At 68.5% G+C, this 56,243-nt stretch carries 51 protein-coding genes and 1 tRNA gene (2 of these 52 only partly in view); 19 read left to right on the top strand and 33 right to left on the bottom strand.

The window, feature by feature from the left end:
- Positions 1-708 carry the 5' portion of a dihydrodipicolinate synthase family protein gene (locus tag QTI45_RS00550; RefSeq protein ID WP_286369254.1) on the bottom strand. 189 nt of this gene lie to the left of the window's left edge, so 708 of the gene's 897 nt are visible here — the first part of the coding sequence; it begins with the start codon at positions 706-708; its stop codon lies beyond the left edge, outside the window.
- 104 nt (positions 709-812) lie between these two features.
- Between QTI45_RS00550 and QTI45_RS00545 the strand changes: the two genes are divergently transcribed.
- From QTI45_RS00545 to QTI45_RS00535, 3 genes are read left to right on the top strand one after another with little or no spacing between them, the layout of a single operon-like run.
- On the top strand, positions 813-3,758 hold the full coding sequence (locus tag QTI45_RS00545) for an FAD-dependent oxidoreductase (RefSeq protein WP_286369253.1): 2,946 nt from the start codon (positions 813-815) through the stop codon (positions 3,756-3,758).
- A gap of 5 nt (positions 3,759-3,763) precedes the next feature.
- Positions 3,764-5,026 (top strand): M20/M25/M40 family metallo-hydrolase, encoded by a 1,263-nt coding sequence (locus tag QTI45_RS00540; RefSeq protein ID WP_286369252.1) that lies wholly within the window; start codon positions 3,764-3,766, stop codon positions 5,024-5,026.
- Positions 5,023-5,757, top strand: coding sequence for an amino acid ABC transporter ATP-binding protein (locus QTI45_RS00535; protein WP_286369251.1), 735 nt, complete (start codon positions 5,023-5,025; stop codon positions 5,755-5,757). The genes QTI45_RS00540 and QTI45_RS00535 overlap by 4 nt, the downstream gene beginning before the upstream one ends.
- A gap of 2 nt (positions 5,758-5,759) precedes the next feature.
- Here QTI45_RS00535 and urtE read toward each other — a convergent pair whose 3' ends face one another.
- The 10 genes from urtE to ppk2 all read right to left on the bottom strand — a co-directional run bounded on the left by urtE (position 5,760) and on the right by ppk2 (position 16,359).
- Positions 5,760-6,452, bottom strand: a complete 693-nt coding sequence (gene urtE, locus QTI45_RS00530) for an urea ABC transporter ATP-binding subunit UrtE (RefSeq protein WP_286369250.1) — start codon at positions 6,450-6,452, stop codon at positions 5,760-5,762.
- A gap of 15 nt (positions 6,453-6,467) precedes the next feature.
- Complete coding sequence (gene urtD / locus QTI45_RS00525) at positions 6,468-7,343, bottom strand: urea ABC transporter ATP-binding protein UrtD (RefSeq protein WP_286369249.1); 876 nt, start codon at positions 7,341-7,343, stop codon at positions 6,468-6,470.
- The gene (gene urtC / locus QTI45_RS00520; protein WP_286369248.1) at positions 7,340-8,551 is read right to left on the bottom strand and encodes an urea ABC transporter permease subunit UrtC; all 1,212 of its coding nucleotides are present in this window, start codon (positions 8,549-8,551) and stop codon (positions 7,340-7,342) included. The genes urtD and urtC overlap by 4 nt, the downstream gene beginning before the upstream one ends.
- A gap of 11 nt (positions 8,552-8,562) precedes the next feature.
- Positions 8,563-10,110: an urea ABC transporter permease subunit UrtB gene (urtB, locus tag QTI45_RS00515; RefSeq protein ID WP_286369247.1), complete on the bottom strand. Its 1,548-nt coding sequence runs from the start codon at positions 10,108-10,110 to the stop codon at positions 8,563-8,565.
- 170 nt (positions 10,111-10,280) lie between these two features.
- Complete coding sequence (gene urtA, locus QTI45_RS00510; RefSeq protein ID WP_286369246.1) at positions 10,281-11,549, bottom strand: urea ABC transporter substrate-binding protein; 1,269 nt, start codon at positions 11,547-11,549, stop codon at positions 10,281-10,283.
- 104 nt (positions 11,550-11,653) lie between these two features.
- Positions 11,654-12,499 carry a lipase family protein gene (locus tag QTI45_RS00505; protein WP_286369245.1) on the bottom strand — a complete coding sequence of 282 codons (846 nt, stop codon included), beginning with the start codon at positions 12,497-12,499 and terminating at the stop codon, positions 11,654-11,656.
- Between the two features lie 22 nt (positions 12,500-12,521).
- Positions 12,522-13,565: an extracellular catalytic domain type 1 short-chain-length polyhydroxyalkanoate depolymerase gene (locus QTI45_RS00500; RefSeq protein WP_286369244.1), complete on the bottom strand. Its 1,044-nt coding sequence runs from the start codon at positions 13,563-13,565 to the stop codon at positions 12,522-12,524.
- 139 nt (positions 13,566-13,704) lie between these two features.
- Complete coding sequence (locus tag QTI45_RS00495; protein ID WP_286653270.1) at positions 13,705-14,418, bottom strand: hypothetical protein; 714 nt, start codon at positions 14,416-14,418, stop codon at positions 13,705-13,707.
- Positions 14,419-14,633: 215 nt separating this feature from the next.
- Positions 14,634-15,008, bottom strand: coding sequence for a hypothetical protein (locus tag QTI45_RS00490; protein ID WP_286369242.1), 375 nt, complete (start codon positions 15,006-15,008; stop codon positions 14,634-14,636).
- Positions 15,009-15,441: 433 nt separating this feature from the next.
- On the bottom strand, positions 15,442-16,359 hold the full coding sequence (gene ppk2, locus QTI45_RS00485) for a polyphosphate kinase 2 (RefSeq protein WP_286369241.1): 918 nt from the start codon (positions 16,357-16,359) through the stop codon (positions 15,442-15,444).
- A gap of 147 nt (positions 16,360-16,506) precedes the next feature.
- Here ppk2 and QTI45_RS00480 point away from each other — a divergent pair, with 147 nt between their 5' ends.
- The 7 genes from QTI45_RS00480 to QTI45_RS00450 all read left to right on the top strand — a co-directional run bounded on the left by QTI45_RS00480 (position 16,507) and on the right by QTI45_RS00450 (position 22,840).
- Complete coding sequence (locus tag QTI45_RS00480) at positions 16,507-17,520, top strand: transporter (protein ID WP_286369240.1); 1,014 nt, start codon at positions 16,507-16,509, stop codon at positions 17,518-17,520.
- A 164-nt stretch (positions 17,521-17,684) separates the two neighbouring features.
- Positions 17,685-18,539, top strand: a complete 855-nt coding sequence (locus tag QTI45_RS00475; protein ID WP_286369239.1) for a 3',5'-nucleoside bisphosphate phosphatase — start codon at positions 17,685-17,687, stop codon at positions 18,537-18,539.
- Positions 18,536-19,474 carry a DMT family transporter gene (locus tag QTI45_RS00470; protein ID WP_286369238.1) on the top strand — a complete coding sequence of 313 codons (939 nt, stop codon included), beginning with the start codon at positions 18,536-18,538 and terminating at the stop codon, positions 19,472-19,474. Before QTI45_RS00475 ends, QTI45_RS00470 begins: the two co-directional genes overlap by 4 nt.
- A 28-nt stretch (positions 19,475-19,502) precedes the next feature.
- Positions 19,503-20,138 carry an L-threonylcarbamoyladenylate synthase gene (locus QTI45_RS00465; protein ID WP_286369237.1) on the top strand — a complete coding sequence of 212 codons (636 nt, stop codon included), beginning with the start codon at positions 19,503-19,505 and terminating at the stop codon, positions 20,136-20,138.
- A 41-nt stretch (positions 20,139-20,179) separates the two neighbouring features.
- Entirely contained in the window at positions 20,180-20,851 is a 672-nt protein-coding gene (locus tag QTI45_RS00460) for a site-2 protease family protein (RefSeq protein WP_286369236.1), read from the top strand.
- A 7-nt stretch (positions 20,852-20,858) separates the two neighbouring features.
- On the top strand, positions 20,859-22,184 hold the full coding sequence (locus QTI45_RS00455; protein WP_286369235.1) for a tryptophan--tRNA ligase: 1,326 nt from the start codon (positions 20,859-20,861) through the stop codon (positions 22,182-22,184).
- A gap of 59 nt (positions 22,185-22,243) precedes the next feature.
- A complete protein-coding gene (locus QTI45_RS00450; protein WP_286369234.1) occupies positions 22,244-22,840 on the top strand; it encodes a LuxR C-terminal-related transcriptional regulator in 597 nt (198 codons plus the stop codon).
- Between the two features lie 31 nt (positions 22,841-22,871).
- On the opposite strand, the gene shkS is transcribed toward QTI45_RS00450, so the two are convergent.
- Together shkS and QTI45_RS00440 are read right to left on the bottom strand one after the other, a co-directional pair.
- Positions 22,872-24,308 carry a surface-behavior sensor histidine kinase ShkS gene (gene shkS / locus QTI45_RS00445; RefSeq protein WP_286369309.1) on the bottom strand — a complete coding sequence of 479 codons (1,437 nt, stop codon included), beginning with the start codon at positions 24,306-24,308 and terminating at the stop codon, positions 22,872-22,874.
- A gap of 229 nt (positions 24,309-24,537) precedes the next feature.
- On the bottom strand, positions 24,538-28,128 hold the full coding sequence (locus tag QTI45_RS00440; RefSeq protein ID WP_286369233.1) for an indolepyruvate ferredoxin oxidoreductase family protein: 3,591 nt from the start codon (positions 28,126-28,128) through the stop codon (positions 24,538-24,540).
- 94 nt (positions 28,129-28,222) lie between these two features.
- Here QTI45_RS00440 and QTI45_RS00435 point away from each other — a divergent pair, with 94 nt between their 5' ends.
- From QTI45_RS00435 to QTI45_RS00425, 3 genes are all read left to right on the top strand, one after another.
- On the top strand, positions 28,223-28,741 hold the full coding sequence (locus QTI45_RS00435) for an Lrp/AsnC family transcriptional regulator (RefSeq protein WP_286653269.1): 519 nt from the start codon (positions 28,223-28,225) through the stop codon (positions 28,739-28,741).
- Between the two features lie 159 nt (positions 28,742-28,900).
- A complete protein-coding gene (pip, locus tag QTI45_RS00430; protein ID WP_286369231.1) occupies positions 28,901-29,854 on the top strand; it encodes a prolyl aminopeptidase in 954 nt (317 codons plus the stop codon).
- A 1-nt stretch (position 29,855) separates the two neighbouring features.
- Positions 29,856-30,497, top strand: a complete 642-nt coding sequence (locus QTI45_RS00425) for a GDSL-type esterase/lipase family protein (RefSeq protein ID WP_286369230.1) — start codon at positions 29,856-29,858, stop codon at positions 30,495-30,497.
- A 181-nt stretch (positions 30,498-30,678) separates the two neighbouring features.
- Here QTI45_RS00425 and QTI45_RS00420 read toward each other — a convergent pair.
- Both QTI45_RS00420 and serS read right to left on the bottom strand, forming a co-directional pair.
- Positions 30,679-30,768, bottom strand: a tRNA-Ser gene (locus QTI45_RS00420).
- Positions 30,769-30,813: 45 nt separating this feature from the next.
- Entirely contained in the window at positions 30,814-32,145 is a 1,332-nt protein-coding gene (serS, locus tag QTI45_RS00415; protein ID WP_286369229.1) for a serine--tRNA ligase, read from the bottom strand.
- 63 nt (positions 32,146-32,208) lie between these two features.
- On the opposite strand from serS, the gene QTI45_RS00410 reads away from it, so the two are divergent.
- Positions 32,209-32,625, top strand: a complete 417-nt coding sequence (locus QTI45_RS00410; protein WP_286369228.1) for a VOC family protein — start codon at positions 32,209-32,211, stop codon at positions 32,623-32,625.
- Between the two features lie 160 nt (positions 32,626-32,785).
- Here QTI45_RS00410 and QTI45_RS00405 read toward each other — a convergent pair whose 3' ends face one another.
- Genes QTI45_RS00405 through QTI45_RS00395 form a run of 3 tightly spaced genes read right to left on the bottom strand, consistent with a single transcriptional unit; the run spans position 32,786 to position 35,168 of the window.
- Entirely contained in the window at positions 32,786-33,751 is a 966-nt protein-coding gene (locus tag QTI45_RS00405; RefSeq protein ID WP_286369227.1) for a threonine/serine dehydratase, read from the bottom strand.
- Positions 33,748-34,713 carry a 4-hydroxy-3-methylbut-2-enyl diphosphate reductase gene (gene ispH, locus QTI45_RS00400; protein ID WP_286369226.1) on the bottom strand — a complete coding sequence of 322 codons (966 nt, stop codon included), beginning with the start codon at positions 34,711-34,713 and terminating at the stop codon, positions 33,748-33,750. Before ispH ends, QTI45_RS00405 begins: the two co-directional genes overlap by 4 nt.
- Entirely contained in the window at positions 34,710-35,168 is a 459-nt protein-coding gene (locus tag QTI45_RS00395) for an FKBP-type peptidyl-prolyl cis-trans isomerase (protein WP_286369225.1), read from the bottom strand. Before QTI45_RS00395 ends, ispH begins: the two co-directional genes overlap by 4 nt.
- A 64-nt stretch (positions 35,169-35,232) precedes the next feature.
- Between QTI45_RS00395 and radC the strand changes: the two genes are divergently transcribed.
- The 4 genes from radC to QTI45_RS00375 all read left to right on the top strand — a co-directional run bounded on the left by radC (position 35,233) and on the right by QTI45_RS00375 (position 39,192).
- The gene (gene radC, locus QTI45_RS00390) at positions 35,233-35,910 is read left to right on the top strand and encodes a RadC family protein (protein WP_286369224.1); all 678 of its coding nucleotides are present in this window, start codon (positions 35,233-35,235) and stop codon (positions 35,908-35,910) included.
- 69 nt (positions 35,911-35,979) lie between these two features.
- Complete coding sequence (locus tag QTI45_RS00385) at positions 35,980-36,651, top strand: response regulator transcription factor (RefSeq protein ID WP_286369223.1); 672 nt, start codon at positions 35,980-35,982, stop codon at positions 36,649-36,651.
- 11 nt (positions 36,652-36,662) lie between these two features.
- Positions 36,663-38,519, top strand: coding sequence for a sensor histidine kinase (locus QTI45_RS00380; protein WP_286369222.1), 1,857 nt, complete (start codon positions 36,663-36,665; stop codon positions 38,517-38,519).
- Positions 38,520-38,535: 16 nt separating this feature from the next.
- Positions 38,536-39,192 (top strand): Smr/MutS family protein, encoded by a 657-nt coding sequence (locus QTI45_RS00375; protein WP_286369221.1) that lies wholly within the window; start codon positions 38,536-38,538, stop codon positions 39,190-39,192.
- A gap of 24 nt (positions 39,193-39,216) precedes the next feature.
- On the opposite strand, the gene QTI45_RS00370 is transcribed toward QTI45_RS00375, so the two are convergent.
- The 4 genes from QTI45_RS00370 to QTI45_RS00355 form a co-directional block, all read right to left on the bottom strand.
- A complete protein-coding gene (locus QTI45_RS00370) occupies positions 39,217-40,209 on the bottom strand; it encodes a tripartite tricarboxylate transporter substrate binding protein (protein WP_286369220.1) in 993 nt (330 codons plus the stop codon).
- 60 nt (positions 40,210-40,269) lie between these two features.
- Positions 40,270-41,460 (bottom strand): M20 aminoacylase family protein, encoded by a 1,191-nt coding sequence (locus QTI45_RS00365; RefSeq protein ID WP_286369219.1) that lies wholly within the window; start codon positions 41,458-41,460, stop codon positions 40,270-40,272.
- 81 nt (positions 41,461-41,541) lie between these two features.
- A complete protein-coding gene (locus QTI45_RS00360) occupies positions 41,542-42,459 on the bottom strand; it encodes a LysR family transcriptional regulator (protein WP_286369218.1) in 918 nt (305 codons plus the stop codon).
- 8 nt (positions 42,460-42,467) lie between these two features.
- Complete coding sequence (locus tag QTI45_RS00355) at positions 42,468-42,881, bottom strand: group II truncated hemoglobin (protein ID WP_286369217.1); 414 nt, start codon at positions 42,879-42,881, stop codon at positions 42,468-42,470.
- 39 nt (positions 42,882-42,920) lie between these two features.
- Between QTI45_RS00355 and QTI45_RS00350 the strand changes: the two genes are divergently transcribed.
- Positions 42,921-43,940, top strand: coding sequence for an isopenicillin N synthase family dioxygenase (locus QTI45_RS00350; protein ID WP_286369216.1), 1,020 nt, complete (start codon positions 42,921-42,923; stop codon positions 43,938-43,940).
- A 9-nt stretch (positions 43,941-43,949) separates the two neighbouring features.
- Here the strand turns inward: QTI45_RS00350 and bamA are convergent, their stop codons facing one another.
- The 11 genes from bamA to QTI45_RS00295 all read right to left on the bottom strand — a co-directional run.
- Complete coding sequence (gene bamA / locus QTI45_RS00345; RefSeq protein WP_286369215.1) at positions 43,950-46,361, bottom strand: outer membrane protein assembly factor BamA; 2,412 nt, start codon at positions 46,359-46,361, stop codon at positions 43,950-43,952.
- 63 nt (positions 46,362-46,424) lie between these two features.
- Positions 46,425-46,679 carry a hypothetical protein gene (locus tag QTI45_RS00340; RefSeq protein WP_286369214.1) on the bottom strand — a complete coding sequence of 85 codons (255 nt, stop codon included), beginning with the start codon at positions 46,677-46,679 and terminating at the stop codon, positions 46,425-46,427.
- A gap of 161 nt (positions 46,680-46,840) precedes the next feature.
- On the bottom strand, positions 46,841-49,357 hold the full coding sequence (locus QTI45_RS00335) for an ABC transporter permease (protein ID WP_286653268.1): 2,517 nt from the start codon (positions 49,355-49,357) through the stop codon (positions 46,841-46,843).
- A 46-nt stretch (positions 49,358-49,403) separates the two neighbouring features.
- On the bottom strand, positions 49,404-50,246 hold the full coding sequence (locus QTI45_RS00330) for a formate dehydrogenase accessory sulfurtransferase FdhD (RefSeq protein WP_286369212.1): 843 nt from the start codon (positions 50,244-50,246) through the stop codon (positions 49,404-49,406).
- The gene (locus QTI45_RS00325; RefSeq protein WP_286369211.1) at positions 50,243-50,647 is read right to left on the bottom strand and encodes a hypothetical protein; all 405 of its coding nucleotides are present in this window, start codon (positions 50,645-50,647) and stop codon (positions 50,243-50,245) included. Before QTI45_RS00325 ends, QTI45_RS00330 begins: the two co-directional genes overlap by 4 nt.
- Entirely contained in the window at positions 50,644-51,879 is a 1,236-nt protein-coding gene (locus QTI45_RS00320; RefSeq protein ID WP_286369210.1) for a formate dehydrogenase subunit gamma, read from the bottom strand. Before QTI45_RS00320 ends, QTI45_RS00325 begins: the two co-directional genes overlap by 4 nt.
- 13 nt (positions 51,880-51,892) lie before the next feature.
- Positions 51,893-52,150, bottom strand: coding sequence for a hypothetical protein (locus QTI45_RS00315; RefSeq protein WP_286369209.1), 258 nt, complete (start codon positions 52,148-52,150; stop codon positions 51,893-51,895).
- Complete coding sequence (gene fdh3B / locus QTI45_RS00310; protein WP_286369208.1) at positions 52,147-52,770, bottom strand: formate dehydrogenase FDH3 subunit beta; 624 nt, start codon at positions 52,768-52,770, stop codon at positions 52,147-52,149. Before fdh3B ends, QTI45_RS00315 begins: the two co-directional genes overlap by 4 nt.
- 76 nt (positions 52,771-52,846) lie before the next feature.
- Positions 52,847-55,834 (bottom strand): formate dehydrogenase subunit alpha, encoded by a 2,988-nt coding sequence (locus QTI45_RS00305; RefSeq protein ID WP_286653267.1) that lies wholly within the window; start codon positions 55,832-55,834, stop codon positions 52,847-52,849.
- A gap of 14 nt (positions 55,835-55,848) precedes the next feature.
- Entirely contained in the window at positions 55,849-56,073 is a 225-nt protein-coding gene (locus tag QTI45_RS00300) for a formate dehydrogenase (RefSeq protein WP_286369206.1), read from the bottom strand.
- A 103-nt stretch (positions 56,074-56,176) separates the two neighbouring features.
- On the bottom strand, positions 56,177-56,243 hold the end of the coding sequence (locus QTI45_RS00295; RefSeq protein WP_286369205.1) for a TorD/DmsD family molecular chaperone. The gene runs 551 nt beyond the window's last position; only the last 67 of its 618 coding nucleotides appear in the window; the start codon falls outside the window, past its right edge; it ends in the stop codon at positions 56,177-56,179.

Genomic DNA, 56,243 nt, shown 5'->3' with positions numbered 1-56,243 from the left:
CTTGTAGAGCGCGAGGGCCTCGGGCATGTTGCGCTCGTCGGCCACCAGCTCGAAGAGACGGGCCGACATCTTGGGGATCAGGTTCGAGCAGACCGCGACCCAGCCCTGCGCGCCGAGCCAGAACGACTCGTAGCCCAGGATGCCCGCGAACACGGTCATGCGGTCGCCGCACAACTCGATGATGTCGCGCACCCGCGTGACCTCGAGCGTCGACTCCTTGATGTACTTGCAGTTGTCGATGCGCGAGAGGCGCGCCACCAGCTCCGGCTTGAGGTCGACATTGGCCGTGGCCGGATTGTTGTAGACCATGATCGGCACGCCGATCGACTCGCCCACCTTGCGGTAGTGCTCGAACAGCTCGTCGTCGGTGGGCGTGCTGTAGAAGGGCGGAATGATCATGACGCCGTCGGCGCCCATCGTCTCCGCCTCGCGGCTCAGGCGCACGCACTCGTCGGTCCACTCGGCGCCGGTTCCGATCAGCACGGGCACGCGTTTTGCAGCGGTCTGCACACAGGTCTCGATCACCAGCTGCCGCTCATCCGGCGTCAACGACAGGAATTCGCCGGTGCTGCCCAGGGGGATCAGCCCGTGGATGCCCTCTTCGATCTGCCAGTCGACCAGCTTCTTCAGGGCCGGCACGTCCACGTGCTTTCCGTCGGCGGTCATGGGGGTGATGAGCACCGTATAGGTGCCTCGGAACGCTGTCATTGCCAGTCCTCGGTGAAAAATCGGGTGACGAAGTATTTGTATACGGTTAGTATACGTATACATTGAACCATGTCAAAGTGGTTTTTTTGCTTCGCACCGAATTCATGAGCGCCAGACTGACCCATTCCTCCATTGCCGCGGGCGGACGCCCGATCCGCTTCTGGTACGACGGCCAAGCCGTCGACGGCCTCGAAGGCGAGACCGTGGCCGCCGCGCTCGCGGCCAGCGGCATCCGGCAGCTGCGGCACACGCGCGACGGCGCTCGCCGCGGCCTCTATTGCGGCATGGGCGCCTGCTTCGACTGCCTCGTGACGGTCGACGGCCAGGCCAGCCAGCGCGCCTGCCTGACCAAGGCGGCCGACGGCCAGCAGATCCGCTCGACGATGCCGGCCGGCACGGCCGCGGACCCGCTGCAGCCGCTGACGCCACCTGCGGCGGCCGAAGCGCTCCAGCGCGAGGTCGACCTGCTGGTGGTCGGCGCCGGCCCGGCCGGCCTCTCGGCAGCGCTCGCGGCCCGCCGTGCCGGCGCCCGCGTGCTGGTGCTCGACGAGCGGCCGCAGTCCGGCGGCCAGTTCTACAAGCCGCTGGCGCCGTCGCACCAGGCCGCGACGCCCGCCGACCGGCAATTCGCGGACGGCCTCGCGCTGGAGCGCGAGGTGCTCGGCGCCGGCGTCACGGTCGAGCAGGGGGCGCAGGTGTGGGCCGCCTTCTCGCCGCGCGAAGTCAGCGCGCTGATCGGCGGCCGCGCCACCCTCATCCGCTGCCGGCAGCTGGTGATCGCGCCCGGCGCCTACGAGCGGCCGGTGCCCTTCCCAGGCTGGACCCTGCCCGGCGTCATGACCACGGGCGCCGCCCAGACGCTGGCCCGGGCCTATCGCGTCGCGCCGGGCCGGCGCGTGCTGATCGCCGGCAACGGCCCGCTGAACCTGCAGCTGGCGGCGGAGCTGCTGGCCGGCGGCGCCCAGGTGGTCGCGGTGCTCGAATCGGCGGCCCGCCCTTCGGTGCGCGACTGGCGCCAGCTGCTCGCAGCCGCTCGCACCGCGCCCGACCTGCTGCGCCAGGGCTGGGGCTACCTGCGGCAGCTGCGCGCCCACAAGGTGCCGCTGCTGTGGGGCCACGCGGTGGTCGCCGCCGAGGGCGCCGGCGAGCTGCAGTCCGTGCAGGCCGCCCGCCTGGACCACCAGGGTCGCGCGGCGCCCTCCCCGGCGCTGCGTTTCGAGGCCGACACGCTGTGCCTGGGCTACGGCTTCATCCCCTCGACCGAGCTGGCGCGCATGCTGGGCTGCGAGCACCGCGTGGCCGAGCGGCATCTCGGCTATCTCGCGACAGTGACCGGCAAGGACGGCGCCACCAGCCTGCCCGGCGTCTTCGTGGTCGGCGACGGCGCCGACCTCGGCGGCTCGCGCGTCGCACTGGCGCGCGGCACGCTGGCCGGCGTGGCGGCGGCGCGCAACCTCGGGCTGCTGGCTTCCGAGCCGTTCAAGGCACAAGGCCGCTTGCGGCAGGCGGAGTGCTTCCAGCAGGCGCTGTGGTCGCTGTACGAAGCGCCGCCGGTCGCGCTTGCCGCGGTCAGCGACGACACCCTGCTGTGCCGCTGCGAAGAAATCAGCTTCGGCTCGGTGCGCGAGCAGATCCGCGCCGGCCGCGACACGCTGGCCGCACTCAAGCGCAACACGCGGCTCGGCATGGGCCGCTGCCAGGGCCGCTACTGCGCGGTCACCGCGGCAAAGCTGGTCAGCGAAATGACCGGGCGCCCGCTCGAGGTCGAGCAGTACTTCGCACCGCGCCCGCCGGCCAAGCCGGTGCCGGCCGGCGCGCTCGGCTTCGAGAAGCCCGAATGGGGCGGACACAAGCCCGCGATCACGCCGAACCTCGCACGGCCGGTCGAACACGCGCCCTTCGGCACCATCCGCACCGACGTGCTCGTGATCGGTGCCGGCGTGCTCGGCTCCTGCCTCGGCTACTACCTGTCGAAGGCCGGCCAGGACGTCACGGTGGTCGATCGCGACGACGTCAACCTGCAGGCCTCGGGCGCCAACGCGGGCAGCCTGCACGTGCAGTTGCTGTCTTTCGATTTCGGCGCCAAGGCCCAGGAAGGCGGCGGCCCGGCCGCGGCCACGCTGCCGCTCGGCCCGATGTCGGTGCGGCTGTGGCAGCAGATCGAAGCCGACTGCGGCGAAGACCTCGAGATCAAGATCACGGGCGGCCTGATGGTGGCCGACAGCGAGGCCGGCATGCGCTTCATCGAGGCCAAGGCCGCGCTCGAACGCAGCCACGGCATCGATGCGCAGGTGATCGACGGCAGCGAACTGCGCCGGCTCTCGCCCGCGCTGTCCGAAGCGCTGCTGGGCGCGGAGCTGTGCCCGATGGAGGGCAAGATCAATCCGCTGCGCGCGACCTATGCGGTGGCGACGCGCGCCCAAGCGCAAGGTGCGCGCTTCCTGCGCGGCTGCGACGTGCGCGAGATCGAACGCCTGCCGGGCGACGGCGCCGGCTTCGTGGTCCACACCTCGCGCGGCACGATCCACGCGGGCCGCGTGGTGAATGCCAGCGGCGCCTGGTCGAGCACGGTCGGCGACATGCTCGGCGTGAAGATCCCGGTCAAGGGCGCGCCGCTGCAGATGATCGTCACCGAACCGGCGCCGCCGCTGGTCAACCACCTGATCGCGCATGCCGACCGCCACCTGAGCCTCAAGCAGGCGGCCACCGGCGGCCTGATCATCGGCGGCGGCTGGACCGCCGCCTTCCACGAAGGCATGCGCCTGAACCGCGCCGAGCGCGCCAGCATCGAGGGCGGCCTGTGGGTCGCGCGCCAGGTGCTGCCGGCGGTCAGCGGGCTGCACATGGTGCGCTGCTGGGCCGGCATGAACGTCAACATCGATGGCGCGCCGATCATCGGCGACGTGCCCGGCCTGCCCGGCTTCTACAACGCCGTGACCTCGAACGGCTACACGCTGGCACCGGTCACTGCGCGGCTGGTCGCCGACCTGATCGTGCATGGCCGCACCGACATCGACATCACTCCTTTTCGCATCGACCGATTCCTTTGATCCCCATGACCGACCATTCCTCCGCGCGCGCGACGCTGCGCCAGTTCATCGACAGCCATTTCGACCAGCAGGTCGAAACGCTTGCCACCCTGGTGCAATGCCCCTCCGACAACCCGCCCGGCGACTGCGCGCCGCACGCCGAACTGACGGCGCGGCTGCTCGAGGCCATGGAGTTCGAGGTCGAGCGCCACCCGGTGCCGGCCGGCTTCGCGCAGCAGCACGGCATGCGCAGCGTCACCAACCTGATCGTGCGCGAGCGCTTCGGCGACGGGCCGGTGGTGGCGCTCAACGCCCACGGCGACGTGGTGCCGCCCGGCTCGGGCTGGACCGGCTCGCCCTACGGCGGCGAGGTGCGCGACGGCTGGCTGTATGGCCGCGGCGCGGCGGTCTCGAAGTCCGACTTCACGACCTACGCCTTCGCGCTGCGGGCGCTCGGGCAATTGCGTTCGACCGGCGTCGCGCTCGCCGGCACGGTCGAGCTGCACCTGACCTACGACGAGGAGACCGGCGGCATGACCGGCCCCAGATGGATCCTGTCGCAGGGCCTGAGCCGGCCGGACTACGTGATCTCGGCCGCCTTCTCCCATCACGTGGTGGTGGCCCACAACGGCTGCCTGCACCTCGAGGTGACGCTGCGCGGCAAGTCGGCGCACGCGGCGCGCCCCGACACCGGCGCCGATGCGATCGAGGCCGCGGCGACCCTGCTGCCCGCGCTGTACCGCTATCGCGACCGGCTGGCCGAGCGGCCCTCGCAGACCCCCGGCATCACGCATCCGACGATGGTCGTCGGCCTGATCGAGGGCGGCATCAACACCAACGTGGTGGCCGACACGCTGAGCCTGCGGATCGACCGCCGCATCGTGCCCGAGGAAGTGCCCGAAGCCGTCGAGGCCGAGCTGCGCGAGGTCATCGAGGACGCCTGCCGCGCCCTCCCGGGCATCGCCGTCGAGATCCGCCAGATCCTGCTGGCGCGACCCTTCGCGCCCGCGCCCGGCGCCAGGGAATTCGCCGAGCTGATGTGCCGCGAAGCCAGCGCCGTGATGGGCAAGCCCGTGACGCCGATCGGGGTGCCGCTCTACACCGACGCGCGCCTCTACAGCGAAGCCGGCATCCCGACCGTGATGTACGGCGCCGGCCCCGAGTCGCTGCTCGAGGCCAACGGCCATCGCGCCGACGAGCGCGTGCCGCTCGATGAACTGCGCCGCGCGACCGTCGTCGTGGCCAACACCCTCCTGCAACTCCTGACTCCGCCAGAGGAAACCCGATGATCGAAATCAACCAAGTGAGCAAGTGGTACGGCAGCTTCCAGGTGCTGACCGACTGCACGACCCGCATCCGCAAGGGCGAGGTGGTGGTGGTCTGCGGGCCCTCGGGCTCCGGCAAGTCCACGCTGATCAAGTGCGTGAATGCGCTGGAGCCCTTCCAGCAGGGCACGATCACGGTCGACGGCGTGTCGGTCGGCGACCCGAAGATCAATCTCAACAAGCTGCGCTCGCGCGTCGGCATGGTGTTCCAGCACTTCGAGCTGTTCCCCCACCTGTCGATCGAGCAGAACCTGTCGATCGCCCAGGTCAAGGTGCTCAAGCGCTCGGCCGGCGAGGCGCGCACCCGCTCGATGGCGCTGCTCGAACGGGTGGGCATGAAGGCCCATTCGCACAAGTACCCTTCCCAGCTCTCGGGCGGCCAGCAGCAGCGCGTGGCGATCGCCCGCGCGCTGGCGATGGACCCGATCGCGATGCTGTTCGACGAGCCGACCTCGGCGCTCGACCCCGAGATGGTCAACGAGGTGCTCGACGTGATGGTGCAGCTGGCACGCGAGGGCATGACCATGATGTGCGTGACGCACGAGATGGGTTTCGCCCGCAAGGTCGCCAACCGCGTGATCTTCATGGACCGCGGCAGCATCGTCGAGGATTGCGCGAAGGAGGAGTTCTTCGGCAATCCGTCAGCGCGCTCGGACCGCGCGCAGCAGTTCCTGTCGAAGATCCTGCAGCACTGAGCTCAGATCGCCACCAGCTGCCTGACGCCCTGCGCTTCCATGTCCTTGCCGAGACCGCGCGCGATCACCTCGCCGCGCTCCATCACCAGGTAGTCGTCGGCCAGCTCCTGCGCGAAGTCGTAGTACTGCTCGCACAGCACGATCGCCATGTCGCCGCGGTCGGCCAGCATGCGGATCACGCGGCCGATGTCCTTGATGATGCTGGGCTGGATGCCTTCGGTGGGCTCGTCGAGGACCAGCAGCTTGGGGCGAGGCGCCAGCGCGCGCGCGATCGCCAGCTGCTGCTGCTGCCCGCCCGACAGGTCGCCGCCGCGCCGGTTCAGCATCTGCTTGAGCACCGGGAACAGCTCGAACAGCTCCGGCGGCACCGGCGTCGAGCCCGGCTTGTAGGCCAGGCCCATGCGCAGGTTCTCCTCGACCGTCAGGCGGGCGAAGATCTCGCGGCCCTGGGGCACGAAGCCCATGCCGGCGCGGGCCCGTTCGTAGGGCGTCTTCTTCTGGATCGGCGCGCCGTCGAACTCGATGCTGCCGCTCTTGATCGGCACCAGGCCCATCAGCGACTTGAGCAGCGTGGTCTTGCCGACGCCGTTGCGGCCCAGCAGCACGGTCACCTTGCCGAGCCGCGCTTCGAAGCTGAGGTCGCGCAGGATGTGCGAGCCGCCGTAGTACTGGTGGATGTTCTTGACGCTGAGCATGTGCTTCCTTGTGGATCAGCGGCCGAGGTAGACCTCGATCACGCGTTCGTCGGCCTGCACCTCGTCGAGCGTGCCCTGCGCCAGCACCGAGCCGTCGCACAGCACCGTGACGATCTCCGAGATCGTGCGGATGAAGCTCATGTCGTGCTCGACCACCATCAGCGAGTGCTTGCCCTTGAGCGTCAGGAAAAGCTCGGCGGTGCGCGCCGTCTCCTCGTCGGTCATGCCCGCCACCGGCTCGTCGAGCAGCAGCAGCTTCGGGTCCTGCATCAGCAGCATGCCGATCTCGAGCCACTGCTTCTGGCCGTGGCTCAGGTTGCCGGCCAGCCGCTGCACGCTGTCCTCGAGATGGATCGTGTGCAGCACCTCGGCCAGCCGGTCGGACTGCGCCGAATCGAGCCTGAACAGCATCGAAGCCTTGACGCCCTTGTCGGTCTTGAGCGCCAGCTCGAGGTTCTCGAACACCGTGAGATGCTCGAACACCGTCGGCTTCTGGAACTTGCGGCCGATGCCGAGCTGCGCGATCTCGGCCTCCTTGTGGCGCAGCAGGTCGATGGTGCTGCCGAAGAACACCGTGCCCTCGTCGGGCCGGGTCTTGCCTGTGATGATGTCCATCATCGTGGTCTTGCCTGCGCCGTTGGGTCCGATGATGCAGCGCAGCTCGCCCGGCGCGATGTCGAGCGAGAGCTTGTTGATCGCCTTGAAGCCGTCGAAGCTCACGCTGACGTCTTCGAGATAGAGGATGCGGCCGTGCGTGACGTCGACTTCGCCGGTCGCATGCCGGCCGTAGCCCGCCGCACGGCCGCCCGATTCGGTCTGCGGGGCATGGTCGACCGGTCCGCCATGGCGGGCGATGCGCTCGGCGCCGGCTTCCATCAGGTCGGGCGTCATGCGCGCGCTCCCTTGGCATCGACGGCCAGCGGCGCCAGCGCCGAGGGCTCGACGCCCTGCTCCACCGCCACAGCGCGCTGCGCCTCGCGCCGGCCCTCGCTCGGCGCCTTGACCCTGGCCTTCCATTTCTTCACCAGGCCGACGATGCCGTCGGGCAGGAACAGCGTGACGGCGATGAACAGCGCGCCGAGGAAGTACAGCCAGTACTCGGGATAGGCGACCGTCAGCCAGCTCTTCGCGCCGTTGACGATGAAGGCGCCGATGATCGGCCCGATGAGGGTCGCGCGGCCGCCGACCGCGGCCCAGATCGCGATCTCGATCGAGTTGGCGGCGCTCATCTCGCCCGGGTTGATGATGCCGACCTGCGGCACGTAGAGCGCGCCCGCCACGCCGCACATGATGGCCGAGATGACCCAGATCGTGAGCTTGTAGCCCAGCGGGTTGTAGCCCGAGAACATGACGCGCGTCTCGGCGTCGCGGATCGCCTGCAGCACGCGGCCGAACTTGCTCGCGATCAGCCACTTCGAGAACAGGAAGAAGCCCAGCAAGGTCAGGCCGGTCAGCGCGAACAGCGTCATGCGCATCTCCTGGGTCTGGATCGGGATGCCCAGGATGCGCTTGAAGTCCGTGAAGCCGTTGTTGCCGCCGAAGCCGGTCTCGTTGCGGAAGAACAGCAGCATGGCGGCGAAGGTCATGGCCTGCGTGATGATCGAGAAGTACACGCCCTTGATGCGCGAGCGGAAGGCGAAGAAGCCGAACACGAAGGCGATCAGGCCCGGCACCGCGACGATCAGGATCAGCGTGGCGACGAAGCTGTCGCTCAGGCTCCAGTGCCAGGGCAGCGTCTTCCAGTCGAGGAACACCATGAAGTCCGGCAGGTCGCTCTTGTAGTTGCCGTCGCGGCCGATCTGGCGCATCAGGTACATGCCCATCATGTAGCCGCCGAGCGCGAAGAACAGGCCGTGGCCCAGCGACAGGATGCCGGTGTAGCCCCAGATCAGGTCCATCGCCAGCGCGCAGATCGCATAGCACATGATCTTGCCGACCAGCGCCACCGCGTAGTCGCTCATGTGCAGCGCGCTGCCTGCCGGCACCATGATGTTGAGCACCGGCGCCACCGCGCAGACCACGATCAGCGCGACGAAGAAGACGGTCCAGCCCTTGCCGCTGAGCAGCGGGCCCTTGGTGGGAAGTTTGGTGGAAGACATGAGTGGTTCGCCTAGGCTTCCGCGCTGCGGCCCTTCATCGCGAAGATCCCTTGCGGACGCTTCTGGATGAAGATGATGATGAAGACCAGCACCGCGATCTTCGCGAGCACCGCGCCGGCCCAGCCTTCGATGAACTTGTTCAGGATGCCCAGGCCCATGGCGGCATACACGGTGCCGGCGAGCTGGCCGACGCCGCCCATCACGACCACCATGAAGGAGTCGACGATGTAGCTCTGGCCGAGGTCGGGACCGACGTTGCCGATCTGCGACAGCGCACAGCCCGCCAGGCCCGCGATGCCCGAGCCGAGCGCGAAGGCGTAGGTGTCGATGCGCGCGGTGTTGACGCCCATGCAGGAAGCGATCGGCCGGTTCTGCGTGACCCCGCGCACGAACAGGCCGAGCCGCGTGCGGCCGATCAGCCAGCCCATCGCGAGCAGCACCAGGCCCGCGAAGATGATGATGCAGATGCGGTTCCAGGGCAGCACGACGTTGCTCAGCAGGGTCAGGCCGCCGCTCATCCACGACGGGTTCTCGACGCCGACGTTCTGGGCCCCGAACAGCGAGCGCACCAACTGCTGCAGCATCAGCGAGATGCCCCAGGTGGCCAGCAGCGTCTCGAGCGGCCGGCCGTACAGGAAGCGGATCACGCCGCGTTCGAGCACCGCGCCGACCAGCGCCGAGGCCATGAAAGCCACCGGGATCGCCGCCACCAGGTACCAGCCGAAGGCCGACTCGGGGAAGTAGCGCTGAAAGATGCCCTGCATCACGTAGGTGGCGTAGGCGCCGATCATCATCAGCTCGCCGTGCGCCATGTTGATCACGCCCATCAGCCCGTAGGTGATCGCGAGGCCGAGTGCGGCCAGCAGCAGCACCGAGCCCAGGCTGATGCCGCTGAAGATCGCGTTGATGCGGTCGCCCCAGACCAGCGAGCCGTCGATGCTGGCGATCGAGGCGACGATGGCGGCCTTGACCTCGGCCTCGGTCTCGTCGGCTAGCCGCTGGTTCAGCAGCAGCTTGGTGTCGGGGCTGCGGCTTTCGCCCAGGTCCTTGGCGGCAGCCAGGCGCTTGCCCTTGTCGGTGCTCGTGAGCAGGCTGGCGGCGCGCACCAGTTCGAGCTGCGCCTTGATCTTCGGATTGCCTTCGGCGGCCAGCGCCTTCTCGACCATCGGCAGCCGCGACTCGTCGGGCTCCTTGAAGAGCGCCCGCGCGGCCTCGGCGCGCACCGCGTCGTCCTTGCTGGTGAGCTTGAGCGCGGCCTGCGCGGCATCCAGCGCGCCGCGCATCATGTTGTTGTTGACCACGTCCTCGGCGTCGTCGGGCAGCTTCTGCTCGACGCCGCTGACCGGGTCGTAGGCCTTGTCGTCCTTGATGACGAAGACCTTGTCGGCCGTGAACTTGACCGCATCGTCCGCCATCGCCTGGATGAAGGCGGCGGTCTTCTCGTCCGCCGTGAGCACGGCCTGGTTGAGCGCCGCGATGCGGGCCTCCGACTCGCCCGAAGCGATCGCCTTGGCCTCTTCCCTGGTCAGCGCGTGACCCGGGAGAGCAACCAGCAGCATCAACGCCGCCAGGCAAGAGTGAATAAGACGCATAAGAATTGAAGGCGGCGACGTGAGCGACTCTGTTTCAAAAACACCGCGGAACCGGCTTCGCCGGGCCGCTGGTGTTGCCCCCGGTAGGGGGTGGGCGCCCGGACACGAAGTGCCGGGCAACCTGGGGGCGAGCCCAGTTACATGGACTTTCCGGCCGGCTGGTCAGGCTTCTTGTCGTTGCCTTCGATGAACGGGCTCCACGGCTTGGCCTTGACCGGGCCCGGCGTCTTCCACACCACGTTGAACTGGCCGTCGGACTTGATCTCGCCGATGAACACGCTCTTGTGCAGGTGATGGTTCTTCTCGTCCATCTTCGACACTATGCCCGAGGGCGCGGTGAAGGTCTGGCCGGCCATCGCGGCGATCACCTTGTCGGTGTCGGTGCTCTTGGCCTTCTCGACCGCCTGCTTCCACATGTGGATGCCGATCCAGGTGGCTTCCATCGGGTCATTGGTCAGCGGCTTGTCCTTGTGGCCGGCGATGTTCTTGGCCTTGGCGTAGTCGCTCCACTGCTTGATGAACGCCGTGTTGGTCGGGTTCTTGATGCTCATGAAGTAGTTCCAGGCAGCCAGGTGGCCGACCAGCGGCTTGGTGTCGACGCCGCGCAGTTCCTCCTCGCCGACCGAGAAGGCCACCACAGGCACGTCCTTGGCCTTCAGGCCGGCGTTGCCGAGTTCCTTGTAGAAGGGCACGTTGGAGTCGCCGTTGATGGTCGAGACCACGGCGGTCTTGCCGCCGGCCGAGAACTTCTTGACGTCGGCGACGATGGTCTGATAGTCGCTGTGGCCGAAGGGGGTGTACTTCTCGTCGATGTCCTTGTCGGCCACGCCCTTGCTCTTCAGGTAGGCGCGCAGGATCTTGTTGGTGGTGCGCGGATAGACGTAGTCGGTGCCCAGCAGCACCCAGCGCTTGGCGCCGCCGCCTTCCTTGCTCATCAGGTAGTCGACCGCGGGGATCGCCTGCTGATTGGGCGCGGCGCCGGTGTAGAAGACGTTCTTGCTGAGCTCTTCGCCCTCGTACTGGACCGGATAGAACAGCAGGCCGTTCATTTCCTCCACCACCGGCAGCACCGACTTGCGCGACACCGAGGTCCAGCAACCGAAGATCACCGAGACCTTGTCCTGGCCCAGCAGCTGCTTGGTCTTCTCGGCGAACAGCGGCCAGTTGGACGCCGGGTCGACCACCACGGGCTCGAGCTTCTTGCCCAGCACGCCGCCCTTGGCATTGATGTCGTCGATGGCCATCAGCACCGTGTCCTTCAACACGGTCTCGGAGATCGCCATCGTGCCCGACAGCGAGTGCAGGATGCCGACCTTGATGGTGTCCTGCGCGAAGGCGGGCACGGCGGACAGGCTGGCGAGCGCGACGGCGGCGGTCATCGCCTTGAGTGTGAATCGACGTTGCATGGTGACTACCTTCTCCTGGTTTGGTTGGAACGATGGAGAGGAGTCTGCGGACGCGGCGGCAGAGCGGAAATACGCCCGGTGGCGTACGGAGCTTGCCTGGCTGGCTAGAAGAACCCCCGGGCGTAATTGATCGGCGCGTGGTCCGCCAGCTCCCGCAGCAGCACCGATCCCGGCCGCCAGGCATGCTCCGCCGCGTAGCTGGCCCGGCCCTGGATCCGGTCGGCCTCGATCTCGGACGGGCTCGGGTCGTCCACGCAGACGCCGTCGACGCAGCGGATGTAGCTCACGGTCCCGGTGTGGGCATAGAAGGACAAGGCCGGCGGCAGCTGCGTCACCACGTCGCAGCCGTCGACGATGCGCATCACGTGCAAGTCGGCCAGCGTGGACACGAAATCCGCATTGCCGACCCGCGGCGAACCGAGCGTGAGCAGCAGGGCCGGATTCAGCACGCTGGCGGCCAGGGTGGCGAGCGCGGCGCCCAGGCTGTGGCCGGCGAGGATCAATCGCTCATGCCGGTGCGCCTCGCCGTACAGCCAGTCCTGCACCTGCGGCAGCACCGACCGCGCCGCCTTGGCGAATCCGGCATGCACCCGGCCGCCGCTCTCGTTCCAGTCGGTCTGCTGGGCCTGGAGGTTGGTCGCCAGGTGGCGAATCTCGTCGGGCTGGGTGCCGCGGAACACGACCAGCGCAGTGCCGTCCGCCTGGAGGGTACCGATGGCCAGCGTGGCGTGGTCGCGGAACAGGGTCGGCGCGCCGAAGCCGGCGCAGTCGAAAGCCTGTGCCAGCCGCCGCATCTCGGCATCGGACTCCTCCGCCCGGTAGTAGGCGAGCCGCGCCGCCTCGACCGCCCATTGGGTGGGCGTGTAGCAGCGTCCGTCCTCGAACAGCGTCGGCTGCCGCTCGGGCGTGTAGAGCGCGGCCCGGCTGGCGTCGTAGGCAATGGAAGGCATCGGCAACTCCCGGCGGGTGGCGCTAGGGCCGCGGCGCGGCAAGCCGGAACTGGCGGGCTGCGAAGGCCCACACCAGCTTCGAGGCATCGGGGCCGGCGGCGTCGGTGAAGCGCATGCTCGGCGCCCCGCCGCTCCAGGCATGGCCCAGGCCGGCGATCTCGCACAGCGAGACCATCGTGCGGCCGCCACGGTTGAAATCGGTGACCCGCATCGGATGGCGCTTGCCGCGCTGCAGCGCCCGCGCGGCCACGGGCCGGCCGCCGGTGGCCAGCGCCCAGACCTCCGCGCTGCTGCCGGCGTTGCTCGGCGCGACCACGCTGTCGGCGTCGCCATGCAGGATCAGCAGCGGCGGCAGCGTGGTGAATGCCGCCGCGGCGCCCATCGCCTTGCCGACCGCGGTGGCCGGCATCGGCGGCACGTGCTGACCGCGCATGGCGCCCAGCGCGGTGGCGGGCGACTTGGCCGCGCCGGGCGCCACCCCCGAATGCATCGCGACCGCCTTGAAGCGCCCCGGATAGCGGGTGGCCAGCAGGGCCGCCATGCTGGCGCCGGCCGACAAGCCTGCGATCGCCACCCGGTCCCGATCGGCCGGATACAGCAGCAACACCTGGTCGATCGCGGCCATCAGGGTGGCGGCCTCGGCGTCGGCCTTGCCGGAGCGGCGGTCGTACCAGTTCCAGCAGCCCTGGGCGTTGGCCAGGCGGTCCTGCTCGGGGTAGAGCACCAGGAAGCGCTCGCGGTCGGCGACCCTGTTCATGCGGGTGGCGATCGCGAAGTCGCGGCCGGTCTGGGCGCAGCCGTGCAGCATGACCATCAACGGCAGCTTCTCGCCCGGGTCCAGCTGCAGCGCCGGCGGCCGGTAGAGGTGAAAGCGCCTGGCGCCGGCGGGGCCCAGGGCCGCACCGGCGATCCAGTCGCCGCGCCCCGGCGGCGGCTTGAGCTGCTGCGCCGCAGCACTCTGCACCTGCCGGGCAATGCGCTTGCCGCTGCCCAGCGTGGCCTGGGTGAGCGCCTTCAGGTTGCGCTTGTAGGCACGGGTCAGCGGGGAAAGGGAACGGCGGGGCATGGAGACGGGGGCAGGCAGCGGTGCATCGTTGCAAACACGGTAGCAGCTTCGCCCCCGGCCAGCTACCCTCTTCCTCCTCCTACGCGTGCTGGTTGCTCGTCCGAAGCAATAGCTGATTGCTGCTGTGTGCGCGTCGCCGCTATCGCGCTTCTGCGGCCCCTTGCTTGGCATCCACGACGCCCGCATGGAGGGCGTCGAACTTCGAGCGGTCGAATGCGGGCAGCACGTGCAAGCCAATCTCCCCCGCCTGCAGCACGGGAAGGGCCTCGCGGAAAATCGGCAGGTCCGTCGCAGCGGCATCTCGCACTTGCACGTCGAAGGTGCTGGTGACGATGTTCAATGCCGCCTGACCGATCAGTGGGAAAGGGGGGCCGGCGCGGAACTCCGTGCCTTTGCGCGGACGCATATGCGCATGGATTCGCCCCATATAGAACACCGACTGGGCCGGCACTTCGAACTCGAGGCCCAGCGGCACCATGAACGTGCCGTTCAGCGGGAAAACCTGGATTGTTCCGTGCAGCGCGTCAAGGCGGTACTTGCCGGGGGCCAATGCAAGTCGCAATGGGGTCACGTAGTGATCCCCGTTCTCGCCGTAGTCGATGAACGTGGTGTCCACTGCCACCATTTGCGATTTGCCAGTCGCCATGTTTCTGACGAACAGATTGCGCGGCCACGGCATCGTGCGGCTCTCCTCGCGGGTCTGCTCCAGCATCAGCAGGCCAATGGACTGCTCGCTCAAATCCAGTTGCTTCGTTTTCGAGCTCAGAGGCATGGAGGTTTCGCAAGCACTGAGCAGTGCGCCCGTGGCGAGCACGAGAAGGAGGCGGAACGCGCCAATCAGGATGGTTTTCATGTCGATCAAAAGTTGTAGGTCAACGAAAAGCCCGCGGTCACGCGCGCAGTGCGAAAGCCCTGGGGCTTGTGGACGGGTGCGCCGACGTGGCGCTGCTCCTCGATAACGGGACGGGGTTCGATGCGATTTGCGAATGCGCTGCCAGGAACGATCCGAGCAGGCCACAACCACGAGCAGCCGCGCCGACCTTCGCGGCACATCGGTCCAAGCCCCGCTCAGTCCGGGAGTTGCTGACGCTCAGCTCGTGTGTGGTGGAAGTACAGGTAGCCCAGGCCTAAGGGCGCGATAAAGACGGCAAACCCCCAGCAACAGACCATCGTCATCAGCTTCACGAACAGCATGGGCAGGGCGCTGACGAAGAACACGTTGGAGCCCATGATGAAACCGACGACCCTTTCGTAAACAAAGCGTGCGTAGGGATAGAGCAAAGTGTTCGCGACGAAGATGAGTACCATGCTGAGTGGCATGGCACCGCCTCTGGACGTCACCATGAACACGACGAGCGCGGGAAAAATTGCTCCGAAGAGAAACTGGCGCAGGTAGTACGTACGCGACAGGCCGCCGAACGTCTTGCTGAGGATTGGGGACATTTACATAGTTCTCGTTTTTGGATAACCGGTGCGCGCCGGGACAGCCAGACAAGCTCGCAAGGGAATCTATGCAGACCTCCGGGCGCCGTAAATCAGATTCATCCAAAACAATCTCGGAAATCTCTATTGACACTTTTCAATGGCGGATGAGCCTGGACGAGTTGCTGCAGGCGCGTTTCCATCGGACGACGAGCCTGTGTTGTGCAAAAGGCGTTCGGAGTTACTGCCGATAGGCGGCAGCTATGCGGGATGGATGAACATCGACTTTGAATGATCATCAGCTTGAGCGAGCTACGAATCCGTACCGTGGAAGACGTGCGCGCCGTGCTGGGCGGCACCGAGACCGTGGACTTTCCTCCCTGCTGCGGACTCCGGACGATCGGCCAATCCGCCCCGGGCCGATCCGCCGCCGAAGCGCCCGAAATTGCCCGGATCAGTACTTTTCGGGCACGTACATGCTGGCCGGGACCGGGTGGCGCAGGTAGTCGGCATTGCGCACCCGCGCCGGCAGCTCCACCGGCGCGTGCGGCACGTCGTGGTAGGGCAGCTGGCCCAGCAGGTGGCTGATGCAGTTCAGGCGCGCCTTCTTCTTGTCGACCGCCTGCACCACCCACCAGGGCGCCTCGGGGATGTGGGTGCGGTCCAGCATCATTTCCTTGGCCTTGGTGTATTCCTCCCAGCGGCGGCGCGACTCCAGGTCCATCGGGCTCAGCTTCCACTGCTTCAGCGGATCGTGGATGCGGCCGAGGAAGCGCATGTGCTGCTCGTCGTCGGTGATCGAGAACCAGTACTTGATGAGCTTGATGCCCGAGCGCACCAGCATCCGCTCGAAGTCGGGCACGGTGCGGAAGAACTCCTCGTACTCCTCGTCGGAGCAGAAGCCCATCACGCGCTCGACGCCGGCGCGGTTGTACCAGCTGCGGTCGAACAGCACCATCTCGCCGGCCGCCGGCAGGTGCGCCACGTAGCGCTGGAAGTACCACTGGGTGCGCTCGCGGTCGTTCGGCGCCGGCAGCGCCGCCACCCGCACCACGCGCGGGTTGAGCCGCTGCGTGATGCGCTTGATGACGCCGCCCTTGCCGGCCGCGTCGCGGCCCTCGAACAGGATCACGACCTTCTGCCGGCTGTGCTGCACCCAGTCCTGCAGCTCGACCAGCTCGCCCTGGAGCCGGAACAGCTCCTTGAAGTAGGCCTGGCGGCCCGCCTTGTCGGCGACCACGCCGGACTGCAGCTCGTCGAGGTTCCGGTCCTCGAGCTCGAGCTCGATCTCCTCGTCGTAGCTGTCCACCAGGTCGCGCGCGATCCGCGCCATCAGTTCGTTGTGGTCATTGAAGGTACTTGGCAGCGTCATGGTTCTACTCGGAGGGCGGAGGAATGCCCCATGCTGACGCCGCCGCATGACCGTCGCGTGACAGAAAACACGCAGCGACCGCGTCGTCACACAACTGACATGAAGCGCCGCCATCATCGGCGCGACTCCCACCATGCCCCCCGCACCATGAATTCGATCGCTGGCGCCTACGGCAGCGACGAAGCCGGGCTGATCTGCGGCTACCTCTTCGATGCCGCCGCCCCCGAACCGAGCCGCCCGGTCGACTCCGCCCAGGCCGCCGACTGGCTGGCCGCCGGCACGCCGCCCGGTGCCTACATGTGGCTGCACTTCAACCTGAGCCACGCCCAGGCCGAACGCTGGCTGCTGCGCCACGCGGGCCTCTCCGACCTCTTCTTCGAAACCCTGAAGGACGGGCTGCACTCGACCCGCATCGAGCGCGCCGACGATTCACTGATCGCGGTCATCAACGACGTCCACTTCGAGTTCAGCTTCGAACCGTCCGACATCTCGACCCTGTGGATCAGCGTCGGGCCGCGGCTGGTCGTGACCGCGCGCACCCAGCCGCTGCGCTCGGTCGATGCGCTGCGCACCGCGGTCAAGGCCGGCGATGCGCCGCGCTCCAGCACCGAGCTGCTGGAGCACCTGCTGCGCGTGCAGGCCGACGTGCTGGTGCGCATCGTGCGCGACGTGACCGGCCGCATCGACGACATCGAGGACGCGCTGCTGGCCGGCCGGCTCGACCACAAGCGGGCCCGGCTCGGCGTGCTGCGCCGGGTGCTGGTGCGGCTGCAGCGCCTGCTGGCGCCCGAGCCGGCGGCCCTGTTCCGGCTGCTGCAGAGCCCGCCGGCCTGGATGGCCGAGCCCGACGTGCTCGAGCTGCGCGGCTCGACCGAGGAGTTCTCGGTGGTGCTGCGCGACATGGGGGCGCTGCAGGAGCGCATCAAGCTGTTGCAGGAAGAGATCGCCGCCGACGTCAACGAGGACAACAGCCGCAGCCTGTTCGTGCTGACCGTGGTCACCGTGCTGGCGTTGCCGATCAACATCCTGGCCGGCCTGTTCGGCATGAACGTCGGCGGCATCCCGCTGGCCGAGCATCCCCACGGCTTCTGGATCGTGGTGGCCATAGTCATCTCTTTCACCGCAGTCGCCGCCTGGTTCGCCTTCCGCAACAAGCGGTAGAGTCCCCCTCGAGGGGGCGATACCAGCGGCCCGGCAAAGCCGGATCCGCGGTATCCCTGGGTTTGGAGCATGACGGTTTCATGTGCCACGGGTCATGCGAGCATGAGGTCGAGACAAAAATGAGGGCCGCCACGGGCAATTCCGAGAAAGAATAAACTCGTGCGGTGTCTTCCATCCTCAACGCCGACCTGCACTGCCACTCCGTGGTGTCCGATGGCACGTTGACACCCGAGGCACTGGCGGCCCGCGCCGCCGCCAACGGCGTCGAGCTCTGGGCCCTGACCGACCACGACGAGATCGGCGGCCAGCACCGCGCCGCCGCCGCCGCCCGCGAGCACGGCATGAAGTACCTCACGGGCACCGAGATCTCGGTCACCTTCGCCGGCGAGACGGTCCACATCGTCGGCCTGGGCTTCGACCCCGACGACGCCGCGATCAGCGAAGGCCTCTACGACACCCGCGGCGGCCGCGGCAAGCGGGCCATGGAGATGTCCGAGGGCCTGGCCCGGGTCGGCATCCACGGCGCCTACGAGGGCGCGCTGCGCTTCGTCGGCAATCCCGAACTGATCTCGCGCACCCATTTCGCCCGTTTCCTGGTCGAGGCCGGCCACTGCCGCGACACGTCCGAGGTGTTCCGCAAGTTCCTGACCGAAGGCAAGCCCGGCTACGTGCCGCACCGCTGGGCCACGCTCAAGGACGCGGTGCACTGGATCACCGCCGCCAAGGGCCTGGCCGTGATCGCCCACCCCGGCCGCTACAAGTTCACGGCCAACGAGGAATACGCCCTGTTCGTCGAGTTCAAGGCCCACGGCGGGCGGGCGATCGAGGTCGTCACCGGCAGCCACACGCCGGCCGAGTACGTCGAGTACGCCGACAAGGCGCTCGAATTCGACTTCGCCGCCTCGCGCGGCAGCGATTTCCACAGCCCCGACGAAAGCCACTGCGACCTCGGCAAGCTGCCCCCGCTGCCCGGCAAGCTGACGCCGGTCTGGGAGCTGCTGGAGCACCGCATCCAGTGAGCAGCCCGGCGAGCGAAGCGGTCGCTGCGAAGAGCACGCGCGACCTGGAGTCCGAACGCATCCTCGCCGGCATCGGCCTGGTGCTGCTGGCGGTGGCCTGCTTCGCCACGCTGGACACCGCCACCAAGCTGTCGACCGCGGCGGTGCCGATCCTGATGGGGGTCTGGGTCCGCTATATCTTCCAGGCGGTGGCGACCACGCTGGTGCTGCTGCCGCGTCACGGCACCGCGCTGCTGCGCACCCGCCATCCGCGCTACCAGCTGCTGCGCGGCGCCCTGCTGCTGGCCTCCAGCACCCTGGCCTTCTTCAGCCTGCGCTACATGCCGCTGGCCGAGTTCACCTCGATCGTGCTGATCGCGCCGCTGGTGATCACACTGCTGGCCGCCACCACTCTCAAGGAGCACGTGTCGCCGCTGCGCTGGGCGCTGGTGGCAGGCGGCTTCGCCGGCACGCTGGTGATCCTGCGCCCGGGTGGAGAAGCCTTCAGCTGGGCCATGTTCCTCCCGATCGGCCTGGTGCTGACCAACGCCTGGTTCCAGGTGCTGACCAGCAAGCTGGCGCAGACCGAGGACCCGCTCACGATGCACTTCTACACCGGCTGGGTCGGTGCGCTGCTGGCCTCCTTCGCCCTGCCCTTCGTCTGGGCCACGCTGCCGTCCTGGCACTGGTGGGCCCTCTTGTGCCTGATGGGCTTCATGGGCACGGTGGGCCATTTCATCCTGATCCTGGCCTACCAGCGGGCCCCGGCCTCCACGCTGACGCCCTACCTCTATGCGCAGATCGCCTTCGCCATGCTGGGCGGCTGGATCATGTTCTCCTATGTGCCGGACATGATTTCCCTGATCGGCATGGGCATGATCGCGGTCTGCGGGGCGGCCGGGGCCTGGCTGACGGTGCGCGAACGCCGGGTCCCGATCGAGCCCGCCGAATCATGAGCCCCGCGCTTCCTGACAGAATCGCCCCATGGCCCAGTTCTTCGAAGTCCACCCCGACAACCCTCAGCAGCGGCTGCTGAAGCAGGCGGTCGCCCTGCTGGCACGCGGCGAGATCGTCGCCGTACCCACCGACTCCAGCTACGCGCTGGCCTGCCACCTCGACGACAAGGACGCTGTCGACCAGCTGCGACGGATCCGCCAGGTCGACGACAAGCACCACCTGACGCTGATCTGCCGCGACCTGAGCGAGCTCTCGAACTACGCCCGGGTCGACAACAAGCAATACCGGCTGCTGAAGGCCGCCACCCCCGGCCCCTACACCTTCCTGCTCGAAGCGACCAAGGAAGTGCCGCGCCGGGTCAGCCATCCGCAGCGCAAGACCATCGGCCTGCGGGTGCCCGACCACCGGGTGCTGCTCGAGCTGCTGACGCTGCACGGCGAGCCCCTGCTCGCCACCACGCTGATCCCGCCCGGCGAAACCGAGGCCATGAACGACCCGACCCAGATCCGCGAGCGCTTCGAGAAGCAGATCGGCGCCGTCATCGATGCCGGCGCCTGCCCCTCGGAGCCGACCACCGTGGTCGACCTCACGCCCATGGGCGCGGGCGGCGAACCGCTGCTGGTGCGGCAGGGACGCGGCCCGCTCGCCGCCCTGGGGCTGTGAGTCGCCGAAGGGACATCCTTACCGTCTGAGACAATCCGGCGGTGGATATCCAAAACCTGATTCAAACCGTCCTGATCTACGCCCTGCCCGTGGTCTTCGCGATCACGGTGCACGAAGCGGCGCACGGCTACGTGGCACGGTACTTCGGCGACAACACGGCCTACGTGATGGGCCGCGTGACGCTCAACCCGCTCAAGCACATCGACCCCATCGGCACCATCCTGATGCCGCTGCTGCTCTATTTCGCCACCTCGGGCGCCTTCCTGTTCGGCTACGCCAAGCCGGTTCCGGTCAATTTCAACCGGCTGCGCCACCCCAAACGCGACATGGTCTGGGTCGCGCTGGCCGGCCCGGCGTCGAATTTCTTCCAGGCCATCGTGTGGGCGCTGTTCCTGGTCGGCCTGGTGGGTGCCGGCATCGATGAAACCTTTTTCATCAAGATGGCCCAGGGCGGCGTGCTGGTCAACCTCGTGATGTGGGCCTTCAACCTGTTCCCGCTGCCCCCGCTCGACGGCGGCCGCGTGCTGGCCGGCCTGCTGCCGCGCGGCGGCGCCCAGGAATTCCTGGCCCGCATCGAGCCCTACGGCTTCTTCATCGTGATGGGCCTGGTCATCGCCGGTGTCGTCAGCACCTGGTGGCTGAGCCCGCTGATGGCCTTCGGCTACCAGGCCATCTCCCTGCTGCTGAGCCCGCTCACCGCCCTCATTCGCTGAACCTCCCATGGCCCTGCTTCCCGACACGCCCATCCGCTTCCTGACCGGCATCACCACCAGCGGCACGCCGCACCTCGGCAACTATGTCGGCTCGGTGCGCCACTCGGTGCGCTTCAGCCGCCGCGACGACGTCCAGAGCTTCTATTTCCTGGCCGACTACCACGCGCTGATCAAGGTCGACGAACCGGCCCGCATCCAGCGCTCGACGCTCGAGATCGCCGCCACCTGGCTGGCCTGCGGGCTGGATCCGGAGCGGGTCACCTTCTACCGCCAGTCCGACATCCCCGAGATCCCCGAGCTGACCTGGTTCCTGACCTGCGTCACCGGCAAGGGCCTGCTCAACCGGGCCCACGCCTACAAGGCGCAGGTCGACAAGAACACCGCCCGCGGCGAGGACCCGGACGCCGAGGTCAGTGCCGGCCTCTTCATGTACCCGGTGCTGATGGGCGCCGACATCCTGATGTTCAACGCCCACAAGGTGCCGGTGGGCCGCGATCAGGTGCAGCACATCGAGATGGCGCGCGACATGGCGCAGCACTTCAATCACCTGTACGGCGAGCATTTCACGCTGCCCGAGGCCGAGATCGACGACGCGGTGGCGACCTTGCCGGGCCTGGACGGCCGCAAGATGAGCAAGAGCTACGACAACACGATCCCGCTCTTCACGCCGCGGGCCCAGCTGCAGAAGCTGATCAACGGCATCGTGACCGATTCGCGCGCCCCCGGCGAGCCCAAGGACACCGAGGGCTCGGCGCTGTTCCAGATCTACCAGGCCTTCGCCGACGACGAGGAGACCGAGACCCTGCGCCAGGCCTTCGCCGACGGCATCGGCTGGGGCGACGCCAAGCAGCTGCTGTTCGAGCGCATCGACCGCGAAGTGGCGCCGATGCGGGCGCACTACGAGGCCCTGCTCAACGATCCGGCCCAGATCGAGCGGATCCTGCGCGCCGGCGCCGAGAAGGCGCGCGCGCTGTCGCGGCCCTTCATGACCGACCTGCGCCACGCGGTCGGCCTGCGCAATCTCGCCAGCCAGGACAAGGCGGCGGCGCCCAAGGCGGCCAAGGTGGCGCGGCCGAGCTTCAAGCAGTACCGCGAGCGCGACGGGCTTTTCTACTTCAAGTTGCTCGACGTGAGTGGGGTCCAACTGGTACAAAGCCTGGGATTCGCATCGCCGCAGGAAGCGGGCCGGGCGATCGGAACGCTGCGACAGCAGCGCGGGGCGGCCCTGGCGCAGCTCGCGGCGCAGCTCGAGGCGCTGGATGACGAGGGTATGCGTGCGGCTTCGGCCGCACTGGAGGCGCTTGCTGCGGCCGAAGCGGCAAGCGAGGGTTAAACACGGTCAATACCCGCAGCGATGGGCCAAGCCCGACCTGCGGACACTGCGAGTAAATCATGAGTATCTATGTCATCGACGACCACCCCCTGATGCGCGACGCCATCGTGATGGTGCTGCGGCGCCTGCGACCGGCCGAGAACATCGTCGAACTCGAGCGCCTCGACAAGCTGGCGGCGGCCGTCAAGCAGCACGGCGCTCCGGGCCTGTTCTGCCTCGACCTGAAGCTGCCCGACACCACCGGCGTCTCGGGCGTGGTGGCGGTCAAGCTGGCCTACCCGGACGTGCCGATCGCGGTCTATTCGGCCTCGCCCTCGGCCGACATGGAAGAAGCCTGCATAGAGGCCGGCGCCGATACCTACATCGAGAAGTCGGCCAGCTCGGCCGAACTCACGGCCGCGCTGCGCGGCCTGCTGATGGCCGACACCGATGCCGAAGAGCCGGTGGCAGCCGCCAACAGCAAGCTGTCGAAGCGCCAGACCCAGCTGATCGCCATGCTCGACCAGGGCATGAGCAACCGCGACATCGCGACCGAACTCGACATCAGCGAGCACACGGTCAAGGTGCACCTGTGGCGCCTGTTCCGCCGCCTCGGCGTGAAGAGCCGCACCCAGGCGCTGCACCACGCCCGCACCAACGGACTTCTGTCGGGCTGACCCCCGGGCCGAGCTTCGCCGGCCAACGGGCTCAGCCCACAGCGCCCGAGATGCGGGTCTGGGCTTGCGTTTCGTCGGCGTCGTGCAAGGCGACGCGGAACACGCTGCCCCGGCCCAGCCGCGAACGCACGCTGACCGGATGGCCGAGCGCGTGCGACAGCCGGGCGACGATCGCCAGGCCGAGGCCGAAGCCGTCCGAGGTGCCGGCATGGTCGGCCACCTTGTAGAACTCCAGGAAGACATCGCGCAGGTGCTCGCGCGCGATGCCGATGCCGGTATCCCAGACCTCCACCCGCAGGCCGTCCCGGGTCTGCCTCGACGCCAGCAGGATGCCGCCCTCGGCGGTGTACTTGGTGGCGTTGGCCAGCAGGTTGCCGATCATGCGGCGCACGCGGATCGGATCGGTCAGCACGGTGCCGGGCGTCACGTGCATGCGGAAGGTCAGGCCCTTGGCCTCGGCCACCGGACGGTACTGCAGTTCGAGGTCGTGCAGCAGCTGGGCCACCTCGACCCGCTCGATGTGCAGCCGCACCTGCCCCGAGTCGATGCGGGCGAGGTCGAACAGCGAATCGAACAGGGCGTTCACGGCATGCGTGGCGCGGACGATCTTCGGCGCGATCTCGGCCACCAGCTCGGGCTCGTTGCGCAGCCAGTCGGCATAGAGCGACAGCGCCAGCACGGGTTGCCGCATGTCGTGCGCGGCACTGGCCAGGAAACGGTTCTTCATGGCCACGGCCGACACCGCCGCCTGCCGCTGCTGCGTCAGCGAATTGATCAGGATGTGGTTGTGGAACAGCAGCTCGAAGCTGTTGCGCGCGGTCTCGTGGATGCGCCGGCCGGCCCGCAGCAGCAGCCACCAGTGCAGCACCGGCAGCATCAGGAAGCCGTAATGGAAATGCGGCCGCTCGAACTTGAGCTCGATCATGCGCAGCACGATCGCCGCCAGCATGGTGAAGAACAGGGTATTGACGTAGCGCCTGAGCAGCGGCGGATGCAGCGCCAGGCCATTGAGCGGGAAGGTCGCCACGCCGGCGACGATCAGCCAGCTCATGAACTGGTTCACCAGCGGCGTGCGCTCGAAGAAGATCAGGATCGACAGGCCCCAGGCGAAGCCGCTGGCGCTCCATAGATAGCGGTAGCGCTCGACGAAGTACTGCTGCGCGGCCGAATCGCGGTCGGCGTAGTGCCGGGCATACAGCTGCTCGCCCCAGATCCGGCAACCGGTGGCGGCGATGCCGATGGCGAGCCACACGATCAGCTGCCAGGCCGGCACGTGGCCCCAGCTCAGGCCCACCATCGCCGGCATCAGGGCCGCCGCCAGCAGGTAGGAGCCGCGAGAGGCCCGCATCAGGCTGCGGATCAGTTCGCCTCGCACCCACGGCTCGGCCTCGTCGGCCGAGGCCGGTGCCGGCGTGAGGCTGGCAAAGGACGAGTTGCCCAGTCCCGCGAACGACGAATTACCCACCATTGCTTGCACGCCCTTGTCATCCAGGCCAAAAAAAAGGCCCCTCGCGAGGGGCCATGGATGCGGCACTGCGGCTCGCAATCGAAAAGCTCGGCGGCCGGATGCCGCCTCGTGCCACGCACCCCTGGTGCGCCAGGCGCTAGGGCTCGATCTTAATTGGCCGGCCCTGCGTCGGCGGGCAATTCATTCCCTGGATCGTCGCGTGCGCGCAACGTCGAGCCGATGAATGGACTCACTGCGCCACCACCGCAATCCCCCGGATCTGCCCCGCCTTCGCCTCCACCACCGGCCGCGGATAGCGCTCGGGCGCAAAACGGTGCAGCAGTTCGGCCTCGCGGCCGCGCGCCATCGCCAGGTTGGCCAGCTTCACGTGACCATAGCCGCGGATCGCCAGCGGCACGGCGGCGATCTGTGCCGCGAAGCGCTGGTTGGCAGGCGCGAGCCCGGCCATCAGTTCGTCGAGCCTTGCTTCGAATCGCTCGATCAGTTCGCGCTCCAGCCGGCGCTCCCCGGTGTGGCCGAACAGGTCGAAGGCCGTGCCGCGCAGCGCCTTGCCGCGCGCCAGCCACTTCATCGCCGGCAGCATCCAGCCGCCGAGGCGGATCTTGACCGGCGGCTGCCCGTTCTTCGGCCGCGCCAGGAACGGCGGCGCCATGTGGAATTCGAGCTTGAGATCGCCTTCGAACTGCTCGGCGAGCTTCTCGCGGAAGCTGCCATCGCTGTAGAGGCGGGCCACTTCGTACTCGTCCTTGTAGCTCATGAGCTTGAGCAGGCTCTGCGCCGCATTGCGCGTCACGGGCAACGACGCATCGCCGCCGGCCAATGAGGCCTCGCGCCGGCGCAGCGCCAGCACGCGGGTCTCGAAGCGCTGCGCCCAGGCCGCGTTCTGATACGCCGCGAGGTGGCGCATGGCGCGTGCGATCAGCGCGTCCAGCGACTCGTCCTCGGGCAGCACGGCCGCTGCCCCGCGCAAGGCATCGATCGCCTGCGGATCGCCCGCAGCCAGCCGTCCCAGCGAGAAGGCCATCTGGTTCGAAGCCACCGCGACGCCGTTGAGTTCGATCGCGCGGGTCAGCGCCTCCAGGCTCAGCGGGATCAGGCCGCATTGCCATGCATAGCCCGCCGCGAGGATGTTCGATGCCAGCGTGTCGCCGAGAAACTCCTCGGCCAAGGTCTGGGCATCGAAGGTCTGGACCTGGCCGCGGCCGGCGACGAAGCGCATCTTCTCGAGCAGCAGCGCGGTCTTGAGGTCGGCGTCGGGGTTGCGCAGCGACTCGGCCACCGGGATCTCGTGCATGTTCGCGAGGATGCGGGTGCGGCCGTGGCGCACGGTCTGCAGCGCCTCCGGCGAAGCGCCGACCACCACGTCGCAGGCCAGGATCGCATCGGCTTGCTGGGTGTCGATGCGCACCTGGTTCAGGCGCGCGGGCGTGTCGGCCAGCCGCACGAAACTCAGCACCGCGCCGCCCTTCTGCGCGAAGCCCATGAAGTCGAGCACGCTGGCCGACTTGCCTTCGAGGTGCGCGGCCATCGCGATCACCGCGCCCACCGTGACCACGCCGGTGCCGCCGACGCCGGTGACCAGCAGGTCGTAGGGCGCAGTCCAGCCGTGGGCCGCCGGCCGCGGCAGCGCCGCCACGTGCTGCAGGAAGGCCTCCTTGCCGGCCGCCAGCGCGCCGCTCTTCTTGCGCAGCCTGCCGCCGCTGACGCCGACGAAGCTCGGGCAGAAGCCCTTGGCGCACGAATAGTCCTTGTTGCAGCTGGTCTGGTCGATCTTGCGCTTGCGGCCGAATTCGGTCTCGTGCGGCAGCACCGCCACGCAGTTGCTCTGCACGCCGCAATCGCCGCAGCCCTCGCACACCGCCTCGTTGATGAAGAGGCGCATGTCCGGGTCGGCCAGCTCGCCCTTCTTGCGGCGACGGCGCTTTTCGGCGGCGCAGGTCTGCTCGTAGATCAGCACCGTGACGCCCGGCACTTCGCGCAGGCGCCGCTGCACCGCGTCGAGCTCGGCGCGGTCGTGGAACTCGGTGCCGGCGGGGAACTTGCCCTTGATGGCGTCGTACTTCTCGATCGCGTCGCTGACCACCACCACCTGCTTCACGCCTTCGGATTCGACCTGGCGCGCGATCGCATCGACGCTGATGATGCCGTCCACCGGCTGGCCGCCGGTCATGGCCACCGCGTCGTTGAAGAGGATCTTGTAGGTCAGCGTGGCCTTGGCCGCCACCGCCTGGCGGATCGCGAGATAGCCCGAGTGGTAGTAGGTGCCGTCGCCGAGGTTCTGGAACACGTGCGGCGTGCGCGTGAACATCGAGTGCGAGACCCAGTCGACGCCCTCGCCGCCCATCTGGATCAGGCCGGCCGTGCTGCGGTCCATCCAGTTGGCCATGAAGTGGCAGCCGATGCCGGCGCGCGCGGTCGAGCCTTCGGGCACCTTGGTGCTGGTGTTGTGCGGACAGCCGGCGCAGAAGTAAGGCAGCCGCTTGACCGAGTCGCCGTCATTGCTCAGCAGATCGGGCGGCGTGAAGTCGCGCACGTGCTGCAGGTGGTCGCCGAGCTCGCTGTTGTTCGGGAAATGGGCCGCGAGCCAGTGCGCCACGAGCTCGATCAGCCGCGAGGGCCGCAGCTCGCCGAGCGCCGACACCAGCGGCCGGCCGTCGCGGTCCTGCTTGCCGACCAGCGCCGGGCGGGCACCGGGCGGCGCGTTGTAGAACAGGTCGCGCAGCTGGGTCTCGACGATCGCGCCCTTCTCCTCGACGATCAGGATCTCGTCCAGCCCTTGCGCGAAGGCCTTGATGCGGGTCTGCTCGATCGGGAAGCTCAGGCCCACCTTGTAGAGCCGCACGCCGGCTCGCGCCAGCGCTTCGGGCGTGACCTCGAGGCGGCGCAGCACCTCCATCAGGTCGTAGTGGGCCTTGCCGCAGGTCACGATGCCGACCTTGGCCTGCGGGCTCTCGATCACGTGGCGATCGATGCTGTTGACCCGCGTGAAGGCAGCCACTGCCTCGAGCTTGTCGGCCAGGCGCGACTCGATGCGCAGCGACGGCAGGTCGGGCCAGCGGTAGTGCAGGCCGTCGGCCGGCTCGCGGTGGCCGGTGGCGGCGCGCACCGTGTCGGCATCGGCCCAGGTCGCGACGCGGGCGTGGATCAGGTCGAGGTCGACGGTGCTGCCGCTCTCGACCACTTCCGACAGCGCAGCCATGCCGACCCAGGCGCCCGAGTAGCGCGACAGCGCGTAGCCGTAGAGTCCGAACTCGAGGTACTCGGCCACCGAAGCCGGCTGCAGCACCGGCATGCTCCAGGCCATGAAGGCGTGGTCGCTCTGGTGCGGCATCGACGACGAGACGCAGCCGTGGTCGTCGCCCGCCACCACCAGCACGCCGCCGTGCGGCGACGAGCCGTAGGCGTTGCCGTGCTTGAGCGCGTCGCCGGCGCGGTCGACGCCCGGACCCTTGCCGTACCACATCGCGAACACGCCCTCGACCGTGCGCTCGGGATCGGACTCCACGCGCTGGGTGCCCAGCACCTGCGTCGCCGCCAGCTCCTCGTTGATGGCCGGCACGAAGCGGATGCCGGCCTCCTCGAAGCCCTTGCCGGCCTTCCAGATCGCCTGGTCGACCATGCCCAGCGGCGAGCCGCGGTAGCCGCTGATGAAGCCCTGGGTGCCGAGGCCGCGCGCGGCGTCGCGCTGGCGCTGCATCAGCAGGACGCGGATCAGGGCCTGCGTGCCGGTCAGGAAGACGGCGCCCGATGCCGCCCACAGGCTGTCGCTCAGCTTGTAGTCGACGCGCAGGACCTTCGAATCGTGGGGAATGCTCTTCATATGGCGGAAATTGTTCCATCGCCCAAGAAGGAAGTGCTTCTTCAATACACTATCGATTCCACCCGATTGGAGAATGAAATTCTCCAAATTGCCAATGAACGCCGATTCCATTCTTCTTGACGCCCACAGCCTGAAGATCCTTTTCGAGCTGCAGCGCGACGCGCGGCAGACCGTGCAGCAGATCTCCGAGGCCGTCGGCCTCTCGCCCACGCCCTGCTGGAAGCGCATCAAGGACATGGAGGCAGCGGGCGTGATCCGCGGCTACACCGCGGTGATCGACCGCGAGAAGGTCGGCCTGCATGTCGCGGCGGTGGCCGAGGTCAACCTCGACCGGCACAGCGAGTCGCAGGTGCAGCGCTTCGAGGATGCGGTCGCGGCCAGCCCGCAGATCATCAACTGCGTCTCGGCCACCGGGCCGGCCGACTACATCCTCACCGTGCTGGTGCAGGACATGAAGCACTACGAGCGCTTCCTGCACGAGACGCTGTTCAGCCTGCCGGGCGTGACCCACGTGCGCTCGAGCATCGTGCTGCGGCAGGTGAAGTCCGAGGTGGCACTGCCGATCGAGCCGGTGGCGCAGCCGGCTTCCGCGCCGCGCGGGCGGCGGCGCTAAAAACCGTCCTGACAGTCATCCACTGCACCCGTGGACAGCCCTGTGGACAAGGGCAGGAGCAACTCGGGGGAAGGGCTCCAGCGTGGGCCTGCAACGCGATGCCTCCAAATGAGGCACCGGGCCCAGGCGCTAGCATGCGAGGGCACGCACTCACTGACCATGACCGAACGCCGAACCCTCTATCCCCCGATCGAAGCCTACGAAAGCGGACATCTCGATGTCGGCGACGGGCACGCCATCTACTATGAGCGCGTGGGAACGCCGGGCGCCAAGCCGGCCGTGTTCCTGCACGGCGGGCCCGGCGGCGGCATCTCGCCCGAGCATCGCCGGCTGTTCGATCCCTCGCGCTACGACCTGCTGCTGTTCGATCAGCGCGGCTGCGGACGCTCGACGCCGCACGCCGGGCTCGAGGCCAACACGACCTGGCACCTGGTGGCCGACATCGAGCGGCTGCGCGGACTCGCTGGCGCCGACAGCTGGCTGGTGTTCGGCGGATCGTGGGGATCGACGCTGGCGCTGGCCTACGCCCAGAAGCACCCCGAGCGCACCAGCGCGCTCGTGCTCCGCGGCATCTACACCGTGACCCGCGCGGAGCTTGCCTGGTACTACCAGTTCGGCGTCTCGGAGATGTTCCCGGCGCAGTGGGAGCGTTTCCAGGCGCCGATTCCCGAGGCCGAGCGCGGCGACATGATCGGCGCCTACCGCAAGCTGCTGACCGGCGACGACAGTGCACGCCAGCTCGAGGCGGCCAGGGCCTGGAGCATCTGGGAGGGCGAGACCATCACGCTGCTGCCCGACCCTTCGATTTCGGCCGCGCACGGCGACGACCATTTCGCGCTGGCCTTCGCCCGCCTCGAGAACCACTACTTCGTGCACGGCGCCTGGCTGGAAGACGGCCAACTGCTGCGCGATGCCGGGCGGCTGCGCGGCATCCCCGGCGTCATCGTGCATGGCCGCTACGACATGCCCTGCCCGGCGCGCTACGCCCACGCACTGCACAAGGCCTGGCCCGAAGCCGACTTCCACCTGATCGAAGGGGCCGGTCATGCCTGGTCGGAGCCGGGCATCCTCGACCAGCTGATCCGTGCCACCGACCGCTTTGCCTCGTCCTGAAATGAACCGACGACAACTGCTCGCGCTCGCCGGCCTGCAGTCGGCCTTGGCCTTGGCCCTGGCGGGCTGCGGCAAGCGCACGCCGGCGGTCGCCGCACTGAAGCCCGACGCGCGCGTGCTGGCGCTGGGCGACAGCCTGACCGTCGGCTACGGCGCGGCGCCCGACCAGGCCTGGCCCGCCCTGCTGGCACAGCTGACCGGCTGGCAGGTCGAGAACGCCGGCGTCAACGGCGACACCTCGGCGGGCGCCCTGCAGCGGCTCGAGGCCCTGCTGGCGGCCAACAGCTACGACGCGGTGCTGATCGGCATCGGCGGCAACGACATGCTGCGTGGGGGCTCGCAGCAGGCCACCAGGGACAAGGTGGCGGCGATCGTGCGGCAGGCGCTGGCGCACACGCCCCACGTGGCCTTGATCGCGACGCCGGCGCCCGAGCCCCTACGTGCCACGATCGGATCGCTCAGCGATGCCGGCTTCTACGAAGAGGTCGCGAAGGCCGAAAAGGTGCTGCTGATCCCCGAGGTGTACGCCACCGTGCTGTCGAATCCGTCGCTGCGCTCGGACCCGATCCATGCCAATGCGCAGGGCTATGCGGCAGTGGCGCAGCAACTGGCCGACAAGCTCAAGAGCGCCGGCTGGCGCTGATCGCCCCTCCGGCGCGGCCGGTGCCTGTTTGAGAGGCATCGTGTCGCGAGCCAAGCCTGGAGCCCTTCCCCGCGGTTACCCCTGCGCTTGTCCACAGGGCTGTCCACGGGGGCGGTGGAGAACAAGGCGCCGATCCGGCCAACGCACAGGCAAAAAAAATGGCCCCTTGTGGGGGCCATTCTGGAGGAGAGGGAGGGATTCGAACCCTCGGTACTATCGCTAGTACGCCTGATTTCGAGTCAGGTACATTCGACCACTCTGCCACCTCTCCGGTGTCTGTCGAGCCAACGATTATAGCAGCACTTTTCGGCCGTTTTCAGCCTCCGAGCACTTCGAGGCCGCCGAGGTAGGGCCGCAGGGCCGCCGGCACCCGGATCGAGCCATCCTCGTTCTGGTGGTTCTCGAGCACCGCGACCAGCGCCCGGCCCACCGCCAGGCCGGAACCGTTGAGCGTGTGCACCAGCTCGTTCTTGCCTTGCGCGTTCTTGAAGCGGGCCTGCAGCCGACGCGCCTGGAAGGCTTCGCAGTTCGACACCGAGCTGATCTCGCGGTAGGTGTCCTGCGCCGGCAGCCAGACCTCGAGGTCGTAGGTCTTGGTCGAGCCGAAGCCCATGTCGCCGGTGCACAGCAGCACCACGCGGTACGGCAGTTCGAGCGCCTTCAGCACCGCCTCGGCATGGCCGGTCATGGCCTCGAGCGCCTCGTAGCTGCGCTCGGGGTGCGTGATCTGCACCATCTCGACCTTGTCGAACTGGTGCTGGCGGATCATGCCGCGCGTGTCGCGCCCGGCGCTGCCGGCTTCTGAGCGGAAGCACGGCGTGTGGGCGGTCAGGCGGATCGGCAACTGCGACTCGGCCACCACTTCGTCGCGCACGAAGTTCGTCAGCGGCACCTCGCTGGTCGGGATCAGGTAGAGCGCCGAGTGGTCGGGCGCCGGTTCGCCGTCCTGGCCGCCCTTCTTGGCGGCGAACAGGTCGCCTTCGAACTTGGGCAGCTGGCCGGTGCCGCGCATCGAATCGGCATTGACGACGTAGGGCACGTAGCACTCGGTGTAGCCGTGCTGCCCGGTCTGCAGGTCGATCATGAACTGCGCGAGGGCGCGGTGCAGCCGTGCGATCGGGCCTTTCATCACGCTGAAGCGCGAGCCCGACAGCTTGGCGCCCATCTCGAAATCCAGGCCCAGCGGAGCACCGAGATCGACATGGTCCCTGGCTGCGAAGCCGAGCGGAGTCGCCGCCGCGCCCTCGCCGCCCTGCGGGCTCCAACGCCGCAGCTCGACATTGGCGTGCTCGTCCTCGCCGACCGGCACGCTGGCGTGCGGCAGGTTCGGCACCGCCAGCAGCAAGGCCTGCAACTCGGGCTGGATCGCATCGAGCCGGACGGCCGAGGACTCCTGCTCGGCCTTCAGCGCGTTGACCTCGGCCATCAGCGCGTCGACCGGCTCGCCCTTGGCCTTCAGGGGCCCGATCTGCTTGTTGAGCGTGTTGCGGCGCGCCTGCAGTTCCTCGGTGCGGGTCTGCAGCGTCTTGCGCTCGGCCTCGAGCGCGCTGAACTTGGCGACGTCCAGGAAGGTCTGGTTCTTCTTGCGGGTTTCGAGGCGGGCAACGACCGAAGGCAGGTCCTTGCGTAACAGTGTGATATCGAGCATGGACGTGATTTTAGGTGCGCGTAGCATCGCATCGCTGCCCACCCATTCCCCGAAGGAGTTGCGATGCAAGCCTACCTGACCTTCAACGGCAACGCGGCCGAGGCGCTGGCGTTCTACGCCCAGGCCCTGGGCGGCAAGATCCTCTTCAGCATGACCTTCGGCGAAAGCCCGATGGGCGCCGAAACGCCGGCTGACTACAAGGCGAAGATCATGCACGCCACGCTCGAGGCGCGCGGCCAGCAGCTGATGGCGTCCGACGCCCCGCCCGGCTATCCGTTCAAGGGCTACCAGGGCTTCTCGCTGTCGGTGCAGGCCAAGGACGTGAAGGAAGGCGAAAAGCTCTTCAACGCCCTCGGCGCCGGCGGCAAGGTCACGATGCCCTACGCGCCCACCTTCTGGTCGACCGGCTTCGGCATGCTGGAGGACAAATTCGGCGTGCCCTGGATGGTCAACTGCGAACAGGAACCAGCCAAGGCCTGAGCGTTCCCGCGTCACGTGCGATCCACGGTGCACGGAAACACCGGCCGGCGAAGCCTGGCCCCTTCGTGAAACACCGCGGAACCGGCTCCGCCGGGCCGCTGGTGTTGCCCCCGGCAGGGGGTGGGCGGCTACACGAAGTGAGCCAACCTGGGGGCGAGCTTTACGCCAGCGTCGCCGGATCCACGTTGGCCCCGCAGACGATCAGGCAGATCTTCTCGCCTTCGCGCGGCACGTAGGCGCCGGTCTGCAGCGCCGCCAGCGGCAGCGCCGCAGCGGGCTCGACCGCCAGCTTCAGTTCTTTCCACAGCCACGACTGGGCGGCGCGGATGGCATCGTCGGGCAGCAGCAGCGCATCACGCACATGGCGCTGCGTGAGCTCCCAGGCGATCGCGCCGATGCGCTTCGCGCCGAGCGAGTCGGCCGCGATGCCGCCGACCTCGACGTCGACCGGCTCGCCCGCCTCGCGGGCCCGCACCAGCGTCGGTGCGCGCTCGGGCTCGAGCGCGACGACGCGGCTGCGCCGTTCGAACCAGGCCGCCAGCCCGCCGATCAGGCCGCCGCCGCCGACGCTCACCAGCACCGCGTCGGGCAGGCCGCCCTGCTGCTCGATCTCGCGGCCCAGCGTGCCCGCGCCGGCCACCACTTCGGGCTGGTCGTAGGCATGCGTGAGCAAGGCGCCGGTCTCGCGCTGCCGTTGCAGGCAGGCTGCGAGCGCGTCGGCGTACGCGGCACCGCCAACCACTACCCTGGCGCCCAGCGAACGCAGCCGGGCACGCTTGGCCTCCGGCGACACCTCGGGCAGGAAGACTTCGCAAGGCACGCCGAGCGCCTGCGCGGCCGCTGCGGTGGCGATCCCGGCATTGCCGCCCGAGGCCACGATGGCGCCGCTGGCCGGAATCTCGTTGGCCAGCAGCCGGTTCATCATGCCGCGGGCCTTGAAGCTGCCGCTGGCTTGCAGATGCTCGAGCTTGAGCCAGACTTCGACACCCGGCGTGTCCACGCCCAGCGCCCGGCCCGGGAGCTTCCACAGCGGCGTCTCGCGCAGGAAGTGCGGCGCGCGCTCGCGAATGCGGCGCGCGGCGGTCTCGACGTCGCCGCGCCAGTCGTGCTGCAAGTCGCCGCTCACGAGATGTGCCCCGGCGGCGGGATGTCGTCGAGCTTGAGCCCCTTGGGCAAGGGGAACTTGAGGGTCTCCTGGATGCCGTCCATCTTGCGCACCGACACCGCGCCGAGCGCCTTGATGCGGTCGATCACCTCGCGCACCAGCACCTCGGGCGCCGAGGCGCCTGCCGTGAGGCCGATGCGGGTCTTGCCCTCGAACCATTCGGGCTCCAGTTCGGCGGCCGAGTCGACCATGTAGCTTTCGGTGCCGAGCCGCTGCGAGAGCTCGCGCAGCCGGTTGCTGTTGGAACTGGTCGGGCTGCCGACCACGATCACCAGATCGACCTGCGGACTCAGCATCTTCACGGCGTCCTGCCGGTTCTGCGTGGCATAGCAGATGTCCTGCTGCTTGGGTTCGCGCACCTTCGGAAAGCGTGCCCGCACCGCGGCCGAGATCTCTGCCGCATCGTCGACCGACAGCGTGGTCTGCGTCACGACCGCGAGCTTTTCGGTCTGCGCCGGCGCCACCAGCGCCACGCCCGCCACGTCCTCGACCAGGTGGATGCCGCTCGACAGCTGACCCATCGTGCCCTCGACCTCGGGGTGTCCCTTGTGGCCGATCATGATGAACTCGTAGCCCTCCTTGGCCAGCTTGGCCACTTCGACATGGACCTTGGTCACCAGCGGACAGGTGGCGTCGAAGACCTCGAAGCCGCGTTCGCGCGCCTCGGCCTGCACCGCCTTGCTGACGCCATGGGCGCTGAAGACCAGCGTCGCGCCGGGCGGCACCTCGGCCAGGTCCTCGATGAAGATCGCGCCCTTGGCCTTGAGCTCGTTGACCACGTAGGTGTTGTGCACGATCTCGTGGCGCACGTAGATCGGCGCGCCGAACTTGGCGATCGCGCGCTCGACGATCTCGATCGCGCGGTCGACCCCGGCGCAGAAGCCGCGCGGCTCGGCCAGGATGACTTCCTCGATGCCGTTCACAGCACGCCGATCAGCTTCACCTCGAAGGTCACGGGCTGACCTGCGAGCGGATGGTTGAAGTCGAAGCGCACCGCGGTCTCGTTCGACTCGATGACCGCGCCGGCATAGCTGCCGGTGCCGTCGGGCGTGGGGAACTGGATCACGTCGCCGACGGCGTACTGCTCGTCGGGGTCGCCGATCTGGGTCAGCAGCTTGCGCGCGACCCATTGCTGCATGTCGACATTGCGCTCGCCGAAGGCCTCGCCCGCCGGCAGCTCGAAGGTGGCGTGCGCGCCTTCCGCCAGGCCGATCAGGCGCTGCTCGACGGCCGGCGACAGCTCGCCGGTCCCGAGCGACAGCGTGGCCGGCTTGTCGTGGAAGGTGTTGATGATGTCGCCCGCGGGGCCGGCCAGCCGGTAATGCAGCGTGAGGAAGGAACCGGGCGTGACGACGGCGGCGGTGGAAATCGAAGACAAGGTGAAGGGGCCCTATAGACTGGGGCTCTATTTTAGGGAGTGGGGCTCGAACCCCGTGTTCGCCATGTCTTTCAAGGACTTGCCGGATGGCGCGCGGCCGCGCGAAAGGCTCATCGCGCTGGGAGCCGGTGCGCTGGCCGATGCCGAATTGCTGGCGCTGCTGCTGCGCACCGGCCTGCGCGGCAAGAACGTGCTGCAGCTCGCGCAGGAGCTGCTCGAGCGCTTCGACGGCCTCTCGGGCCTGCTGCATGCGGGGCTCGACGACCTGAGGCAGGTCAAGGGACTCGGCGGCACGGCCAAGCGCGCCGAACTGGCCGCAGTGCTCGAACTCGCGCGCCGCGCCATGGCCGAGCGCCTGAAGGAACGCGCGGTGTTCGACTCGCCGGGCGCCGTGGCCCAGTACCTGCAGTTGCACCTGGCCGCCCGGCCGCATGAAGTGTTCGCCGCCCTGTTCCTCGATGCGCAGCACCGGCTGATCGCGATGGAGGAGCTGTTTCGCGGCAGCCTGACGCAGACCAGCGTCTATCCGCGCGAGGTGGTCACGCGCGCCCTGCACCATCACGCCGCCGCCGTCGTGCTGGCGCACAACCACCCGAGCGGCTCGGTGGACCCCTCGCGCGCCGACCAGGCGCTCACCCAGACGCTCAAGGCGGCGCTCGCCCTGGTCGACGTGCGCGTGCTCGACCACGTGATCGTCGCGCGGGGGAGCACGCTCTCCATGGCCGAACGCGGGTTGATCTAAAGCAACCCATCAGGCGGCCCCTGATACGAAATGTAAGAATGATCGGCTTCGCCCCGACAATGCCGAGCCATGGAAGAGATCCTGATCGTCGACGACGACCCGAACGTACGGACGCGCCTCGAGCGCGTGGCCGCGCAGGCGGCACCGCAGGCGCGCTGCGCCATGGCCGGTTCGCTGGCCGAGGCGCGCGAACGGCTGGCCCAGGGCCGCTTCGACCTGGCCCTGCTGGATGTCGGCCTGCCCGACGGCAGCGGCCTCGACCTGCTGCCCTGGATGCAGGTCCATGCGCCGGCGGTCGATGCGGTGGTGATCTCCAGCCTCGGCGATGACGCCACCGTGCTGCAGGCGATCCGCGGCGGCGCGGTCGGCTACCTGCTGAAGAACGGCAGCGACGTCGAACTCGAGCTGTCGCTGGGCAGCATGCAGCGCGGCGGCGCGCCGATCGACCCCGTGATCGCGAGGCGCATCCTCAAGCTGATGGCCGCGCCGCAGCCCGGGCCGGCCCCGCTTGCTACCATCGGCGCGGCCCGGGCGAGCGCCGCCCCTGCCGAGCTGAGCGCGCGCGAGACGGAGGTGCTGCAGCTGGTGGCGCAGGGCCACAGCAACCGCGAAATCGCCGAGAGCCTCTCACTGTCCATCAACACCGTCGAATGCCACGCCAAGAACATCTACCGCAAGCTCGCGGTGCGATCACGCGCTGGCGCGGTCTACAGCGCACGGGCGCGGGGTTTGCTGCCCTGATCCGCGCCGCCGTGGCCCGGCTGCTCGGCGCGCTGCTGGCGGGCTTGCTGGTCGTGACGGCGGCGCACGGCACGGCGCCGGCGCGCAGCGGCCACGGCTTCGACAGCATCGAGGCGGCAAGGTCCGACTGGAACGCCACCGCCCCACCGACCGGGGGCTGGACTCCGGTCAGCCTGCCCGATGTCTGGGCGCCGCGCTGGCCCGGCTTCGATGGCGTGGTCTGGTATCGGCTGCGCTGGTCCGGGGACGGCGGCGCCGTGCCGCAACGCCCGCTCGGCCTGCTGGTCGAGTACATCAACATGGCGGGCGCCGCCCATCTCAACGGCAGCCTGATCGGACGCGACGCCAGCCTGGTCGAGCCGCTCTCGCGGTCCTGGAACCTGCCGCGCTTCTGGGTGCTCGACGCGCCGCTGCTGCGGCCCGGCGCCAACGAGCTGCTGATCCGCGTCTCGGGCCTGTCGACCTACCAGGCGGGGCTGGGCACGGTCAGCCTGGGCCCGCCCGAGGCCTTGCGCCCCGCCTATCGCGAGTCGCTGCTGATGCGCCGCACCCTGCCGCTGCTCGGCATCGGGCTGACCCTGGTCATGGGCGTGCTGTACGGCATGCTGTGGCTCCTGCGCCGCAGCGAGCTCTCCTATGGGTGGTTCAGCCTGTTCTCGCTGCTGTGGGTGTTCTATTCGTACAACTACGTCGCGCTCGGCAGCTGGCCCTTCGCGACCACCGAGGCTTTCCAGCGCGCCAACCATATGGCGCTGCTGGCCAGCATCGCCTGCTTCTTCATGTTCGCGCTGCACTTCTGCGAGAAGGCGCGAGCGCGAACGCGGCGCACGGTGCTGTTGCTGGCCGCGGCCGGGCTCGCGGCCCTGCTCGCGATGCCCACCGCACTGCTCGAGCCGGCGCGCGACATCACGGTGCTGCTGGCGCTGTTCACCTACTTCGCCAGCTGCGCGATCATCGTCCGGCACGCCTTCATGTCCCGCCGGCTCGAAGTCGCGGTGCTGGCGGCCTGCCTGATGCTGCCGGTCGCTGCCGGCCTGCACGACACGCTGGTCTTCCTCGAGTGGCTGCCGGGCACGCGCTACTACGTCACCTTGTCCTCGAGCGCCACGCTGCTCGGCATCTCGTTTGCGCTGACCTGGCGCATGGTCAAGGGCATGCGGCTGGTGGAGCATTTCAATGCCGAGCTGCACCAGCGCGTGGACGAGGCGACCCAGCGCCTGGCCGACGGCCTGAAGCGGCAGCACGCGGCCGAGCTGGTGCAGACCCGGCTGACCGAGCGGCTGAGCCTGGTGCGCGACCTGCACGACGGCCTCGGCATGACGCTGAGCAGCCATATCCACTCGCTGGGCAACCGGGCCGAAGGCGACAGCGACGACGTCGCGCTCTGGGCGCTCAGGGAAGTCAACGACGACCTGCGCCTGATCATCGAGAGCTCGGCCTTCGACGACACCGACGAACTGGCCGACCGGCTGGTGCCGCTGCGCCATCGCAGCACGCGCCTGCTGGAGTCCGCCGGCATCGAGTGCCGCTGGCAGCTCCAGCGCCTGCAGGGCTGCCGGCTCGGAGGCAAGCGCGGGCTGGACTTCCTGCGCGTGCTGCAGGAGGCGCTGGCCAACGTGCTCAAGCACAGCGGCGCCACGCGGGTGGAGGTGCGCATCGATGCCGCCGACGGGCAGCTGCGGCTCTCGATCCACGACAATGGCCGCGGCTTCACGGCCGACGCCGGATCGCGGCCGACCAGCGGCATGGGTTTGCAGAGCATGCGCGCCCGCGCCGCGCGCCTGGCAGGCACACTCGAGATCCGCTCCGGTAGCTCGGGCACCCTGCTGGAACTGCAATGCCCGATCGAGGCGAGCGTCCCGGCCTGAACCTCATTTGCACGCCATGCCCGCCAAATCCAACAGCCTCAAAAGCCTCGCCGATCTCAAGCAGGTTCAGCGTTCGCTGGCCGAACAGCGCGAGCGCGATGCCGCCGAAGCAGCCGCGCAGGCCGCGGCACAGAAGAAGCGCCTGGCCGACCAGGACCTGTTCACGCGCGCGATCGGCGCCACCCAACCGCTGCGCAAGACCGCGGCGGTGACGCTGACCCCCGAGCCGCCGGCGCCGATCCCGGTGCAGCAGCAGCTCGACGACCAGCGCGTGCTGCGCGAATCGCTGTCCGACGAGTTCGACGTCAGCACCCTGCTCGACGCTGACGACGCGATGAGCTTCCGGCGCCCCGGCATCAACACCGACGTGACCCGCCGGCTGCGCGCCGGTGAATGGTCGATCCAGCGCCAGCTGGACCTCCACGGCATGCGCAGCGACGAGGCCCGCGAAGCCCTGGGCGCCTTCATCCGCGAGGCCTGGAAGCAAGGCGTTCGCTGCGTGCGCGTGGTGCACGGCAAGGGCCACGGCTCGCCGGGCAAGCAGCCGGTGCTCAAGGCGAAGGTTCAGCGCTGGCTGATCCAGAAGAACGAGACCCTGGCCTTCGTGCAGGCCAAGCCGGCCGAGGGCGGCGGCGGGGCCCTGGTGGTGCTGCTGGCGCCATCGCGGCGCTGAGCCGCGGCAGCCCGCGAAGCACGCTCAGCGCGCAGGCTCGCGATCGATCTCCTTCAGCAAGCGCGCATAGCGGTCGATCTGGGCCGCCAGGTAGGCATCCGCCTGCGCCTGGCTCGCGAACGGTTGCAGCACCGTTCGCCCTTCGGCTTCGAGCCGGGTGCGCACGTCGGACTGCCTCAGCGCATGGCCCACCGAGGCCCGCAGCCGTTCCACGATCTCGTTCGGCGTCTCCTTTCGCACCAGGTAGCCGGCCCCGATCGTGTACTCGAAATCGGGCAGCCGCTTGCTGGCGTCGATGGTCGGGATGTGCTTCAAGGTCGAAGGCAGCGTCCTCGAGAAGCTCGTCAGCACCTTCAGGCGGCCCTGCTGGGCCATGCCGTCCATGATGGACTGGTACGGCAGGATGGCGAAGTCGACCTGCCCGCCAGCCAGGTCCTGGATGGCCGGTGCGGCCCCCTTGTACGGCACATGCAGGAAGCTGGCGCCCGTGCGCCTGGCCATCGCGTCGCCCATCAGGTGGTAGAGCGAATCGATGCCGACCGTCGCGAAGCTCAGCGGCCTGGCCTTGTTCCGCTGCGCATGTTCGAGGAATTCATCGAAGGTGCCGACGCCGAGTCCGTTGCGCACCAAGAGGACGATGACGGCTTCCGTGGTCGGCTGCGCGAACTTGAAATCGGTCGGCTTGTACCTGGCGGCCGCGTTGAGCAGCGGCGCCAGGATCACTTCGTTGGCCGAGCCGTGGAAGAAGGTGTAGCCGTCGGGCGCCGCGGCGAGCACCTTGTTGGCGCCGAGCAAGCCGGTGCCGCCGCCGATGTTCTCGACCACCACCTGCTGCTTCATGTCCTTGCCGATCGCCTCCGCGAAGATGCGCGCCGCCCCATCGCTGGCGCCACCGGCCGGATAGGGAACGACGAGCGTCAGCGGCTTGTTCGGATAGGGCCCGGACTGCGCCCAGCCCAGCGGCGTGGCAGCGGCGGCAGCGGCCGCGATGAGGGATCGTCTCGAGAGGGTGAACATGGGTGCTTGTCTCCTTGGATGTCTGTCTTCTCTTGGCCGCCTTCGGGCTGGCGCCGCCGCTCAGGTCAGCGCGGCGTGCACCAGCCGGACCCAGTAGGCCGCGCCAACCGGCAGGGCTTCGTCGTTGAAGTCGTAGCCCGGGTTGTGGACCATGCAGCCGCCGTCGGCGCCGACGCCGTTGCCCAGCCGCACATAGGCGCCCGGCACCTTTTGCAGCATGCAGGCGAAGTCTTCGCTGCCCATGGTCGGTTCGCGTTCCGAGACCCTGTGGTCGCCGAGCAGGTCGATGGCCACCTGGCGGGCGAAAGCCGTGTGCTCGGCCTCGTTGACCAGCACCGGATACTTGTTCACGTAGTCGATGCGGCAGCCCAGCCCGTAGCTCTCGGCCTGGGCCTGCACGAAGCCCTTGATGCGGCGCTCGATCTGCGCCCGCACCCCGGGTTCCAGCGCGCGGACGCCGATCTTGATCAGGGCGCGTTCGGGCACGATGTTGAACACATCCCCGCTCTGGACCGAGCCCACGGTGATGACCGCGGCGCGCTGGGCGTCGACCTCGCGGGACACCAGGCTCTGCAGGCCCAGCACGATGCTCGCGGCGCATTGCATCGGATCGACGCCGTGGTGCGGCATTGCCCCATGGGCGCTCACGCCCGTGAGTTCGATGGTGACACGGTCGAAGGAGGCCATCGCGGGCCCGGCGCTCATCGCCATGTGCCCCACCGGCAGGCCCGGCGCGTTGTGCAGCGCATAGATGCTGTCGCAGGGGTAGCGCTCGAAGAGGCCCTCGTCGATCATGCGCAGGGCGCCGCCCTCGTTCTCTTCGGCCGGCTGGAAGATCAGGTTCAGCGTGCCGTCGAACCCGCCATGGCTGGCCAGGTACTTCGCCGCGCACAACAGGATCGCCGTGTGGCCGTCATGGCCGCAGGCGTGCATCTTGCCGTGCACGGTGCTGCTGTACGGCAGCCCGGTGCGCTCGACGATCGGCAGCGCGTCCATGTCGGCGCGCAGGCCCAGCCGCCGTTCGCCGCGGCCCTTGCGAAGCTGGCCGACCAGTCCGGTTCCGGCAATGCCGCGTTCGACCTCGTAGCCCCATTCGACCAGCTTCTCGGCCACCAGATTGCTGGTCCTGACCTCTTCGAAGGCCAGTTCGGGATGGGCGTGGATCTGCCGCCGCAGCTGCACCAGTTCCGGTGCGATCCGGCGGATGTCCGCGAGCAGTTCTTCCGAGGTCCGAGGCGTCGAGCAAGGCATGGGCCGGAATTCTCGACACCGGCGACCTGGCGATCAATGTCGCTTGCGACGCAGAATCGTTGCCGAAAAGGCAACATTGCCTCAGCGTCGCGACTCGAGCCCCTCGACCAGATGCGCCAGCAACGCATTGACTGCCGGCGACAGATGCCGGCCCGCGCGGGTCATCACATGCGTGCTTCCGCGGTTCAGGATGGGGTTCGCCATCGGCAGCGCGACCACGTCCGGCATGCCGATCCGCGAGGTGTAGGGCGCGCTCGCCGTGGTCAGCGCATAGCCCAGGCCGGCCTCGGCGAACTGCCACAGCAGCTTGAAGGAACTGGTCGTGACCACGTTGCGCAGCTGCACCTGCTCGCTGACCTCCGCGGCCTGCACGTGCTGGCGCACGCCGAAGCTGTCCATCATCGCGGCGCCCGGGTAGTCCAGCAGGTCGCTGAGCTGCAATGGCCGCCCGATGCGCGCCAGGGGATGGCTGCGATGCACGATGGCCTGGATCGGCGCCGATGGCATGCTGCGGTGCGAACGCAGGCGGACGTCGTGCGGCGGCTGGAAGACCAGTCCGATGTGCGCCCGGTCCTCGAGGATGAGATCGACGCTGCCCGCGGTGCTGGCGACGTGCACGGCCAGCGTGACCTGCGGATGGCCGCGCACGAAGTCGGCGATCAGCGGCTCGAAGAACAGGTCCAGCATGCCCTCGCCCAGCACCATGTCGACATGGCCCCGGCTGGCATGGCGCAGGTTGTCGACCTCGGCATAGAAGGTCGCCTGCACGTCGAGCTGGCGCCGCGCGTAGGTGGCCAGCAGCCGGCCGGCATCGGTCGGCACGACGCCGCGGCCGCGACGCTCCAGCAAGCTCATGCCGCATTCCTTCTCGAGCAGCGCAACCGCCCGGCTCACGGCCGAAGGCTCGACGCCGAGCTGCTCGGCGGCGGCGCGCACCGACCCGCTGGCGACGATCTGCTGGAAGTAATGCACCCGCCGCGAATCGAAGAGCTCCTGCATGCCGGTGTCTAGCGGTTCCGCATCCAGTCAGCCGTCTGGAAGAACGACCCGCGCAGGCGCTCGCGCAAGTCTTCCGGCACGCCGGTCTCGCCCATCGCCTGGTCCATGCAGGCCAGCCACTCGTCGCGCTCGCGGATCCCGATGCTGTGGCCGCCGATGCTCTGCGGCAGATGCCGCGCGCGCAGCATCGGATGGCCGAAGCGGTCGGTGTAGTGCTGCGGCCCGCCGAGCCAGCCGCAGAGGAACCAGAACAGGCGCTGGCGCGCGTTGTCGAGCGAGCTGCCGTGCACCGCGCGCAGTTGCGCATAGGCCGGCTCGAGGTCCATGAGGTCGTAGAAGCGCTCGACCAGCGCGTGGACCGCGGCTTCGCCGCCGATCCATTCGAAAGGGGTGTCGAAAGGCGGTTTGTCCTGGATTTGCATGGACGCCATTGTCCCAAGACTTGAGGCACCATCGCAGCCATGGCCGATTCAACCCCCTCCTCCCCCAGCGAAAGCCTGCCCGTCATCGACGTCTCGGCCCTGGTCGCCGACGGCGCCGGGCGCGAACGGGTGGCCGCACAGATCGGCGCCGCCTGCCGGGCCCACGGCTTCTTCTACGTCACCGGCCACGGCGTCGACCCGGCACTGGTGCAGCGCCTCGAGGACCTGAGCCGCCGCTTCTTCGCGCTCGACGAGCCGACCAAGATGCGCTGGCGCATGGCGCTCGGCGGCCGGGCCTGGCGCGGCTACTTCCCGCTCGGCGGCGAACTCACCTCCGGCCGGCCCGACTGGAAGGAAGGCCTCTATCTCGGCACCGAACTGCCCGCGGACCATCCGCTGGTGCGCGCCGGCACGCCGGTGCACGGGCCCAACCTGTTCCCCGACATCGAGGGCTTCCGCGCCACGGTGCTGGCCTACATGGACGCCGTCACGCGGCTCGGCCACCGCCTGATGGAAGGCATCGCGCTGAGCCTGGGCCTGCCGGCCGCCTATTTCGCCGAGCGCTACACGGCCGATCCCCTGATCCTGTTCCGCATCTTCAACTACCCGACGCAGCCGGTGCCCGAGGGCATGGACGTGCACTGGGGCGTCGGCGAACACACCGACTACGGCCTGCTCACGATCCTGCGCCAGGACGACGTGGGTGGGCTGCAGGTGCGCACGCCCGGCGGCTGGATCGAGGCGCCGCCCGTCGCGCAGTCCTTCGTCTGCAACATCGGCGACATGCTCGACCGCATGACCGGCGGGCTCTACAAGTCGACCCCGCACCGCGTGACGCGCAACACCTCGGGCCGCGACCGGCTGTCCTTCCCGCTGTTCTTCGATCCGAATTTCGAAGCCCGGGTCCGGCGCATCGAAGGGCTGGACGGCGCCGCCACGGACGACAGCGCCGAGCGCTGGGACCGCGCCAACGTCCATGCCTTCAGCGGCCGCTACGGCGACTACCTGCTGGCGAAGGTGTCGAAGGTGTTCCCGCAGTTGCGCGACGAGGTGCTGTGAACCGCCCTGTCAGAAGGAGCTTCCGATCTGGAACTGGAGCCGCTGCAGGCGGTCCGCCGCGATGCCGTTGGCCTCGTCCAGCTTCTGGTACTTGAGCGGCAGCGCATAGGCCAGGCGCAGCGGGCCCAGCGGCGAGATCCAGCCGATGCCCAGGCCGGCCGAGGCGCGGATGCCGTTCTGCGCCTTCCACTGCGCATCGCTCAGGCCCGCGCCGCGCTCGGCGAAGACATTGCCCGCATCGACGAAGCCGTAGAGCCGCAGCGTGCGGTCGTTGCCCGCCCCGGGGAACGGCGTGCTGAACTCGGCGTTGACCACCGCCTTGCGGGTGCCGCCGAGCGCGCCGTCGGTGACCGCATCGCGCGGTCCCAGGGAGCCGGACTCGAAGCCGCGGATCGACCCCAGGCCGCCGGCATAGAAGTTCTTGAAGATCGGAAAGCTGCCGCCGTCCAGCGCGCGCGCGTAGCCCAGTTCCGCATTCAGTGCCAGCGTGTACTGCTTGCTCAGCGGGATGTACTGCTGAACCTGGTATTGGCTTCGGAGGTAGCGCAGCTCGGAGCTCAGCCCCAGCTCCATGCTGGCGGTCTGGAGGCGGCCGCGGCTGGGCACCAGGCCGCTGTCGCGATCGTCGCGCGACCAGGCGGCGGTCAGCGGCACGCCGAGCAGGCTGCCCTGGGCACAGACGATGCTCGGCACCGTGCCCGTGCACTGGAAGTAGTCGAGGTAGGCCTGCGGCGTCGCGGTGTAGACATACGATCCGTCGACCAGCGTGTAGGTGCCGTTGCTGCCCGGCGTGAACTGGTAGCGCTCCAGCCCGAGCCCGAAGTAGACCGTGTCCAGCTCGCTGAAAGGCACGCCGAACTTGAGCGCGGCGCCGGTGCTCGCGAGCTTGTAGTTGCCGTCGGCCTCGTAGTAGGGGCGCGTCACCGTGTGGAACAGGCTGATGCTGCGCGAGATGCCGCCCGGCGTGAAGTAAGGGTCGGTCGCGGTCAGCGAGATCGACTTGTTGTAGGAGCTGCCGCTCACCTGCAGCCCGAGGTAGTTGCCCGAACCGAACACGTTCTCCTGCGTGATGCCGAAGTTCACCGAGATGCCGGTGGTCGAATAGCCCGCGCCCAGCTGCAGCGATCCGGTCGGCTTCTCCTTGACCTCGACCGTCAGGTCGACCTGGTCGGGCGTGCCCGGCACCTCCTGCGTGTCGACCTGGACATCGGTGAAGTAGCCCAGCCGGTCGATGCGGTCCCGCGACAGCTTGATCTTGTCGCCGTCGTACCAGGAGGCCTCGAACTGGCGGAACTCGCGTCGGATCACTTCGTCGCGGGTGCGGTTGTTGCCGCCGATGCTGACGCGCCGCACATAGACCCGGCGTCCCGGCTCCGACTGCAGCAGCAGCTTGACGCGGTGGCGCTCGCGGTCGATCTCGGGCTGCGCAGTCAGGCGCGCGAAGGCATAGCCGAAGCTGCCGAAGTAGTCGGTGAAGGCCTTGGTGGTCTGCGTCACCTGCTCGGCGTTGTAAGGCTCTCCGGGCCTGATCGCGACCAGCGTCTTGAACTCTGCCTCCCGGCCCAGGTAGTTGCCGTCCAGCGCGACGCCGGAGACCACGAACTTGTCGCCTTCGCTGATGTTGACCGTCACCGAGAGATCCTGTCGGTCGGGCGAGATCGCCACCTGCGTCGAGTCGATGCGGAACTCCAGGTAGCCGCGCGACAGGTAGTACGAGCGCAGCGTCTCGAGGTCGGCGTTGAGCTTGGCGCGCGAGTACTGATTCGACTTGGTGTACCAGCTGAGCCAGCCGCCGCCGTTCTGCTCGAACAGGCTCAGCAAGGTCGACTCGCTGAAGTCCCTGCTGCCGGCGATATGCACTTCGCGGATGCGCGCCGCTTCGCCCTCGGTGACCGTGAAACTCAGGTTGGCGCGATTGCGTTCGGTCGGCGTCACCGTCGTCACGATCTGCGCGTTGTAGAGGTTTCGGCCGATGTACTGGCGCTTGAGTTCCTGCTCGGCGCGATCGGCCAGCGCCTTGTCGTAGGCCCGGCCTTCGGCCAGCCCGACTTCGCGCAGTGCCTTCTTGAGCACGTCCTTGTCGAACTCCTTGACGCCGTAGAACTCGACCTCCGCGATCGTCGGTCGCTCCTCCACGATGATCACCAGCACATTGCCGCTGACATCGATGCGCACGTCCTTGAACAGGCCGAGTTCGAACAGCGCGCGGATTGCCGTGGCGCCGCGCTCGTCGTCGTAGGTCTCGCCCACGCGCAGCGGAATCGACGCGAACACCGTTCCGGGTTCGACCCGCTGCAGGCCTTCGACGCGGATATCGCGCACCGTGAAGGCTTCGATGGCCCAGGCGGCGGAGACCGACAGCGCGCTCGCCGCAAGGACGATCAGGCTTCGCGCGCGCAAGCCGGGTAGGAGGACATTCATGAGCAGGGCGCCGCGCGGCACGAAGGCCGGCGGAAAGTCGGAGGGGAGCGGGCGGGAGAGGCGTCAGCGCGCCGAAGCAAGCAGCGCCCGGCTGTCGGGACTCTGTGCGCGCGCCAGGCGCAAGGCGGGGCCGTCCGGCGCCGCCTCGGGGGGCATCGCCGCGCATGGCGTGCGGCCGTGGCCGCCCATGATCGGCGCCAGCGTGGAGAGACTGCGCACGCAATCCGCCGCGACGCTGCGCGCGTCGTCCCGGTGCTCGCAGGCCGAGAGCAGCAAGGCAGCCAGTCCGGCGGAAACCCCGGCCGCAAGGCGGCGCATGAGGGGCAAAGAGTCGCAAAAATCCAACAAATCGGGCATCAAACATCCAAACGAAGAAGTCGAGCAGCGAATGTGCTCGTCAAATTCGGAGGAAGCTGGTAGATGCCGGCGCCGAGAATCCGCCGCCCGTCGGCGGGGCGGCCCCGCGCTCCGGGCGCGCCTTACTCGGCCGCTTGCCGCAAGGTCGCGACGACGGGGCGCCGCAGCACTTCGCGCAGACCCCACCAGCCAGCCGCGAGCGCCAGCACCGCGCCCGCGAGCGCGCCGGCGACCAGCACCAGGGGGGATGCGGTCCAGGTGAACTCGAACACGAAGCGCGCCAGCGCCCAGCCGATCACCGAGGCCACGATGCTGGCCAGGAAGCCGGCCAGCAGCCCGACCCCGGCGAGCTCCGCCCGCTGCACCTGGCGCAGCAGGCTGGCCCGCGCGCCCACCGCCCGCATCACCGCGAACTCGCGCGCGCGCTCCTCGCGCGTCGCCGTGACGGCGGCGAACAGCACCACCAGTCCGGCCGCGAGCGTGAAGCCGAACAGAAATTCGACCGCCCGGATCACCTGGTCGAGCACGCGCTGCACCTGGCCGATGGTGGCGCTCATGTCGACATTCGTGACGTTGGGGTAGCTGCGCACCAGCGCGTTGTCGAAACCCTTGACCTCGGGGGCGCGGAAGGCGCCCATGTAGGTGACCGGCACGTCGGCCAGCGAAGCGACTGTGTACATGACGAAGAAGTTGGCATGCATCGATCCCCAGTCGACCTTGCGCAGCGAGGTGATGCGGGCCTCGTTCTGCTGGCCGCCGATGTCGAAGCGCAGGCTGTCGCCGAGTTTCAGGCCCAGGGTCTGGGCCAGCCCCTCCTCTACGCTGAGCTCGCCCGCGGCATCCGTCTTCCAGGCGCCGGCGGTGACCAGGTTGTGCGGCGGCGCCTCGGCGCTGTTGCTGAGGTTGAACTCGCGATCGACCAGCCGCTTGGCGCGGTCCTCGCTGTAGTCGTCGGGCGAGACCGGCTTGTCGTTGATCGCCACCAGCCGGCCGCGGATCATCGGGTACCAGTCGAACTTCTGCACGCCGCTGGCGCGCAGGCTCTTCTGGAAGGCATCGCTCTGGTCGGGCATCACATTGATCACGAAGCGGTTCGGCGCATCGGGCGGCGTGGCCTTGCGCCAGCTCGACACGAGGTCGGTGCGCAGCAGCACCAGCAGGATCAGGGCCAGCAGGCCGACCGCCAGCGCGCTCACCTGCACCACCGCGTAGGCCGGGCGGGCCGAGATCTGCCGCGTCGCCAAAACCAGCCAGCGCGGTGCGGTGGCCTCGTTGACGCTGCGCCGCAGCACCCAGACCGCCAGCCAGCTCAGGAGCGCGAACACCGCCACCGCGCCCGCGAAGCCGCCGACCGCGATCAAGCCGAGCTTGAGGTCGCTGCTGGCCGCGACCAGCAGGGCCGCGAAGCCCGCCACGCCCAGCCCGAGCAGCGCGATCGAGGCCGGCTTGAGATTGCCGACATCGCGCCGGATCACGCGCAACGGCGGCACCTTCGCCAGCTGCAGCACCGGCGGCAGCCCGAAGGCGAACAGCAGCGTGAGGCCGACGCCGAGGCCGAAAGCCACCGGCCACAGGGTCGGCGCCGGCAGCGCGCTCTCGACCAGGCCGGCCAGCAGCAGCACGAAGACATAGTGCACGCCATAGCCGATGGCGACGCCGATCGCGCTGGCGACCACGCCGATCACCGCGAACTCGAAGGCATAGGCGGCCGCGATGGTGCGCTGGCTCTGGCCCAGCACGCGCAGCATCGCGCAGTCGTCGAGGTGGCTGGCAGCGAAGCCGCGCGCCGCCAGCGCCACGGCCACGGCCGACAGCAGTGCGGCCAGCAGCGCCACGAGATTGAGGAATTTCTCGGCCCGGTCGAGCGTCTGGCGCATCTCGGGCCGGCCGCTCTCGAAGGATTCGAGCCGGGCGCCCCGCAACTCGCCTTTCTTGATCGCTGCATCGACCTCGTCGCTGAAGCGCTTCACCGCGGCCGCCTCGCCCGCCACCGCGAAGCGATAGCTGACGCGGCTGGCCGGCTGCACCAGCCCGGTCCGGGCGATGTCGGCCTGGTTCAGCATCACGCGCGGCGCGAAGCTCATGAAGCCGGCTCCCCGGTCGGGCTCCAGGGTGATCACGCGCGCGATGCGCAGCCCGGCATCGCCGAGCATCAGCGTGTCGCCGACCTTGAGTGCGAGCGATTCGAGCAGCGGCCCGTCGACCCAGGCCTCGCCGGGCGCCGGTACTTCGCGCGTGGGCTCGCCCGGCCCCTCGGTGCCGGCCGCCACCTGCACCGCGCCGCGCAGCGGATAGCCGGGCGCCACGGCCTTGAGCGCCACCAGCTTGGTGGCGCCGCCCTGGGCCTCGCTGGCGCGCGCCATGGTCGGGAAGCCGTAGGTGCCGGCACCCTGCAGGCCCAGCGCCCGCGCGCGTTCGACGAAGGCCGGCGGCGTCGGGTTGTCGCTCGCGAGCACCGCGTCGCCGCCCAGCAGCTGGCGCGCGTCGCGCTGCAGGCCGCCCTTGAGCCGGTCGGCGAAGAAACCGACCGCGGTCAGCGCGGCCACCGCCAGCAGCACGGCGACGATCAGGAGACGGAGTTCACCGGCGCGCAGGTCGCGCCAGAGCGTGCGCCAGCCGAGGCGAAGAAAAGCATTCATGGGCCCGACGATAGCCGAGCCCAGCGCGCTTGCGAAATAGAAGGATTTAGGCTTTGGCGCCGGCCAGCTCCGGCTGCAGCACCAGCCTCCCGGCGCCCGCGAAACAGAGGAAGCGACGGTTGGTCGCCCGCCCGATCGCGCACAGGCCGACCCGCTGCGCGACCTCGTGGCCCATCTGCGTGATGCCGCTGCGCGAGACCACGATCGCCACGCCCATCTGCGCCGACTTGATCACCATCTCGCTGGTCAGGCGGCCGGTGGTGTAGAACACGCGCCCGCCGGCGAGCCGCGGCTGCATCGCGATCCAGCCGGCGATGGTGTCGATCGCGTTGTGGCGACCGACATCCTCGACGAAGCACTGCATGCGGGCCTGCTCGCCGTCCTCGAGCGTGAACAGCGCACAGCCGTGCACCGAGCCGGCCGACTTGTAAGTGCTCTCTTGCAGGCGGATCGCGTTGACCAGCGCATAGAGCTGCGCCTGGGTCATGCGGGTGTCCGGCAGCCGCAGGCTGTCGATGCCGGCCATCAGCTCGCCGAATACGCTGCCCTGGCCGCAGCCGGTGGTGACCACCTTCTTCGCGGTGCGCTCCTCGATGCGGTCGATGCCGGCGTGCGTCTTGACCGCGGCAGCGCCGACCTCCCAATCGACCGTGATGGATTCGACGTCGGCCGCGGATTCGATCAGCCGCTGGTTCAGCAGGTAGCCGAGCACCAGCAGTTCGGGCTGCGCACCCAAGGTCATCAGCGTGACCAGTTCGCGGCGGTCGACGTAGATCGTCAGGTCGCGCTCGGCGGGGATCGAGACCCGGCCGGCCTCCCCATGCTCGTCGACGACCTCGACCTCGCGCGTGAGCGGTGCACGGGCCTCGGTCAGCCGCGGCAGCGTCACTTCTTGGGGGCGGGGTTGGTCTCGGCCGAGGTCTGGTTCGAGCTCGGTGGCGAGGCCGCGGTGGTCGCCGGCGAATGCGCGCCCGAGGCCTCGATCGGCTTGACTTCGGTCGGCGCGACATAGGCGAAGGGGCCGGGATCGGTGCAGGGCGGCGTCGGCGTGGGAGCCGTCAGCTGCCGGCCGGCCGCGGTCGCCGCGTCGCGGTAGCGCGTCGCGACGCGGGTCTGGGCCTGGCACAGCTGGTAGGTATCGAGCTTCGCGCTCCAGGCGGTCCGGGCCGCGGCCTCGGCCGCCTTGGCCTTGGCTTCGGGCGTCGGGTTCGGCGCCGGCAGCTTGGCGAAAGCCGCCGGGGCTGCCATCAGCGCGGCGATCAGCGCGCCATGGGTCAACAGCTTGTTCATGAGGGACTTCCTTCGATCCGGATGCCGGAGCCCGACGCGGAGGCACGTGCCTCGGGGCTGCGTTGGGCCGGAATCTTGCCAGCCGCGATGTCGTTGTACCAGTAGGCGTGGTGCTCCCGGGCCCAGGTCTCGTCGACGTAGCCTGTGCGCATTGCCTTGTAGGCCCCCTTCATGCCGAGCGTGCCGATGTAGATGTGGCCCATGATCAGCGCCATCATGCACAGCGTGGCGACCGCATGGATCATGTGGGCGACCTGCATCTGGGCCCGCGTGTAGACGAAGCCCGGCAGCAGCTTGTCGAGGAACAGCCCCGAACCGATCACCAGCACACCGAGGAACAGCACGCCGCCCCAGAAGACCGCTTTCTCGCCGGCGTTGAAGCGGTCCGAAGGCGGCTCCTCGCCACCGAACAGGCCGCCGCCCTTCTTGAGCCAGGCCAGGTCGTTCTTGCGCGGCAGGTTGCTGCGGAAGAAGGTGAAGACCATGAACAGCGTGGTCAGCACGAACAGCGGTCCGACGAAGTTGTGCACCGTCTTCAGGACGTAGCTCAGGTAGCCGAACAGCGAGCCGCCCAGCACCGGCAGCAGGAAGAACTTGCCGAAGGCCATCACGAGACCGGAGATCGCGAGCGTCACGAAGGCGATCGCGTTCGACCAGTGCGTGGCCCGCTCGAAGGGCGTGAAGCGCTCGATCTTGCGGCCGGTTTCCTGGCCGTGCAGGCCGATCGGCCCGCGCGTGAAGTAGAAGATGGCCAGCGCAAGCAGGGTGACGAAGAGCAGCGCGGCGCCGTACGGAATGATCCAGTTGTTGCGCACCTGCCGCCAGGCTTCGCCGGCGTTGGTGTAGAGCGATCCGGGGTACTTGACGAAGCCCTGGATCAGGTTGCCCGCCTCGGGCGCCTCGTGCGGCGGCAGGCTGCTGAAGCCGGTCACGCCACCGCTCACCTGACGCCACATCGGCGAATTGTTGCCCGGCTGCACGCGGTTGCGCTCGCCGTTGGTCTGGTTCAGGTAGTTGGGATCGGCGCTGGCCTCGGGCTTGACGTCGAAGATGTTCTGGCTGCGGATGCCGCCCGTGGCGGGCGCCGCGGCGGCGGCCGGCGGCGGGCTGGTCGCGGCCGGTGCCTCGGCGACCGCGCCGGCAGCCACCGGATTGGCGGCCTGGGCGCTGGCCGCGCCGACGCAGCCCAGGGTCGCGGCGGCGAAGACGAGGGCGTTAAGAGCTGGTCTCATGCGCGCCTCCGAATCAGTTGATCCGCGTGTATTCGTTCTGACCATTGAGCGCGCGCTGCTTCAGGTGTTCCTGCCACGAAGCACGGTCGCCCACCGTCCAGCCCGGCGCGGTGAAGGCGGTGCCGGTGTTGGCCTGGGCGCCGGTGCCGGTGCCGGTCCAGGGCGCGGCGTCGACGCGCACCCCATGCGCATTGGTCTGCGGCTTCTCGGAGCAGGCGCCGAGCAGCAGCGCAGCGGCGAGCAGCGCCGCGGAGGTCAGGACGCGCTTCATTTCGATCCTCCGTTGACCGGCGCGATGCCGGCCTGCTGCGAACCGTAGGCGGTGCCCCAGCCCCAGACTTCGGCGCCCTTGCCGCGCGCCACCACGCGGGTGCGGAAGATGTCGGCCACGACGTCGCCGTCGCCGGCCAGCAGGGCCTTGGTCGAGCACATTTCGGCGCAGGCCGGAAGCTTGCCTTCGGCCAGGCGGTTGCGGCCGTACTTCTCGAACTCGGCTTCGGAGCCGTTGGCCTCGGGGCCGCCGGCGCAGAAGGTGCACTTGTCCATCTTGCCGCGGGCGCCGAAGGTGCCTTGCGACGGGAACTGCGGCGCACCGAAGGGGCAGGCGTAGGAGCAGTAGCCGCAGCCGATGCAGACGTCCTTGTCGTGCAGCACCACGCCCTCGTCGGTGCGATAGAAGCACTGCACCGGGCAGACCGCCATGCAGGGCGCGTCGGAGCAGTGCATGCAGGCCACCGAGATCGATTTCTCGCCCGGCACGCCGTCATTGAGCGTGACCACGCGGCGGCGGTTCACGCCCCAGGGCACCTCGTTCTCGTTCTTGCAGGCCGTGACGCAGCCGTTGCATTCGATGCAGCGCTCGGAATCGCAGACGAATTTCATTCTTGCCATGGGGAATCCTCTTCTAGTCAGTTGAGGACAGAGCAAAAACTGCTGTGCAGTTTCTTGGTCTGTCCCACAAGGTCTTTCATGCCCGTTCGACGTTGCAGACCGTCGTCTTGGTCTCTTGCATCATGGTCACGCTGTCGTAGCCGTAGGTGGTGCCGGTGTTGATCGCCTCGCCGCGCACGATCGGGTGCGCGCCCGCCGGGTAGTAGGCGAGCATGTCCTGCCCCTGCCAGTGGCCCGAGAAGTGGAAGGGCATGAACACCGTGTCGGGTCCGACCCGCTCGGTCACCAGGGCCTGCACGTTGAGCTTCGCGCCGGTCGGCGTGTGGACCCAGGCCCGCTCGCCGTTGCGGATGCCCTTCTCGGCCGCCACCTTGGGATTGATCTCGATGAACATCTGCTGCTGCAGTTCTGCCAGCCAGGGATTGGAGCGGGTTTCCTCGCCGCCGCCTTCGTACTCGACCAGGCGACCGGAGGTCATCACGTACGGGAAGCGCTCGGCGACCTTGTCGGCGATGTTCTTCTGCTGCACGCTCTTGTAGAGCGTGGGCAGGCGCCAGAAGGCCATCTTGTCGTCGTGCGTCGGGTACTTGGCCATCAGGTCGGGCCGGTTGCCGTACAGCGGCTCGCGATGCTGCGGGATCGCATCCGGGAAGTTCCAGACCACGGCGCGCGCCTTGGCATTGCCGAAGGGATGGCAGCCGTGGTTCTTCATGAACACGCGGATCATGCCGCCCGAGGGGTCGGTCTTCCAGTTCTTGCCTTCGGCCTTGGCCTTCTCGGCTTCGGTGAGTTCGTCCCACCAGCCGAGCTTCTTGAGCAGCAGGTGGTCGAGTTCGGGGTAGCCGGTGGTGATCGCGGCGCCCAGCGAGTGCGAGCCGTCCTCGGCCAGCAGGTTCTTGCCGTTTCGCTCGACGCCGAAGTTGGCGCGGAAGTTGCCGCCGCCGTCCATGACGTGCTTGGAGGTGTCGTACAGGTTCGGCGAGCCCGGGTGCTTGAGTTCGGGCGTGCCATAGCAGGGCCAGGGCAGACCGAAGTAGTCGCCGGCGATGTCGTAGCCGTTGACCTTGTCCTTGACCGAGCCCTTGGCACGCAGGGTGCGCACGTCGAAGGCCGCCATGTTGCGCATGTGGGCCTGCAGGCGCTCGGGACTCTGGCCGGTGTAGCCGGCCGCCCAGCAGCACTTGTTGATCTCGCGCAGGATGTCCTCGGGCACGGGTTCGTCCATGCCCTTGACCTGCTGCATCTTGTAGTTCTTGCTGAGCTCCTTGCCGAAGCCGAGGCGGTCGGCGAACTGCTGCATGATCATGTGGTCGCTGCGGCTCTCCCACAGCGGCTCGATCACCTTCTCGCGCCACTGGATCGAGCGGTTCGACGCCGTCACCGAGCCGCTGGTCTCAAACTGGGTGCAGGCCGGCAGCAGGTACACCGCGCGGTTCGGGTTCTGGTCTTCGGGACGGCCCGGCATCGCGGCCATCGCCGCGGTCGCCGACGGGTACGGGTCGACCACCACCAGCAGGTCGAGGTTGTCCATGGCCCGCTTCATCTCGAGGCCGCGGGTCTGCGAGTTCGGCGCATGGCCCCAGTAGAAGACGCCGCGCAGGTTCGAGTCCTGGTCGATCAGCTCGTTCTTCTCGAGCACGCCGTCGATCCAGCGCGACACCGTGATGCCGGGCTTGCTCATCATCGCGGGCGACGAGAAGCGGCCCTTGATCCATTCGAAGTCGACGCCCCAGGTGGCGGCGAAATGCTTCCAGGAGCCTTCGACCAGGCCGTAGTAGCTCGGCAGCGAGTCGGGGTTGGGGCCGACGTCGGTGGCGCCCTGCACGTTGTCGTGGCCGCGGAAGATGTTGGTGCCGCCGCCCGCGGTGCCGACGTTGCCGAGCGCCAGCTGCAGGATGCACGAGGCGCGCACGATCGCGTTGCCGATCGTGTGCTGCGTCTGGCCCATGCACCAGACGACGGTGCCGGGGCGGTTCTCGTTCAGCATCGTCGCGACCTTGAGGACCTGCGCCTCCTTGACGCCACAGGCCTCCTCGACCTTGTCGGGAGTCCACTTGGCCATCACTTCGGCGCGCACGTCCTCCATGCCGAACACGCGGTCATTGAGGTATTTCTTGTCTTCCCAGCCGTTCTTGAAGATGTGATACAGCAGGCCGAAGAGGAAGGGGATGTCGGAGCCCGAGCGGATGCGCACGTACTCGTCGGCCTTGGCCGCGGTGCGCGTGAACCGCGGGTCGACCACGATCATCTTGCAGCCGTTCTCCTTCGAATGCAGCATGTGCAGCATGCTCACGGGATGCGCCTCGGCCGCATTCGAGCCGATGTACATCGCGACCTTGGCATTGCGCATGTCGTTGTACGAATTGGTCATGGCGCCGTAGCCCCATGTGTTCGCCACGCCCGCGACCGTGGTCGAGTGGCAGATGCGAGCCTGGTGGTCGCAGTTGTTGCTGCCGAAGAAGCTCACGAACTTGCGCATCAGGTACGCCTGCTCGTTGCTGTGCTTGCTCGAGCCGATCCAGTAGACCGAGTCGGGGCCGCTGGCCTTGCGCAGCTCGACCAGGCGGGCCGTGATCTCGGTCAGGGCGGTGTCCCAGCTGATGCGCTCGTACTTGCCGTTGACCAGCTTCATCGGATAGCGCAGGCGGTATTCGCCATGGCCGTGCTCGCGCAGCGCAGCGCCCTTCGCGCAGTGCGCGCCGAGGTTGATCGGCGAGTCGAACACCGGCTCCTGGCGCACCCAGACGCCGTTCTCGACCACGGCGTCGGATGCGCAGCCGACCGAGCAGTGCGAACAGATGGTGCGGCGCACCTCGATCTTGCCGGCGCCGATCGCGGCCGCCTGCCCGGGCATGGCATCGGCCTTCTTGATCAGCGTGAGCTGGCCGGCCGCGAGGCCGACGCCCACGCCCAGGCCGGAGCGGCGCAGGAAGGCGCGCCGGTCCATCGTGGGCAGGGCGTTCGAGAGCCCGCGGCGCAGGCTGTGAACGAAGGGGGAGCCGGAAGAAGCGCGTGTTTCGCTGCCGTCACGCGCTGGAGCGGGCGATTTCTTGGTCAATAGCATCGTGGGCTTTCGTCTCAGGCTGACGTGGTCTTGTAGTAGCGCTTGACGTGCTCGCTCAGGGAGTAGCCGCCGCCCTTCTCGGGCGGGGGCGGGAGCGAGTTTGCGGCGGTGGCGGCGGGCGCCTCGACGACCTTGGGCAGCACCGTGACCGCGGCTGCGGCGGCGCCGACGGTGGCAGCCCCGAAAAAGAATCCCCGACGGGAAGCCGGCCGAGGGCCGGTAGTTTGGCTGTCCTGCATGACATCTCCAGGAGTGGCTGGCTGAACGAGATATGAAACCAGTTACATATCTTTGGATACTAGTCGAGACGTAGGCGAATGCGATCCGAAATATCCCTCGGTCTCAGTGCGACATGTCGAAACCCTGCGTCTCCACTTCCGAAAACGCCAGGGTCAGCCCGGCCAGCGCG

The sequence above is a fragment of the Variovorax saccharolyticus genome (genome assembly GCF_030316765.1).
Taxonomy (GTDB): domain Bacteria; phylum Pseudomonadota; class Gammaproteobacteria; order Burkholderiales; family Burkholderiaceae_C; genus Variovorax; species Variovorax saccharolyticus.
This window is presented reverse-complemented; position numbering and strand designations above follow the sequence as displayed.

Excerpts from the sequence above, each read along its gene's own strand:
- QTI45_RS00545 (WP_286369253.1), top strand. The coding sequence starts at position 813 with ATGAGCGCCAGACTGACCCATTCCTCCATTGCCGCGGGCGGACGCCCG.
- QTI45_RS00355 (WP_286369217.1), bottom strand. The coding sequence starts at position 42,881 with ATGCAAATCCAGGACAAACCGCCTTTCGACACCCCTTTCGAATGGATC.
- QTI45_RS00365 (WP_286369219.1), bottom strand. The coding sequence starts at position 41,460 with ATGCCTTGCTCGACGCCTCGGACCTCGGAAGAACTGCTCGCGGACATC.
- QTI45_RS00435 (WP_286653269.1), top strand. The coding sequence starts at position 28,223 with ATGAACGCCGATTCCATTCTTCTTGACGCCCACAGCCTGAAGATCCTT.
- QTI45_RS00360 (WP_286369218.1), bottom strand. The coding sequence starts at position 42,459 with ATGCAGGAGCTCTTCGATTCGCGGCGGGTGCATTACTTCCAGCAGATC.
- QTI45_RS00535 (WP_286369251.1), top strand. The coding sequence starts at position 5,023 with ATGATCGAAATCAACCAAGTGAGCAAGTGGTACGGCAGCTTCCAGGTG.
- QTI45_RS00320 (WP_286369210.1), bottom strand. The coding sequence starts at position 51,879 with ATGAGACCAGCTCTTAACGCCCTCGTCTTCGCCGCCGCGACCCTGGGC.
- QTI45_RS00385 (WP_286369223.1), top strand. The coding sequence starts at position 35,980 with ATGGAAGAGATCCTGATCGTCGACGACGACCCGAACGTACGGACGCGC.
- bamA (WP_286369215.1), bottom strand. The coding sequence starts at position 46,361 with ATGAATGTCCTCCTACCCGGCTTGCGCGCGCGAAGCCTGATCGTCCTT.
- urtA (WP_286369246.1), bottom strand. The coding sequence starts at position 11,549 with ATGCAACGTCGATTCACACTCAAGGCGATGACCGCCGCCGTCGCGCTC.
- QTI45_RS00450 (WP_286369234.1), top strand. The coding sequence starts at position 22,244 with ATGAGTATCTATGTCATCGACGACCACCCCCTGATGCGCGACGCCATC.
- QTI45_RS00540 (WP_286369252.1), top strand. The coding sequence starts at position 3,764 with ATGACCGACCATTCCTCCGCGCGCGCGACGCTGCGCCAGTTCATCGAC.
- QTI45_RS00495 (WP_286653270.1), bottom strand. The coding sequence starts at position 14,418 with ATGAAAACCATCCTGATTGGCGCGTTCCGCCTCCTTCTCGTGCTCGCC.
- QTI45_RS00425 (WP_286369230.1), top strand. The coding sequence starts at position 29,856 with ATGAACCGACGACAACTGCTCGCGCTCGCCGGCCTGCAGTCGGCCTTG.
- fdh3B (WP_286369208.1), bottom strand. The coding sequence starts at position 52,770 with ATGGCAAGAATGAAATTCGTCTGCGATTCCGAGCGCTGCATCGAATGC.
- QTI45_RS00410 (WP_286369228.1), top strand. The coding sequence starts at position 32,209 with ATGCAAGCCTACCTGACCTTCAACGGCAACGCGGCCGAGGCGCTGGCG.
- QTI45_RS00455 (WP_286369235.1), top strand. The coding sequence starts at position 20,859 with ATGGCCCTGCTTCCCGACACGCCCATCCGCTTCCTGACCGGCATCACC.
- ppk2 (WP_286369241.1), bottom strand. The coding sequence starts at position 16,359 with ATGACGCTGCCAAGTACCTTCAATGACCACAACGAACTGATGGCGCGG.
- QTI45_RS00335 (WP_286653268.1), bottom strand. The coding sequence starts at position 49,357 with ATGAATGCTTTTCTTCGCCTCGGCTGGCGCACGCTCTGGCGCGACCTG.
- radC (WP_286369224.1), top strand. The coding sequence starts at position 35,233 with ATGTCTTTCAAGGACTTGCCGGATGGCGCGCGGCCGCGCGAAAGGCTC.
- shkS (WP_286369309.1), bottom strand. The coding sequence starts at position 24,308 with ATGGTGGGTAATTCGTCGTTCGCGGGACTGGGCAACTCGTCCTTTGCC.
- QTI45_RS00490 (WP_286369242.1), bottom strand. The coding sequence starts at position 15,008 with ATGTCCCCAATCCTCAGCAAGACGTTCGGCGGCCTGTCGCGTACGTAC.
- serS (WP_286369229.1), bottom strand. The coding sequence starts at position 32,145 with ATGCTCGATATCACACTGTTACGCAAGGACCTGCCTTCGGTCGTTGCC.
- QTI45_RS00500 (WP_286369244.1), bottom strand. The coding sequence starts at position 13,565 with ATGCCCCGCCGTTCCCTTTCCCCGCTGACCCGTGCCTACAAGCGCAAC.
- urtD (WP_286369249.1), bottom strand. The coding sequence starts at position 7,343 with ATGACGCCCGACCTGATGGAAGCCGGCGCCGAGCGCATCGCCCGCCAT.
- urtC (WP_286369248.1), bottom strand. The coding sequence starts at position 8,551 with ATGTCTTCCACCAAACTTCCCACCAAGGGCCCGCTGCTCAGCGGCAAG.
- QTI45_RS00375 (WP_286369221.1), top strand. The coding sequence starts at position 38,536 with ATGCCCGCCAAATCCAACAGCCTCAAAAGCCTCGCCGATCTCAAGCAG.
- QTI45_RS00305 (WP_286653267.1), bottom strand. The coding sequence starts at position 55,834 with ATGCTATTGACCAAGAAATCGCCCGCTCCAGCGCGTGACGGCAGCGAA.
- QTI45_RS00315 (WP_286369209.1), bottom strand. The coding sequence starts at position 52,150 with ATGAAGCGCGTCCTGACCTCCGCGGCGCTGCTCGCCGCTGCGCTGCTG.
- urtE (WP_286369250.1), bottom strand. The coding sequence starts at position 6,452 with ATGCTCAGCGTCAAGAACATCCACCAGTACTACGGCGGCTCGCACATC.
- QTI45_RS00325 (WP_286369211.1), bottom strand. The coding sequence starts at position 50,647 with ATGAACAAGCTGTTGACCCATGGCGCGCTGATCGCCGCGCTGATGGCA.
- QTI45_RS00340 (WP_286369214.1), bottom strand. The coding sequence starts at position 46,679 with ATGCGCCGCCTTGCGGCCGGGGTTTCCGCCGGACTGGCTGCCTTGCTG.
- QTI45_RS00350 (WP_286369216.1), top strand. The coding sequence starts at position 42,921 with ATGGCCGATTCAACCCCCTCCTCCCCCAGCGAAAGCCTGCCCGTCATC.
- pip (WP_286369231.1), top strand. The coding sequence starts at position 28,901 with ATGACCGAACGCCGAACCCTCTATCCCCCGATCGAAGCCTACGAAAGC.
- QTI45_RS00300 (WP_286369206.1), bottom strand. The coding sequence starts at position 56,073 with ATGCAGGACAGCCAAACTACCGGCCCTCGGCCGGCTTCCCGTCGGGGA.
- QTI45_RS00370 (WP_286369220.1), bottom strand. The coding sequence starts at position 40,209 with ATGTTCACCCTCTCGAGACGATCCCTCATCGCGGCCGCTGCCGCCGCT.
- QTI45_RS00440 (WP_286369233.1), bottom strand. The coding sequence starts at position 28,128 with ATGAAGAGCATTCCCCACGATTCGAAGGTCCTGCGCGTCGACTACAAG.
- urtB (WP_286369247.1), bottom strand. The coding sequence starts at position 10,110 with ATGCTGCTGGTTGCTCTCCCGGGTCACGCGCTGACCAGGGAAGAGGCC.
- QTI45_RS00465 (WP_286369237.1), top strand. The coding sequence starts at position 19,503 with ATGGCCCAGTTCTTCGAAGTCCACCCCGACAACCCTCAGCAGCGGCTG.
- QTI45_RS00505 (WP_286369245.1), bottom strand. The coding sequence starts at position 12,499 with ATGCCTTCCATTGCCTACGACGCCAGCCGGGCCGCGCTCTACACGCCC.
- QTI45_RS00480 (WP_286369240.1), top strand. The coding sequence starts at position 16,507 with ATGAATTCGATCGCTGGCGCCTACGGCAGCGACGAAGCCGGGCTGATC.